Below are 57,671 nucleotides of genomic sequence, written 5' to 3' on the forward strand. Positions count from 1 at the left end.
AGTGCCAGCGAGGCCAGCCATTCCGGCGTGGGCAGTGCTGCCATATCCAACCGGATGGCATTGCCAATCCGTAAGGTGTAATTGCCAGCATCCGATGGTGCAATGCGTTGGGCGACATTGGTTTCGCCAGCGATGCGTAGCGAGACGAATTTATTGCTGGGGTTAAGCTGACTCGCCGCTTTTGATGGGAGCTGCGACCTTTTTTTGTTTAGCTTGCGTCGCCAGTAATAGAGGCAATCGGCTGATATCCCATGCGCTCTTGCATAGGCCGGCACTGAACCACCTTCAAGCGCCAATCTTTCGACATGCCTTACCCAGTATTGCTTTTCCATTTCCACTCCATCTCATTATTGAAATCGTGAGCTTGAAGGATTTAGATTTGACTTGATAGTCTGGGGTTTATGGAGCGCTTACAATCTTTCGACATGCCTTACCCAGTATTGCTTTTCCATTTCCACTCCATCTCATTATTGAAATCGTGAGCTTGAAGGATTTAGATTTGACTTGATAGTCTGGGGTTTATGGAGCGCTTACCGCATGACTACAAAAGATAACGCGAAAATTAAAAATATTCCTCGTCAGGATTCTTGCTTGTCGTCGCCGTCGTCACGTTGACGTATCCAAAAATGAGTACGTTTTTTCTTGTTCGTCGCAGGAGTAGATTGCTCTTGCCCCGCTTTGGTCGCAGGCGGTGGGGCAACCGGCAGAGGGAAGCCAAGAAAAACCATCACGATCAATATTGGCAATACGAGGTAAAACAGCGGCCTCTTCCAATGTGATTTTTGTTTCATCATGTCCAAGACATGGTGATGTGCACATGGAAGACAAGGTAAGCGAGCTAAATTACAACAAGTTATTTTGGTAATTTAGTGGAGGATTGGAGTGCTGCATGCGCACCAGTTTTTCTACATTAAGATAGATTCCATGTGAAAATTAACTGGTGCTCCAGACGTATCATGCAAACTAATTTTTAAACCCAGTGTTGCAATATGGATGAGAGACTTGCCCATTTTCTATTTCCGCAAATCCGCCATCCTGTTTTCTGATTTTATGGTCGATTGATATGGAGTTTCGGTGCAGATAGCCATTACAGATTTTGCACTTGATAGAAGTTTTAAGTGCTTCATTCATAAAAACTTCTGATTTCCCATCTGAATTAAAATCCTCATCTTCATTGTCAACAACTTCATCAGATTTGACAGTTAAATAATTGAAATCTGTCGATGAAAAAATTTTTGCTATGGCCTCATTAGTTGATAAATTTTGGTTAAGCAGGGTGATTATTTGTAAATAAAAGTTAACAACGTGAGGTGATCCTTTAATGGATGTTCGATATTTTCTAATAATTTGCCTCGGTAAGTCCTCAAAATTCAAAACAATTTCTTCAAAATTTTCTCTAGCTTTTATAAAGTCGTTCAGCTTTTTAGTCTTATGTAATTTGATTACAAATTGCAGGAACACGTTAAACGATGCCGGTTTATATCTGCCATTTCTCGCATAAAAATAGACTGCTGGATGTAAGCCAAGCGATGACGGATGGTTGCTATTTATTAATTGGGCTATTTTTAAACAATTCTTTAAAAATTTTATTGTCTCGTCTCCGTCGTTGTCATCCGCTAATTCACTGTTATTCGTAATTTCATTTACAGTATTTACGAATTCTAAAATAAGCATTTGTGATTGAGAGGAGAAGCTTTTTCCCGCGACTGGTATATCTAGAGTTTTTAAAGGTGTCTTGAGAGATGGCTTGAATAATATATCGTTAATTTGCTCTGCTAAGTTTTGAACTTCTTGCTGTCCTCTTTCGGAAAATGACGACCAATATTTATGCCCTTTGCCGCTTCGGAGAATCGCCCTAGTCGCTATTCCATTCGCCTTATTTCTCGTTTCCAATAAGATCAATTCAGTTTTATCTATTGGAGCAGCTTTTTGATTTATTTTAAAGAATGAAGCTTCTGCTTTTTTTGCGTCACCATCTACCCATTGTATTTGTATAGCTAGACTTCCAAGCAAGCGAGCTTTTCCAACAATTTCAGGTTTGACTTTTTCTGGATTTTTTATTGCAAGTTTGTAATCAGAATATGGACCAATAATTTTATTAATTTTTTCTCGAAGTTTATTTGCCGTATCAATTTGTTCTTCTGGAATTATTGAGTCGTAAAAGGATTTTGTAATTCCACCATCTCCATAGTCGTTATTAACCCATGCTGCTAACGCGCTTAATCGATGCGCTCCATCAATTACAAACGTATAGCCTGCCTCGTTTTTCCAGAGGATCACTGCCGGAATCAGGTCTGTATCTAGAAAACTTTGGATTAGTGAAATGACTCTTTCCTGATCCCATTCATTTGTCTCTCGTTGAAAATCTGGTTTTCTTATGGATCCAAAAAAGAACGAATCTTCCTCTAGATCCGTTACTTTCAAAAGTTGAGATTTATTTGTCGGAGAGGCCTCTGAGTCTCTAACTTCGAAATCTTCCCTTGGAATAAGAGCATCTAAATTAATTTTTTTTGCCATTTTTCACCCCGACGTTTAATTTCTTATATTTAAGTTCATTAATTATTGCTTTTAGAGTTAATTAAAAAAAACATTATTGATTTAATGTCAGTTCTAAACACTATTGGACCTACTTCCCCCTAGCAACAATCGCCTCAATCTGATCCATGATGCTATTCATGCGCGCCACAATCGCTTTGTAGGGCGTTGGCGTGGCAAGGTCGACGCCTGCTGCTTTGACTAACTCGTAAGGATATTGCGATCCGCCTGCTTTGAGGATGTTGAGGTAGTTGTCGCGTGCGCCGGGTTTGCCTTTGAGAATTTCGTCGGCGAACATGGTGCCGGCGGCGATGGAGGTGGCGTATTGGAAGACATAAAAGCGGTTATAAAAATGCGGGATGGCTGCCCATTCGATGGCGTACTGGTCATCGATTTTGAGGATGTTCTCTTGATCGCCGTGGTAAGTTTTGAGGATGTCGCCATAGATTTTGGTCAGGGCTTCGCCAGTTAAGGATTCGCCTTGATCAACCTTGGCATGCACGGTGCGCTCGAAGTCGGCGAACATGGCTTGGCGGAAGAATGTGCCGCGGATACCTTCCAGCTCTGAGCCTAAGTACGCTAGGCGTTCTGCATCAGTCTTGGCGATTTTAAGCATGTGATCTTGCAGCAGAACCTGATTGGTGGTGGAGGCGATTTCTGCGGTGAAGATCGGGTAGTCGGAGGTGATGAAAGGTTGAGTCTTATTCGCCAGATACGAGTGCATGCCATGACCCCATTCGTGCGCGAGGGTGGAGGCGGATTCAAAATCATCATTGTGATTCAGCAGCAGGTAAGGGTGGACGTCGTAAGACGTGCCTTGCATGTAGGCACCAGAACGTTTTTTCGCTCGTGGGTAGACGTCCATCCAGCGCTCGGTAGTGGCTTTAGTGAGTGCTTTTACATAATCGTCACCCAGCGGTTTTACGGCGGCGAGCATGAGTTCTACACTTTTATCGATGGGGAACTTGAGCGCTTCTTTATTTTGCTCGGCGATCATCGGTGGATAGATGTCGTAGTAATGCAGATCGGGGATGCCCATCAGTTTGCTACGCAGTTTGAAGTAGCGGTGCAGCGTTGGCAGATTGGCGTGGGTTTGCTCAATCAGCATGTCATACACACCGCGCGGCAATTTGTTGGCATCTAGCGCTTGTGCGAGTGAGTCCGGGTAGTTGCGGACCTTGGCGTAGACGGCGTCTTTTTTCAGCATTTCATAAAAAGTGACGCCGTAGGTTTGTTCGTATGATTTCCAGGTTGCCCAATATTGATCAAACACTTGCTTGCGCACGGCACGGTCGCTACTGGTGCGGTATTTGGTGTAGGCGGATTGATCGAGCGTGACTTCTTTGCCGTCGACGCTGATTTTTGGCCATTGGGTATCGGCGTTGGATAAGGTGCCGTGTGCTGCTTGCGCTGTGTTAGCGATCATGCCGAACGTGGCAACGATGCTTTCTCCTTTATCGTCCAGCGTATGACTTGCCGTGCGCAGGATGTCATCCATCGGGTGGGCATAGATGCTGAGTGAGCTATCTTGTTTGAGAAAGCCCTGGATTTTTTTAGCACCGATGTGCAGAACTTCTGGACGTAAAAACGAGCTGGCATCGTCGACCTTGCTCATCAAAATTTCGGCACGTTGATTGATGTCTAAGCCTGCACTGTCGCCGGTATTTTGATCATGCAAAAAAGAGGCATAGTTGGCGAGGCGCGCCAGACGTTTTTGTAAATCCTGATACAAGTCCATGCAAGTCTTAAAGCGTTTTGCCGAGCCACCGATCTGGCCCTTGCACGTCGCAAATTCTTTTAACTGCGCATCAAGCTTGGCGGCATCTTTATCCCAATCGGCGCTGGTGGCGTAAAGGTCTTTCAGATTCCAGCGATCCGCTTCGGTCTCCGCATGGGCGAAGGCTGGCAGGGTGAAGGCGATAGCGAGGGAGAGAATGCTGCGTTGCAGTGATTTTTTCATGATGGGTGCTTTAGGTATGATCTGTGTTATGAATGGATAGAAAGCGCTGTGGCAGCGCTGCTGTTATTAGGATGATCTGGATGCGCTGAAAATGCGCGCAAAGTCTGCCGCATTATTCTGTCTGAAAACCGATGCAAAAAGATGGTTTATTTGAAAATATATTTTCTTGTTGTTTGGCTCACTGAATCTAAGGTTTGAGTATCAAATTGAATTTTTATATTCAACATTTGATTTAAGTCTGCTAATCCTTTGGTTCTGCTACTTGAAGTGATTTAATTACCTTGATTACTTGATCATTGATTTGCCGCCACTGTGGCAACTGCGTTTCTCTAAATGTATATTCAAGAAAAATTTGATCCTGGAATAAAAATCCTGTCCAACAAGTTGCTGGCAATGGCTTTGATTCAGCAACAGCAGGATATGCACTGTCGCATCTGAATCGGATGGGACGTCCGTCTGGGTGCTTTAGATTCTCATCTGGAGGGGAGTACATAGCATAACTATTTCTACTCTCGCCAAAACTGTTCCCCTGAAGATTTAATTCCGGTAATGGCCTCTTAAATTTATTCGACTTCCAATCCCTTTCACTTGCCTCCCATTCAGGATTATTTTCTATACCAGACGTCATCGTGATGCCAGCTCTACAAGTCAAGCGGATATAGACAGCCGTTTCTTGGTCGGCGGGGTTCGGGTCGTCCTTGTAAGTGAACCGTAAATCTGGCATATAAGCTTGCATCCCGACTGTAATACCTGGTGTTTCTGCTAAACGACCAGCGCCATAGTTGATGCTGCCAATATAGTGGGTCGGTATTTGAAATAATTTCTGTCCAATCCAAATATCTTTAATCGGTTCTTCTACATTTGAACGGTCAGCAAAATGATAAGGACGATTCATCTCCTTAATTTTTTTGTATGCCATTTCTACACAGGCTCGATCATTTAAAGGATTAATCGCTGGCCACATTTCTTTAGGGATTAAAGAGCTGGCTGGTTGCGGATCTACGTTGTCTCGATTGCAAGCTGCCGTCATAGCAACGATGCTCATAAGGGCAATCCATTTGGTTGAAAAGAGGTATTGCTTACTTCTCTTTGTAGTTTTTTTTGTTTCTTTTTTCATGTTTTTTGAGAATTATTTAAATTGAATTTTCAATAATTTGAAAACTCATATACAAAATTTTGATTTTAAATTTAGACTGATTTGACGATACACTCGATGGATCACTCCCGCAAAAAAAATGCCGCATCGTCTGCGGCACTTTGTGATTCATCTAATTGGCATCATTCGGATCAACGAAGTTTCAGCGATGACTTCAACGATTGTTCCGGGACATAAATACCAGACGCTCGAATAAATGCACATCTTGCTCGTTCTTGAGCAAGGCACCGTGCAGCGGCGGTACTGCCAGCTTGTTGTCTTTGCTGCGCAGCGCTTCTGCCGGGATGTCTTCTGCCAAGAGCAGTTTGAGCCAGTCGATCAGTTCTGATGTGGACGGTTTCTTTTTCAGGCCGCTGACTTCGCGGACTTCATAAAAAGTTTGTAGCGCGCTGGCGAGCAGATCGCTTTTTAGTTTAGGGAAGTGGACATCGACGATTTTTTGCATCGTCTCTTTTTCCGGGAACTTGATGTAATGGAAGAAGCAACGACGCAAGAAGGCATCGGGTAATTCTTTTTCGTTATTCGATGTGATGATGACTAGCGGACGGTGCACGGCGCGTACCATTTCGCGGGTTTCGTAGACATAGAATTCCATGCGGTCTAATTCGCGCAGCAAATCGTTAGGGAATTCAATATCGGCTTTGTCGATTTCATCAATCAGCAATACGACTGGCTGATCGGCAGTAAATGCTTGCCACAAGACGCCCTTGACGATGTAGTTGTGGATGTCCTTAACGCGCTCGTCACCTAATTGCGAATCCCGCAGGCGCGATACGGCGTCGTATTCATACAAACCTTGCTGGGCTTTGGTGGTGGATTTGATGTGCCATTGCAGCAGCGGCATGTTGAGTGCGGCGGCGACTTCTTCTGCCAGCATGGTTTTGCCGGTGCCAGGCTCACCTTTGATAAGCAATGGGCGTTGCAGGGTGAGGGCGGCGTTGACTGCCAGTTTCAAATCATCGGTCGCGACATAATTTTGTGCGCCATCAAAGCGGGTGGGCTGTGTCATGGTCTGGTCGGATTGAGTAGTTTATGGAGAAGTCGTCTAGTTTCAGCAGATTGATCGTTAGCTTGTTGTTGTGCAACAGCGATAATCGAGTATAAGCGAGAACGTCGTTTCTTGTGAACGACTGTTCTATTTTTCCTGCTGCCGCATACGGTTGGGGTGCTGCCTGACTCGCCGTCTGTCGTTTTTATTACGTAAAAACGCTCAGAAATGGGAAGTTTATGTGTGGCAAGCGCGCTATTCATAGGCAAATTGCAAGGTAATCAGCTAAAATGCTGCTTTGGATTAACCCGCCCTTTCGATCATTCACTCCTCGATAATATGAAAAAATTGTTCACACAGTTGTTCGCAATTCTCACCCTGGTGAGTGTTGCCCAGGCTGCTTCTGCGGCAGATGTGGTTGGCAATGCCAAGGCCGCTGAAAATAAAGTCGCTATGTGTATTGGTTGCCACGCTATTGCTGGTTATAAGGCAACTTATCCTGAAGTTTTCCAAGTGCCGATGATTGGTGGTCAATCTGCCAAGTACATCGAAAGTGCGTTGCAAGCGTATCGCAAAGGCGACCGCAAGCATCCAACGATGCGCGGTATCGCTGGCAGCATGTCTGATCAAGATATTGCTGATTTGGCGGCTTATTACTCAATGCAAAAATAAGTATAAAAATAAGAATAGGAGCCATCATGAAAAAATTCACATTATCGGTTTTGTTGTTGTCTGCGATTTCAGCTATGTCAGCTAGCGCTTTTGCCGGTGGCGATATTGCTGCAGGTAAAGCTGCTACAGAGAAAGCAGCATGTTTTGCATGCCACGGTAAAGATTACAACTCGCCAATCGATCCAACTTATCCAAAACTGGCCGGTCAGCATCAGGATTACATCGCACATGCGTTGAAGGCATATCAGCATGGCGTGAACGCACCGAATGGTCGTGGCAATGCGATCATGGGCGGACAAGCCAAAGCCTTGTCTAATACCGATATCGAAAATATCTCCGCATATCTGAGTAGCTTGCCTGGTAGCCTCGTGATGAAGAAATAAGCATCGTCTGTTTGCTTGATGCGAAAAAAAAGCCACGGTCGTCGTGGCTTTTTTTATGTGAGATAGGATCAGCGTGCGCGTTGATTTAAAGCGTCGATATACGCCGCACCGTCGGGCGGCATACCTGTGCGTTGCGAGGTCCAGATCATTTCGCCCAGACACTCCATGATCTGATGATGGGCGTCGTGTTCGGAGTTGGTTTTTTGCGCCAGACGCTGAAACGCAAACCGCACGCCTGCAGGTTGATCTACTGAGATTTGTTCGCTGATCGTTAAGTGCATGGATAAATGCAAAAACGGATTCGTTTGTCCTTGCGTGACGCTGTAATCGGCGGCCAAGGCAGAGTCTAGGTCGCTGAAGACATTGTGGTATTCAGGATGCTGATTGATCCAGTCGGCGGCAATACTTTCGAGCGGGGTTAAAATTTCTCTTGCTTGAGATTTGCGGTAAGTTTCACAAAAAAAGCGGCGTACATCATCTTGGCTTGGGGTGAACATGGCTGGCAGTAAAATCAGGAATGTCCGTATTGTACGATTATTTGAGTTTGTCGAATTGTCGGTTGGCTTAGAGTATGATTTAGAGCCTTAACTCCGAGCCTTAATTCAGAGCCTTAACTCAAAACCTCAATTCAAAGCCTAACTTGAGAACCAGATTTATAACTTACTTGTCTCACTTAATTGCCTCAATCACGCATCTCAATTAAGTCATCCCTTTGTATATCTAAACAGGAGAAACACCATGCTGACAACAGAACATCTGGACACCTTATTTACCAAAGCCCGCACCCATAATGAGTGGTTGGATAAGCCGGTTAGCGACGCTCAATTGCAGCAGATTTATGATTTGATGAAATGGGGCTCGACCTCGGCAAACTGCTCACCGGCACGGGTGGTTTTTGTGAAAAGCGCAGAAGAAAAAGTCAAGTTGCTCGCTTGTATGGCACCGGGTAATGTTGATAAAACTAAGGCCGCACCAGTGACCGCCATCATCGGGATGGACATGGCGTTTTATGAGCAATTGCCAAAGTTATTTCCGCACGCAGATGCACGGTCTTGGTTTGTTGGTAATCAGGGATTGATTGATGCGACTGCGTTTCGCAACTCGTCTTTACAAGGCGCTTATCTGATGCTGGCGGCACGGGCAATTGGTTTAGACTGCGGCCCGATGTCGGGTTTTGATCCGGATAAAGTCAATGCGACCTTCTTCGCTGGGACCGAGGTCAAGGCCAATTTCATTTGCAATCTTGGCTATGGCGATATGGCAAAAGTATTCCCACGGTCGCCACGTCTGGATTTTGATGAGGCTTGCAAGATCGTTTAAAGAGTCGGTTGGTGTGGCAAATATCACCGTCGTTACGGGATAGTGAAAAAGGCGCAGGCGGCACAATACTAATGTGTTACCTGTGCTTTTTTATCTCTGGGAATTGAAATACTCTCTATTAGTATATTTTAATCGTCAATGGAATCATTGGGTAATTAAGGGTTTTTATTAGAATTGATGGGGAGTATATGAAAAATAGGCTATCTTCGGATTGTTTAGCCCGGACTTCTTATGGCTCCAAGTAGGGCGTATTTTGTGTTCCTTTACGCCCCTTTTGGCTGCGGCGTCTTTTGTTTGTAGTCGCATAAATCAGCAATCATGCAGTTCCAGCATTTAGGCGTGCGCGCCAGGCAGGTATAACGGCCATGCAAAATCAACCAGTGATGCGCATCGAGCTTGAATTCTGCCGGAACAAATTTGAGTAATTTTTCTTCGACAATATCGACGTTTTTACCTGGCGCAATGCCAGTACGATTACTCACGCGGAAGATGTGCGTATCTACCGCAATTGTGGGCTCACCAAAAGCGGTATTCATCACGACATTCGCCGTTTTTCTGCCGACGCCTGGCAATGCCTCTAATGCAGCACGTTCTTTTGGTACTTCACTGCCATGTTGCTCAATCAGGATGCGGCAGGTGGCGATCACATTTTTAGCTTTGGTGCGAAACAAACCGATGGTCTGAATGTAGGGGATCAGACCATCGACATCTAGCGCCAATATTTTTTCTGGCGTATTCGCGACCGGATACAGCTTGCGCGTGGCCTTGTTGACCGACACATCGGTGGCTTGCGCCGACAACAGCACGGCAATCAAGAGTTCAAACGGACTGGTGTATTCCAGTTCGGTGGTTGGATGCGGATTTTGCTCTTTGAAACGGCTAAAAATGATCTGGCGTTTGGCTGCGTTCATGTCGGTTCTGGATTTATGTTTTGATCTGAGTTTAGGACTTAGTTTAGGACTTAGTTTGTCTCTAGCTTTTTAAGCCGCGCGCGTTCTATCGCAGCGGTGATGATGGCTTTTTTGCGATCACGATCAGCGATTTGTTCGGGAGTTAACGCGGGTTCGTCCATCAAGGCATTTAATTTGGTCGTTGCTTTGGCGGCGAGTCTGTCGTCGTTTTCTTGTTGTTCTTTTTTGAGTCTAGCCTGACGAAAGTGATAGGCCTCGCGTGCCTGATCCGCCTGTTCTGACGACCATGCATCCCAGCCTGTCTTGCCTGGCGTAAGCTCGACCATGCTGATGCAATCAACCGGGCAGGGCGCAACGCACAGGTCACATCCGGTACATAGCATAGGCAATACTGTGTGCATCTGTTTGGCCGCGCCCATGATGGCGTCGACGGGGCAAGCTTGGATGCAGAGCGTGCAGCCGATGCAATAGGCTTCATCTATCAAGGCGACAGGTCGTGGTCTTTCATGTCCGTGGCTGACGTCTAGCGCGATCACGGGCTTACCGAGTAAGTTTGCCAAGCGCCGTATGCCTTCTTGACCACCGGGTGGGCATTGATTGTAATTGGCGCTGCCATTGGCGATCGCCTCGGCATAGGGGCGGCATGCGGGGTAGCCGCACTTAGTACACTGAGTTTGCGGCAGTAAGTCTTCAATCTGATCGGCGAGTGTGTGTAGCATTTCTGATTTATCTAAGGCAGAGGCGATCATTATCCTAGATAACTCGGCTGCGCTGGTGGATTGATGCGCATTGCTGGAATTGTACGATTTGGACGCGATGAAAATGCATCTTGACTGGTTGTCGAAAACTTTTACATCTCAAGAAATTAAAGACTTTTTTCTGAAAAGATTGAGATTTTGAATAATTTTTATCGATCATTTATAAATTGAAATAAAAATAGAAATTGCCCAAGAGAATAATTGAATCTCAAGCAAAGGTCTTTTAGAATCCAAAAAACTGAACCATGTCCTTGGAGAGCTAAGCCAGGCAACGGTTGTTAGATATTTTCGAATCCCACTCGCAGAAAAAAATAAGGCGGGGTTATGTACTGCCAGGATTTGCGAGAGTGTCGCAGGCAATATTTTGATGAAAAGCTTTTACAGAAGAAAAAATGGTACAAAAATTGCGTTGCCTCCATAGTCTTTTCGTATTTCATCCATTTGTTGTTCATTTGCCTAATTAACCAGTTGATCGCTTTATCTAATATTTGAAATGGGAGCTTTAATGAAACTTAAATCTTTATTTGCCGCTTTGTGTATTAGCGTCGGATTTGCCAGTTCTGCATTGGCTGTTCCTACCACCTATACCAACATAGGTACACAGAACCCGATTTTGTATACTTTCGTCGCTACTTCGGCGGGTGATGTAATGGCGTATTTTGCAGGTTCTACTGCTGGTTATACCAACACACTCAGCTTGTTGGTCAACGGCGTTGATACCGGTATCTTTGGCTTGAATAATCACACGTCTAACTACGGCGACTTGCTGAATTTCGGCGCTGTCAATGCGGGTGATAATTTAGTATTTCGTTTGAATGTGCTAAACAATGGCGATACTTGGTATTCGCAAAAATCGTCTAACTCTGATGGCGTAAATCATGTTTACTCCAACTCTTATGGCGGCGATGCGTTTGTTCCTGCTGCGGTTTATGTCGCTTTTGAAGATTTACGTAACGGTGGCGATTTTAATTACAACGACGAAAACTTTGTTTTTACCAATGTCAGCAACGTGTCTAACGATGTTCCACTGCCAGCAACACCATTGCTGCTTGGTTTAGGTATGGGCATTCTGGCCTTGGTTGCCAAGCGTCGTAAGCAAGTATAGGCGTAGGAGCGGTGTGGAGGTAGCTTAGAGGTTCCCAAACGGTTGTGAGGGATTTTTCTGAGGAGCTATAGCGATAAAATTTGTGATTCGCTTTAGCGAGTTTGCAGTCACCCGAGAATAAAAAAGCTAGATGCATTGCATCTAGCTTTTTTTATTGGCGCAGCATAAGTCTTTGCTTACTTATGATGGATTGATGATCTAAGTTACTTCTTTTTTGCATCCGGTTTTTGTTTGGCAATGATCAGATCTTTGATGCTGTTATACGCATCCGCCGGCAAAATCTTTTTGTTCAACAAATCATCTTTACCGTTATACGGGCGACCTTTGATGATTGCATCAGAACGTGCATCGCCAATCTTAGGCAATTCGGACAATTCTTTTTTAGTCGCACTATTGATATCCAACAGCTCCACCTTGGCCGAGGCCGATACCGTAGCTGACGCAGACGCAGATGCAGAGGCTTTTTTAGGCTCGTCTTTGGCTTGGGCTGTGCTGATGATGAATAAGGATGAGGCGACTAGCAGTATTGATTTCAACAGTTTGTTCATGATTACCCTTTGTATGATGCCCAGTCTAGTAGTCTGGGTAGTTATTAATTTCTAAAATAACGATATAAAACAAGCGAGGAAAAACCAAATTACAGTACAAACCAGGAATAGCTGCTAGAAGGCTATCATATTATTGTGTTTGCACTGCTGAATTAATCACCACTGGGGTAACGGGTAAATTAGTGAAACTACCGCTGGTCGTCGTTGGAACCGTACTAATCTGATCCATGATAGTAAGCCCGGTCACAATCTTGCCGAAGACGGCATAACCCGGATTAGTGGCGTTGCTGTAATCCAATGTCGTGTTATCTACGACGTTAAAATAAAACTGAGATGTCGCAGAATTTGCCACAGAGGTACGCGCCATGCCGATACTGCCACGAAGATTACTTAAGCCATTGTTGGATTCCAGCGCAATGGCGGCTAATGTCGCAGGTTGTTGTAAATCGCTAGTGTAGCCGCCGCCCTGAACGACAAAATTGCTGACCACTCGATGGAAAATCTTATTCACATAAAAGCCACTTTCTACATATTGTAAAAAGTTGTCGACCGTGATCGGCGCTTTGGCCGGGTTAAGCTCAATCACAATCGTACCCATTGACGTCAGCATTGTGACTTGCGGTTGTGCAGCCAGAGGAATGGTTAAACTACCGGAGTAAAGTGATGATCCGTTGCCCGCCGTGATGGACACCGCTACCGTTCCGACCGCAACGATTTTGCAAGTGAATACTCGTTGCGTTGCGCTGCCTCCGGCGACTTCGGTAATCGTCAGGCATGCTGGATTGGAGATGTTAATGCCTTGGTCGAGATTTTGACCTTTGATGGTCATATTGCTGGTCTTGCGATACACCAGTTGATCTGTCGTGACACTGGTAATTGATACCGTTGGAGTGTTGCTAGCAGAGTCGCTACCGCCCCCACCACAAGCAGTAAGTAGGCTAAGGCTTGCGCAAGTAAGAGCGGTCCAGTTGAGCACTTTCAAATTCATCTCCTGAGAAATAATCACATGTTTAAAACGCTGATTATAGCCCGTGAAAGAGGGCGTATTTTCGGGCGCAATACTTTGTTACTTACGTGAAGTATCCACTCTTGATCCACGAAAAAACGAAAGTGATTGCGTCTTTGATTGACGTCGGGCATTGGACGGACGCAACTCAGATCAATCCTTCAAACAATAAAATATCGACTTTTTCACCGGCGGCGATATCGGCTTGATCGTGGTGTAGTACCACCATGCAATTGGCTTCTGACATTGACCGCAGAATTCCTGAGCCTTGTGAGCCGGTGATACTCACTTGTAGCTGTCCATTGGTAGCGACCGAGACGATGCCGCGCTGGTATTCGGTGCGACCAGCGCGCTTGCGCAGAGCGACGCTTGAGATGGCTGGTACCAGCGGTAGCGATGTTGATGATGTTGTTGATGTTGATTCTGCTGCCCCAGCACCCATCATGTGCAACAGTGCGTCGCGGACGAAAAAATAAAAACTGACCATTACTGCAACTGGGTTGCCCGGTAGACCAAACAGATACGCGCCTTTTCCATTAGCCTGATCAGACTTATTTGACTGAATTTTGCCAAATGCCATTGGTCTGCCTGGACGCATAGCGATACTCCAGAAGGCGACATCACCTAATTTTTCCATCATCTGTTTGGTGTAATCCGCTGCGCCGACCGACACGCCACCAGAGGTAATGATGGCATCTGCGTTTTCGCCAGCGGAACGAAAAGCGGCTTCCAGCGATATCGGATCATCTTTGATCACGCCCATATCGATGATCTCGCAGCCGAGCCGAGTGAGCATGCCATATAAGGTGTAGCGGTTGCTGTCATATACGCAGCCTAAATCGAGGGTTTCTCCCAGCGATCGCAGTTCGTCACCGGTTGAGAAAATAGCGACACGCAAGCGGCGTTGTACGGCCACTTCAGCTACGCCTAATGACGCTAGTAAACCAAGATCGGCAGGCCGTAAAATTTTGCCTTTGCTTAGCGCTGTTGTGCCAATCGCTAAGTCTTCGCCTTTGAGGCGACGGTTATCGCCAGCATTTATTTGGGCCGCTGGTATGCGGATTTGCTTTAAGTTGCCGAGATTGCTTTGCTTTGATTCTGTCGCTTGCTTACTGTCGCTTATCTCAACAGTCCATTCTTGTGGAATCACTGTATCGCAGGAGCTTGGCATCACCGCGCCGGTCATGATGCGTACACATTCCCCCGGTTGTACTGCGCCTTCAAAGGCGCGTCCAGCATAAGCGGCGCCGACAACTTTTAATGTGAGGGTTTGGTTTGTTGGATCGCTATTGTCTGTAGCTTTTTTTTGTAAATCACTACCGATAAACGCGTAGCCGTCCATGGCAGAATTATCATAAGCAGGGACGTTAATACCAGACAGAACATCGGCGGCAAGCACGCGTCCAAGTGCTTGGCGTATGGCGAGTTTTTCTACCGAGTCAATTGGCGTCACAAACTGCTGGATGATCTGCTGTGCCTGCGCGACGGGCAGGGAGTTAGGGTCGTAATCCGACAAACAGCTAAGGAGATGATGTAGGTTTGCGGCTGGGGTGTTGGCGCTCATAAAATAGTTTGATTCGACTTAGTTAGATTCGACTTAGTTAGATCGGGTCAGGTTGGAGTGTGAATTTAGTCCGGTTTCAAATTGTCGCAAATCTTGCAGCGTATTGATATTACGGAAGGCGGCGACATCTTCAAATACGACTTCGACACAATGCAGGCTTGCATGCCAGGCATCTACTTTACGCCCGCCATGTCGTAAAAAATCACTCAGCTGCGGTAGCAAGGAAATTTTCATTAAAGAAAATACCGGGTGCGCCTGCTTGGCAATGACGTTGCCATTGGATTCCATTGTGACAGCGACGGCAAGATCCGCGTTTTCTTGCAATAACGCTGCTGCCAGATGTTCTACTAGATTGACGGGTAAAAATGGCGAGTCGCATGGCACACTGGCTAGATAGGGCGTTTTGCAATGGGTCAGGCCGGTTTGTAATCCGGCTAAAGGACCTAAAAAGTGATTATCATCATTCTCCGCGTGATCTGGCCAGACTGGCGCACCAAAGCTCTCGTAAGTAAGTAAGTTTTGGTTGGCATTGATGAGCATATTGCCAACTTGTGGCGAGAGGCGCTGCAACACGTGCATCGCCATCGGCAAACCGCGAAAAGTCTGCAAACCTTTGTCCACGCTGCCCATACGTGTACCACGACCACCTGCGAGTATCAGTCCGGTAATGAGTTGCTTATCTATGCTGGTCATGTCTGCGAGCCATGGAATGTGTTGCGATTTGAGTTCTGGAAGTTACTGGAGCTTATGCAAATAAGCTTAAACCCAGAGACATTCTTATCCCTTGTTATAGATCAAATAATGGTGGTGTGCGAATATACTCCCCATTATTTTTATGGAATATGCCTTATTGTGCAGAGAATATATGGACAATAAAAATATACATGGTAGGAGTATATTTTACTTATCCTTAGCCGCCGAAGTCGGTTATCGAATTTAGCCACCGAATTTAGCCACCGAAGTTAGCCGCCAATATAAGACATCTCCACTTTTTTCCTGGTGATCTGAAGTTCATCTGTATTTTGGCTGCGTAATTCCGAATAACGATCAGTGCGTTGCTGCCATAGTTGTTTGATGACATTGGCGATGGCAAGATCACTGTGCTGCTTGTCATCATCTCTGATTAAGGCGCGTAAATCATGACCATGGCTGGCGAACAGGCAAGTGTACAGCTTGCCCTCGGTAGATAGCCGGGCGCGGCTGCAATCGTGGCAAAAACTTTGTGTGACGCTGGAGATCAGGCCGATTTCACCGCTGCCATCGGCATAGCGCCAACGGGCGGCGGTCTCGCCTGTGTAATTTGCATCGATTGCCTGGAGCGGCATGCCGGCAGCGTTGATGCGCCTTACTACCTCTGCCGATGGGATGACTTCATCTAACTTCCATCCATTTGAGGCACCCACGTCCATGTATTCTATAAAGCGCAAAATATGTGGCGTGTTTTTAAAATAGCGCGCCATGGGAACGATCTCCTGATCATTTAAACCCGCTTTAACAACCATGTTAACTTTGATTGGACCAAGCCCCGCCTGATGCGCTGCTGCGATGCCATCAAGCACATCGGACACCGGGAAATCGACATCATTCATTTGTTTGAAAGTGGCATCATTGAGCGAGTCCAGCGATACCGTGACACGGGTTAAGCCAGCGTCTTTCAGACTTTGTGCTTTGCGCGCCAGCAACGATCCGTTGGTGGTCAGGGTCAGATCAAGATCGCGTCCGTCCAGTGTTTTTAAACTGCTTAACATGGCGATCAGCTTTTCGATATTTTTACGTAACAAGGGCTCACCGCCGGTCAAGCGGATTTTACTCACGCCGTGGGAGATAAAGATACGGGCGATGCGGGTTATTTCTTCAAAATTGAGCAGCGATGTATGCGGTAAAAAACGATAGTCTTTATCAAAAACTTCTTTCGGCATGCAATACACGCAGCGGAAGTTACAACGATCTGTTACCGAGATGCGAAGGTCATGCAAAGGGCGTTGCAGGCTATCAAGCAACTGTCCATTTGGTTGCTCCAATAAACCTGGAACGATCAGCGTTGGCTGTCGTTGCCGGAAGTCGGCTAGTGGGATAAATTTTTCAGACATTGAATTCAAAATAAGTGGTGCAGTGTTAGCGAATCAGAACCTGTGAATCAAATCAGCCAAACACAATTAGTCAGGCACAACTGGCTGGGCAAAATCAGCGAGGCAGAATCAATTCAACCGGGTGATCAAATGATGTTTAGAGCAAAAAGATACCACGAGATGGAATAACTGGTTGAATACAAAAAAACGACCCAACAACATTGCTGTTATCGGGTCGTTATTTGTATGCATTTAGGTCTGTATTAAGCGCCGTATCCAGTACCTGAATTTAGACGCTAATGAATACGATAAAAATACAAACAGCGCATTTACGGTGCAGGTGTTTTCTTAGTTTCCATCATTACTAAGGGTTCTGATGAGACTGGCACTACCGGTTTGCGTTCGCGTGGTACACGCGGTGCAACATTAACGGTTGCCGCTGCCGCTTGTGCCGCACGCAATTTTTCTGGATCGGTGCTCGCCAAAGCTAAACCTGCTTGCTCTAACATAGTGTTTAAGCTTTCTACAGGCATAACGACAGGTGCAACGGGTTTCATAACAGGCGCACTTGGTGTTGCTGCTTCGACCGAAACCGCCTGATGTAACGCAGCCGGCGTTGCAATGTCAGCTTTAACATTGCTTGCGACCTCAGTTGCCACATCAGAGCTAGCGGCACTGACGATAGTTTCAGCTGGCTTGGCAGGCGCTGGCGTTACTTCAGTCGCCGACGCTGCTGGCACTAACAATGCCGGTGCTGATACAAGATCAAGACTAGCTTGCACCGGTGCAGGAGTCTCAGGTGTAGGTACTGCTTCAACTGGCGCAGCTTCAGCAGTAGTCACAACATGATTGACGATCGCTGGCTCTGCTGCTTTGTCTGTAGCAATCGTTGCGACAGTAACCGGCGCAGACGTGACCGCTGTTACAGGTTCCGTTGTAGATTCTGGCACAGAGACGGGTGTTGAAACAAGATCAGGTGCAGGAACCGGAGTAGTTGCAGGAGTGGCAGCAGGAGTAGCTGCCATACCAGATGCCGTACCAAATACAGCAACCGGCGCTGTAACAATTTCAGACACCGCAGTTGGTGATATCGCTGGCGTTACCAATGACAATATTGGTGCAGGTGCTTGCTCAACCTCGACATGCTGACGGGTCTTATGCGCCTCATGCACTTCATGATGGTCAGTTGCTTCTTGGTTATCATTGCTCTCGTTAGTATCCGTATTGTCGCCAGCTTCACGATCACGACGATTACGATTGCGACCACCGCGACGACGACGACGACGGCTTTCACCTTGCTCGCTGGTCTCGGCGTCAACCGGATTGCCGTTGGCGTTTAAGGCGAGATTGGTGTTGTCCACAGCTTCATTATTAACCGCTACTGGCGTAACTACTACCGGTGCTGCTGTTTGGGTATTGGCAGTTGTATCCAAAGACATTGTTTCAGTAGCTACGCTATCTTTGCGCTCACCACGCTGGCGTGGCTGACGATCACGACGTCCTTCCGGTTTGCCTTCTTTAGCTTCAGTGCGGCCTTCTTGCGGCTCGCGGTCTTCACGTGGAGGACGCGCTTGCTTTGGTTGGCGTTGTTGTTGTGGCTGAGCTTGTTCTGGCGCGGCAATTTTTGTCGCTTCGTCTTTTACTTCTTTATCGGCACGTGCATTGACCGGGCGTTCTTCTTTATCATCACGATCACGTCCACGATTATTGCCGTTGCGGTTGCCATTGCGATTGCCATTACGATTGCCACGATTATTACGATCGCGCTCACCACGGTCTGAACGCTCGCGAGTTTGTGTTGCATCCGCTGTTGCAACGCTAGCGACAGCAGGTTCAGCCGGTTTGGCGCGGAACAGATTCAGGAACTTAGTGAAGAAGCCTTCACTTGCTGCTACAGGTGCGACAAGCACTGGCGCGACGACTTCCTTACGTTCTACGATAGGTGCAGTGTCAGGTGTAATACTCTTGACCATCGCTTCCTGACGCGGCTTGATGTCTTCTTTCTGACGCTTGCTATAGCCAATATCAGTATCTGCCTGCTCTGCCATAGCGTAACTGGCGTGAGATTCTTCCAAGCGCGGATCGTCATGTTTCAGACGTTCTAACTTGTAGTGGGGTGTTTCCAGATGCGTGTTCGGGATCAGGATGATAGTGACGCGATGACGCGTTTCTATCTTTAGAATTTCACCACGTTTTTCATTCAGCAAGAAGGCCGCAACATCAACAGGCGATTGCACATGAATCGCTGCTGAGTTTTCTTTCATTGCTTCTTCCTGGATAATGCGCAGGACTTGTAAAGCAGATGATTCGGTATCGCGAATATGACCTGTGCCATTGCAACGCGGGCAAGTAACATGGCTGCCTTCAGACAAGGAAGGCCGCAGGCGTTGACGGGACAATTCCATCAGACCAAAGCGCGAAATTTTCCCCATCTGGACGCGTGCGCGGTCATAGCGCAGGGCATCTTTTAAGCGGGTTTCGACTTCACGCTGGTTTTTGGCGTTTTCCATATCGATAAAATCGATCACGATCAAACCGCCCAAATCGCGCAAACGCAGCTGGCGCGCTACTTCTTCGGCTGCTTCGCAATTCGTATTGAAAGCCGTTGTTTCGATATCGCCACCACGGGTAGAGCGCGCAGAGTTGACGTCAACTGAGACTAAGGCTTCAGTGTGATCAATCACGATTGCGCCGCCCGATGGCAATGGTACTGTGCGGCTGTAAGCGGTTTCGATCTGATGTTCGATTTGGAAACGTGAGAACAGCGGCACGTCGTCACTGTAACGCTTAACACGGTGCACCATGTCTGGCATAACGTGGCTCATGAACTGCTGAGCTTGTTCGTAGATTTCGTCAGTATCGATCAGGATTTCGCCGATATCCGGTTGGAAATAATCGCGGATCGCACGAATCACGAGTGAGGATTCTTGATAAATCAGGAAGGCGCCAGCAGAAGATTTGCCTGCGCCTTCAATCGCACGCCAAAGTTGCATCAGGTAATTTAAATCCCATTGCAATTCATCGACATTACGACCAATACCTGCGGTACGAGCAATCACGGACATACCACCTGGCAGATCCAGTTTGTCCATGGTTTCACGTAGTTCTTGACGATCTTCGCCTTCAACGCGACGGGACACACCACCGCCACGCGGATTATTTGGCATCAGAACTAAATAGCGACCTGCCAAGGAGACGAAAGAGGTAAGAGCAGCGCCTTTATTGCCACGCTCTTCTTTTTCGACCTGGACCATGATTTCCTGGCCCTCACGTAACGCATCTTTGATGCTGGTGTTACGGACGTCGATACCTTCTTTAAAGTAGCCGCGGGCGACTTCTTTAAAAGGCAAAAAGCCGTGACGTTCTTCGCCGTAATTGACAAAACAGGCTTCAAGTGAGGGTTCAATACGGGTGATAACGCCTTTGTAAATATTGGACTTACGTAATTCACGTCCGGCGGTTTCGATATCGATGTCGATGAGTTTTTGCCCATTGACGATGGCGACGCGCAGTTCTTCTTGCTGCGTTGCATTAAATAGCATGCGTTTCATTTTTTACTCCGTGACCTTATGGTCATCTTTTGTTGCTACCTCTGTAGAGTGAGGCTGGCAACTTGCTTACATTGGGGATGTATGCGAGAACGGAGAGTTTGAGGGGGCGGGAAATGCCTCAGGCGCAACAGAAATAAAAATTGCTGGGCGAGTAGCTAAACGAGTGAGCGAGGATATTTTTCGCTGCATCTTTTCAGTACTGCCATCATTCTTCTCATTGTTCTATTGCGCACTAGGCGCGGATAGTTTCAACCGTGGATCGAGTGCACATGTCCCCCGCGTTATCTGATTCCTATTTTTTGTTGCAACAGGAAGACAACGCCAGGCGATGAGCAACTTGATGAGCGCCAAACCATCTTTAATAAAATTGTGTTTGGCAGGATCGATCACACTGGATTAAAACTATCAACCTGCAAGCACATCTGTAATAAATATACAGATATCTCTTGCTGGACTTATCCTTACAATTCAAACCTTCTGATCCAAATCATTACACAAAATCCGATTACCACAATTGGTTGTAACCCTGACCAGCATAATGATGTGCATACACATCTTTTCCATCGAATTTGCAAATTGGCGAGGCCGACGGACATGCCCCTGTGTAGAATACGCGTTTGTTCCACCATTTATTTCTACACCTACTACAGCCTAAAGCTGAAGCGAAAATGATTATATATTCAAAATGAAGGACTTAGCGATAAATAATAGGAAGCCACCTGAAAAACAGGCGCAAGAAAGTGCTTCCAACCATCCCTCACAGGCTTCATCGCAAGTTCAGCCGCAGGTTCAGCTCGTTTCTATCGGAGAAGAGGACGCAGGTCAGCGCATCGATAACTATTTGATACGCATCTGTAAAGGCGTACCAAAAAGCCATGTGTACCGGATTTTGCGCTCGGGTGAGGTCAGAGTTAACAAAGGTCGTATCGATCAGCTATATCGCCTGAAAGAGGGTGACGTGGTGCGTATTCCGCCAGTCCGTATTGCAGAAACATCAACGCAAGTCGTACCGGGGGCAGAATTTACTATCTTGTTTGAAGATAAACAGCTCTTGATTATCGACAAACCCGCTGGCGTTGCCGTGCATGGTGGTTCTGGTGTTAGTTACGGTGTGATTGAGCAACTGCGCGCTTCTCGCCCGGATGCTAAATTCCTGGAGCTAGTTCACAGACTGGATAGAGAAACCTCAGGTGTTTTACTGTTAGCAAAAAAACGGTCGGCCTTGACTAATTTGCATGAGCAAATGCGTGAAGGCAGCACCGACAAGCGTTACCTGACCTTAATCCATGGCGACTGGAAAAATGCGCGTCAGCATATTAAGCTGCCACTACATAAATACACGACCGCAGAGGGTGAGCGACGGGTTCGGGTACAGGCTGATGGCATGGAGTCGCATACGGTATTTTCTCTAAAGAAAAAATATCAAGACTACGCATTATTAGAGGCTGAATTAAAAACCGGACGCACACATCAAATCCGCGTGCATTTATCCTTTAGCGGTTTTGCGATTGCAGGTGATGATAAGTACGGTGACTTTGCGCTAAATCGTGCTTTATTAAAGCCAACCGCAGATCGCGGCGTTTTGAAGAGAATGTTTTTGCATGCGCATCAGATTACTTTTATGCACCCAGAAACAGGCGAGTCAATGACGCTCAATGCCAAGTTGCCAAAAGACTGTGAGGATTTTTTGAAAACGCTTAAAAGCTAAAATAAAAGCTGATCATAACTTCATAAACCCAATAAACTTAATATTTTATTATTATTGAAATAATTTAATAGTAAAATACTTACTTCCACAACATCAAATAGTCGGCAGAAAAGCTTATTCATTTCTAAATTATTAGTCCCATTGTTGTCTTCGTCTTGCTGCCTTAAGTTCAGTAGCCTGGTACTTCAATGTTGATGATTTGCAAAAAGAATTATGCGGTTTGCGGTGAATAAAGAATATGGCAAAAAAGCAATTTGATTTTATCGTGTTTGATTGGGACGGTACTTTGATGGATAGCACGGCAACCATCGTTCACTGTATCCAGGCGTCAGCAAAAGATCTTGGTTTGCCCGTACCCGACGAGAAAGCAGCATCCTATGTGATTGGATTGTCGCTCATGGACGCCATGCAATCGGCGATGCCTGATATTGATCCTAAATATTATCCCCGCATGGTTGAGCGTTATCGTCACCACTATCTGGCAAAAGATCACGAGTTGCCTCTGTTCCCCGGTGTACGGCAAATGCTGACGGAATTGTCGCAAGAAGGTTATTTCCTTGCGGTAGCAACGGGCAAAACGCGCGTAGGTTTAAGCCGTGCTTTGCACACGGCGAATTTGCTGTCGGTATTTGATGCGACTCGTTGTGCTGACGAAACGTTTTCTAAGCCGCATCCAGCGATGTTACAAGAGCTGACCCGGGAGTTAGGGCAAGACATGCAGCGCACCGTCATGATTGGTGACACATCACATGATTTGTTGATGGCGAGTAATGCAGGTGCTGCGGCAATTGCAGTGGAATATGGCGCGCATGATGCAGCATCCTTACATTCTTTAAACCCCTTATATTCTGCAAAAACAGTTGGCGAGTTGCATGCATGGTTGAGCTGCAATGCCTAAACCTTATTATCTTGACGATCTGACAGGACGGAGTCATGACTGAAATTACGATTTGCGCCTCGGCTGATCTTAAAGACGGTGGCAATGGGATACGTTTTCCAGTGACTGCCGGTGGTCATGATGCGACTGGATTCGTGATTCGTTACAAGGGCGCTGCGCATGCCTATTTAAATCGCTGTGCGCATGTTCCGATTGAGCTGGATTGGAATCACGGTGAGTTTTTTGAATCCAGCGGTTTATATATTATGTGTGCTACTCATGGCGCAATCTATACGCCGGATACTGGCAATTGTACGGGTGGTCCATGCCGTGGTGGGCGCTTGAGAAAACTGAATATCAATGAGCAAGAGGGCAAAATTGTCTGGTACCCGGATGATTACGTCACACCAGTGATTGCCTGATTTTTTAAAACTATTCTTAAAAATTGTATGACAGAAAATTCTATGACTCCCGAAAATAACACCCCAAGTTCTGCGACAAGTAGCTTGTCTCAATCTGGCTGGGAGCGGACTTTGTTAGAAAAGCTGGCGAGCGAATCATTAAAAGAGCAACGCTTACGTCGCCGTTGGGGTATCTTTTTTAAATTGATTTTTGTCGCACTGATACTCGGCGGTTTCTATTTCTTTAGTGATTATCGTACTTCAGAAATGGACAATCCTGGCCGGCATACAGCATTGGTTGAGATTAATGGTGAGATTGATTCAGAAGGTAATGCCAGCGCACAAGCGATTATCCCCGCGCTCGACCGGGCTTTTTCTGACGAAGGTTCGGTCGGCATTATTATGCGCATCAATAGTCCTGGTGGCAGTCCAGTACAGGCCGGCATGATCAATGATGAAATTCAACGATTACGTAAGCTGTACCCACAGAAGAAACTATATGTGGTGGTGGATGAAATGTGCGCCTCCGGTGGTTACTATATTGCTGTTGCGGCAGATAAAATTTTCGTCAATAAGGCTAGTGTCGTTGGTTCTATCGGCGTGTTGATGGATGGTTTTGGCTTTACCGGATTGATGGAGAAATTGGGCGTAGAGCGACGCTTGATGACTGCTGGTGAGAACAAGGGATTTATGGATCCGTTTTCTCCTCAGACCACAAAACAAAGAGCGTTTTCGCAAGAGATGTTAAACGATATCCATCAGCAATTTATTGCAACTGTGCGTCAAGGTCGAGGATCTCGTTTGAAAGAAACGCCAGAAACTTTCTCCGGTTTATTTTGGATCGGTAGCCGTGCTGTTGAGATGGGTTTGGCCGACGATTTTGGCACAATTGACAGCGTTGCACGCGACGTTTTAAAAGCAGAAGATATTGTTGATTACACGCAAAAAGAAGGTTTGCCAGAACGTGTGCTGAAGAAGTTTGGTGCGTCTATCGGAAGCGGCGCAATGTCTGCAATGACCAAAGTGAAGGCGCCGGGTTTGCGCTGATACACACTTAGTAATTACCGACAAATTCAGATTAAAAACTCAGATCAATTTCAGCAATATTGTTTGGTTGATTTTTTTAATCTTGATTTGAAATCGATAGTTATTTTTATCTTCTTCATCGCTAAACCTTGTTATATATTAGGTGCGTAACTGGTTCAAAGAAGGAGGTCGATATCGATAAACGACAACAGCGAACGACAAGAACTTTTTCATACCCAAGTTGGATCGAGTGAGTTCCGGTTCTTTTTAGCGTTCCGGTTATTATGAGGTGGAATGAGTAGTAATGCTCTATCGGGTTTCATGTAGTTTTTTTGAAATTGCAATTACCTTAGTAATACAAGTAACACCTACAATTTGTGTAATACCATTCCGTATTTAATAGCGGATCCGAGGTCTCTACGATTCCTCATAATGTCGCTGACACAAGGACAAAAAGACGGTGGTGCAATGCCACCGTTTTTTACGTTTAGAAATTTTTGTCAGCTCGCCATCAGTTTTAAATCAAACTACCTTCTCTAAAATACGGCTCGCAGTCGCCTCAAAATTTTGCGTTTCTATGCCCGTCTGCAAGATCGCATCTGCTTGCGGATATTGTAAAAAATTTTTATCGATAGACCGTAAGTAAGCTGGGTCGTAATGCTGTTGCAGCAGCTCTTCGACCAAATTTTCCATCTGGCCATTGCTTGCATAATGTTTCCAATGCTGGATTTTTTCTTTGCCGTGCAAGCTGACCAGACAATCCAGCTGGCGATTTAAATTTTCTGCATCCGTTACAAAGTGAGCATAGTCTTGCATCAACAACTGTACCCGGTCTGTAGTTGCCAAACTAAGTGCAATACAGGGTGCAGCACGCATAGTTTGTATGATTTGATCTGGTACGCGCAGGTTGCCAACTTTTTTACTTTCTGATTCCACAAACACCGGCTGCTCTGGATCAAAATATCGTAGTGTTTGCCATATCTGGCTTTCAAACATTTTTTGTGAGGGTTGTGGCTGGCTCGGTAAATGTCCTAAAACTGAGCCACGATGCATAGCTAGCTGTTCTAGGTCCAGCACTTGCGCACCTTGGGTTTTTAGGGTCTGTAATAAGCGGCTTTTGCCGCTGCCAGTAGTGCCACAAATCACTTGCCATCGTATCGTATCTGCTAATACTGGTAGCGCCTGGTTGACATGCTGACGATAGTTTTTATAGCCGCCGTCAAGCTGTACGACTGGCCAGCCTATCTTGGCAAATATATGTGCCATTGATCCGCTACGGTTACCGCCACGCCAGCAGTAGATCAAGGGTTTCCAATCTTTTGGCATGTTTAAAAAGTTGGACTCTACATGGTGGGCGATATTTTTTGCGACAAGGACTGCACCGATTTTTTTAGCCTCAAATGCACTGACTTGTTTATACATGGTACCAACGCGAATACGTTCTTCGTCATTTAAAACAGGACAATTGATGGCAGTTGGGATGTGATCTTCGGCAAATTCAGACGGAGTGCGTGCATCAATGATGGCGTCAAACTCACTAAGTCTGGGCACCACATCATTAAAGCTGATGAGTTCTGGATATTTCATTAAATTATTTTTTACCTGGTGTAGTCACTGGTGTTGTTGATTGCTTGATAGATGAACTAACTGATTGACCAATTAGGGGACTCAATTGAGGCCAGACATTGTCGAGTATCGCTGGATGTGCTGCAGCGACCATGTGAATGCGATCAGCCTGGAATAGCTCCGGCTTATCGGCCACGCCTTCTAATAGAAATGGGACTAAGGCGGTTTGCTGTTCTTTGGCGACTTTGGCATAGATAGAGAAAAATCGTTCTGTGTAATCACGACCATAATTGGGTGGAATTTGCATGCCAATCAGTACCACTTTGGCTTTTGCTTTTTTGCTGGCGATCACCATATCGCGAAAATTTGTTTCTGATGCACCCAATGCCAGACCGCGCAACGCATCGTTACCGCCAAGTTCGATCACCACCACGTCGGGATGATATTGGATCAGCAGTTTATCTAATCTAGCTTTACCACCGCTGGTGGTTTCGCCGCTGATACTGGCGTTGATGACGGTGGACGGAATTTTTTTCTCTTGCAAACGTTTTTCTAATAATGCGACCCAGCCGGTACCGCGTGTTAAGCCGTATTCTGCAGATAAGCTATCACCAAGCACGAGCACAGTTTTTGATGCAGAATGATTCGCTGCATGTACTATGGGTGCTGAAATTGCTATCACTGTTGTCGCTAGTAAGCTGATCGATAAAGCGGTCAATAAGTTGGTCAATAAGTTGGTCAATAAGTTGGTCAATAAGTTGGTCGATAAGTTGGTCGATAAGTTGATCGACGAGCGGGCAACCACGTTGCGCCTTAACATGACGATCTCGCTAAATAATCTAGCTAATGAATGAGTCAATCTGCTGCATAATTCCAGCACATTTTTTTTATTTAAAAAAAGCATGAATCTTCCTAAAGAATTGCCTGTGGACCTAACAATGAATGCATCAGCGAATCAAAATACTAATTTACGACTCTCTATTGAAGTCAAACATTTGTCCAAGCAGGTCAGCGATGCAACCGGTACGCTGAATATTTTGCGAGAAATTGATTTTACCGCGCAAGAGGGGGAGACGCTTGCGATTGTTGGCGCTTCTGGCTCAGGTAAATCAACTTTGCTTGGTATCTTGGCTGGACTGGATACACCGAGCGAAGGTAAAGTAATCTTGGACGGGATTGATATTTTCGCCTTGGATGAAGATGGAAGGGCACAGTTTAGAAAAGAAAAACTGGGTTTTGTTTTTCAATCCTTTCAGTTACTAGCGCATTTGAGCGCGCTGGAAAATGTCATGCTGCCGCTGGAGTTACGTGGTGATTCTCAAGCACGGAATAAGGCAACTGAGATGCTAGGGCGGGTGGGTTTATCTAGCCGTTTGCAGCATTATCCAAAATATTTATCTGGTGGTGAACAGCAGCGGGTAGCATTGGCACGTGCTTTTGTGACTGAGCCACCGTTACTGTTTGCCGATGAACCGACCGGGAGTTTGGATGCCGTGACTGGCGAGGCAGTAATCCAGTTAATGTTTGCGCTCAATCGGGAACGTGGATCAACTTTAGTCTTGGTGACGCACGATTTGTCGATTGCGGCGCGCTGCGCCCGCACCATAAAAATCACCGCAGGCCGTTTAGATTTGGGAATTTGATGCTTTTATTTTGATGCGGTGACTTTGATACGGTAACTTTAATTCATAGTATTTTTGCAATAAAACATAGAATTTATTTTTGATGAAATAGGGGAGTATTTTTAATCGTCCAGAGATAATATGGACAATACCTATGATTATTGGTTATACTCTATCTGAGTATATTAATTTTCTCAGGTAATTTACCTCATTTCGACTGATGTCCTGAGTTTAGCCAAGACGGTTAATGCAGCGTCGTACCATCATGATGAGCTCGCTGGCGGTTAGTCCTACCGGACCTATACCTTGTTCTACCAGCAGATCAGCTGCTTTGCCATGGAGCCAGACTGCTAGCCCTGCCGCCGCTTGCGCCGTCAGTCCTTGCGCTAGCAATGCTCCGCAGATGCCTGCTAATACGTCGCCTGTTCCGCCTGTAGCTAATGCGGGATTGCCGCTGGTGTTGATGGTAATCTGTTCATCTGGTGTGGCGATGATGGTTCCCGAACCTTTTAAGATGACCGTGGCATTGAACTTATTCATCAGCTTGCGCGCGCTTTGAAGGCGGTCTGCCTGCACCGCTTCTACACTAATACCGAGCAGACGAGCGGCTTCTAGAGGATGTGGCGTGAGGATGGTGCGTACGGTCTGATCTGTTTTGTTTGAAGCGCTTAGTGCAGTTTTAGCAGTGAGGCCTGCTTTGCCCGATCTTGCATGGACGAGTAATTGCAGCGATCCGTTATTGGCAATTAAATTCAATGCATCCGCATCAATCACGATGGCGCTGGCTTCTTGCAGGCATTGTTCCAACAATAACCGGGCTTTATCCGATAGACCCAAGCCAGGCCCAATGACGATAGCGCAGTTTTTAAAATGCACATCGTCAGCGTTGCGGCACATTAACTCAGGATTGATCGGGTCATGCGTCAGCGGAGGTGTTGTCATACTGCCGATAAACACCCGACCCGCGCCACAATGCAACGCTGCACGAGAAGACAATAGTGCCGCACCTGCCATTCCATCCGCACCACCAATTACAAACACATCGCCAAAACTCCCTTTATGGCTATCTTGCTGCCTTGGACTGAGTGCCGCCATCAGCTCCGACGGGTGACACAAGCGTGCTTGGGGTGGCGGATATAGAGATGCATCAATACCCAGATCAGCAACTTTAACGATACCTGCATAATCTTTGCCAGCCGCGGTATGCAAACCAGGTTTGTTGGCGATAAAAGTAATCGTATGGGTTGCCCGCACTGCGATCCCATTTTTACCAATGACTTGCCCGGTGTCGGCATTTAGGCCACTAGGTACGTCGAGCGCCAGCACTGGGATTCTGGCGATTGTGGCATATTGATTGAGCTGCTCGATTAGCTTATAGGTTTTACCCTCGATCGGATGTCTTAGTCCAATTCCAAACAAACCATCGATTACCAATGACCAACGCTTACCCGATGTTTGGGCTAAATAATCTAAGCCAAAAAAGTGTGCCTGGCTTGATTGCGCCTGCACCAGACTGTCTTTTGCTTCTGGAGAATAGTGTTCGATTCCATGCGTAATAATGACGGATACCCGCTCGCCTGATGCAGCTAACAAATACGCCACTTGCAATGCGTCACCACCGTTATTGCCCGGACCTGCTAACACCAATATGTCAATTGAACTTGGCACCGAGCTTGACGCCGGGTTTGCTGTTAGTTCAAAGCTGGAAGAAGGCGCTGAATGATCTGCAATTAAGGTTTTCGCCAGTGTTGCGGCTGCCACACCAGCCGCACGCATCAGGCTGCCATCCGGTGAGGTCACAAGCGATGCAGATTCGATGGCACGGATTTCCTCCGTTGAATATAAGGCGCTGAAGGATGTCGACTGTGATGCGGAGGAGGGTAGAAGATCGGTCTGCATCATATAGATTTACACTAAAGAGGCGCTTGGGGAGATTATGAGATTAGGGATTTATCGGGATTCCCAAAGACAGTATAGCCTCAATCGTTTTTTGGAAAGCATTCTCGAACGGAATCATCCAATACGGCAATACCATACTCAGCATTAAAAATCCTACGCCGATCGTAATCGGGAAGCCGATACCAAACAAGTTAAGTTGAGGCGCAGCACGAGTCAAAATCCCCAATGCAATATTAGTGATCAGCAAGGCCGCAACAATTGGCAAAGATAAACGCATACCAATACTAAAAATTTCGCCACCCCACAACGCTAAACGTTGAAAGCTAAATCCCATCGTCAACGAAGTAGAAATTGGAATCGTCTTAAAACTATCGACCAAGGTAGCGATCAACGACAAATGTACATTTAAGGTTAAAAAAAGTAAGGTCGCCAGCAGCACCATAAACTGACTGATCGCCGATGAGCGGCCCTGCGTCTGTGGATTGAAGAAAGTCGCAAAGCCCAAACCCATAGTCAGACCTATCGCTTCACCAGCCATCTCAATCCCGGCAAACGTGACGCGCATCATAAAACCCATTGCGGAGCCGATCACAAATTGCTGCGTCAAAATCATGATTCCCGTGAGAGAGATCATGTCTACATTTTTAAGAGGGGGAATGATGGGAGCGACGATTAATGCAATCATAACGCCAAGCACTAGCTTAACTTGCACAGGGACGCTGTTATTGCCAAACGGAGGAGCGATCACAATCATGCCTAAAATTCTGGTTAAGGGCCAGATAAAAGAAGCGATTAATGCGATCAGGTCATTTCCTGAAAAGGAAACCATAGGACTATCTAATTCGTAGTTGTGCTGAACGATCTGCTGAGGGACTGGCTGATGTACTAAAACTTAGCTCGCCAGAGTAGCGATGCTGGTAAACATCTCACGCATGTAATCAGTTAAAACCGACAGCATCCAAGGTCCAGCAATAATCAGGGTGACAAAAATACCGACTAACTTAGGGATGAAAGACAAGGTCGTTTCATTGATCTGGGTTGCCGCCTGAAAAATACTGACGATCAAACCAATCCCAAGTGCGACTAATAACAGTGGCGCAGACACCATCAGAGTGACTTCCATTGCGTGGCGGCCGAGTGACATGACGCTATCTGGGCTCATACTTTTCCTCTTGTTTTTAAATTATTTTTAATGCGGTCTGCTAATAAAAACTCTGCGCCAGCGAACCAATCAATAACTGCCAGCCGTCGACTAATACAAATAGCATGAGCTTAAATGGTAATGACACGATAGCTGGCGACACCATCATCATCCCCATAGACATCAATACGCTAGCGACCACCATATCGATAATCAAGAAAGGAATAAAAATCGCAAAGCTAATTTGGAAGGCAGTTTTTAATTCGCTAGTGATAAATGCGGGGATCAAAATCCGTAAAGAAACGTCTTCCGGGCCTTGTAGTTCTGGTGTGTTTGACAGTTTTACATACAAGGCCAAATCACTTTGCCTGGTTTGTTTCATCATGAATTTTTTCAACGGCGCGACACCTTTGTCCATGGCCTCCGACATCGATATTTTATTTTCTGAAAACGGTTGATAAGCGTCTGCATAAATTTTATCGAACACCGGTCCCATCACAAATAAAGTCAAGAACAGTGCCAAGCCAACCATCACCTGATTCGGAGGCGCTGACTGTGTGCCCAACGCCTGACGCAACAAGGACAACACGATAATGATGCGGGTAAAGCTGGTCATCATTAACAACACTGCCGGTATAAAAGACAGCGCTGTTAAGAACAGTAATGTTTGAATACTTAAAGAATAATTCTGTCCGCCACCTGCTGCCGGCGTCGTGGTAATTGCTTGCAGACCGCCGGTAGTTTCAGCCATGGCATGTACCGGAAGCAGGAGTGCAATGCCCAACATCAGCATCAGAGTAAGACCCATGATTATCGTCGTTGGCTTAGACATTGATGTAGCAGTGCGATTGAATAAGCGAGCTATTTTCATACCGTATTGATCTTGTAACTTAGCTGGTAACTTAGCTGGTAAAAAAATCATTCTGACGCCTTATGGTTACTGCTGCCGCTAACACCGTTGTTGCGCTTTTCTATCGTCTTCGCTAACCATGCCGAAAATGGATTGGCTGCTTGGGTACTCATTTGTTTTGCCAATTGTTCTGCAACGATCTGCTCTTGTTTTGGCATGGTGGATAAGGTGGTGATCTGCTGTGCGGTTACACCGACAACTATCCACTGGTCGGCTACTTCCACCACCATAATGCGTTCGCGATTACCAACATTGACGCCACCGATAATATTCACCGGTATCTTATTTCCCGTCACTGCCGGGCCGATTCGTTTGAAGAGCCATGCGGCAAATAACATTAATGCCAGTACTGCTGCCAAACCCAATAAGATTTGCAAAAAACCAGTCGTCGGCGAAATCGCTTTAGTTTCTGCCGCCGCCCACGCCTGATTGCTGGCAGACAGTAGTCCAATAAAGGTGCCGCTTAACGAACCGTAAAAATATCGATATCGTTGCAAGTGAAAAGTGGAGCAGATCATTTATTGAGTTTGCGTATACGTTCAGCCGGCGTCACGATATCTGTCAGACGAATACCGAATTTATCATTCACCACCACCACCTCACCTTGCGCAATCAGACAGCCATTGACCAGTACATCCATCGGTTCGCCAGCCATACCATCTAATTCCACTACTGAGCCTTGCGCCAGTTGCAAAAGATTTTTAATGGCGATTTTGGTCCGTCCTAATTCCACCGTGAGCTGTACCGGAATATCCAAGATGAAGTCGATATCATTATGGGTTTCGGTATGCGTGCCCTTGCCACTAAATTCTTTAAAAATAGCCGCACCACCGCCAGCGGCAGGCGGTGCACTAGCAGCCGCAGCGGCTGCTGCATCTGCCTTCTCTTGTTCTGCAATTGCCGCGCCCCAATCATCTTCACTGATTGGTGTGTCATTAGTATCATCCATTTGTACCGTCCATTATTTTTCTCCCTGCGCTACTTCGCTGACGCTGGAGCTAATTAGTTTTTCTACACGCAAAGCATATTGACCATTAAATACACCGTATTTGCATTCCATCACCGGTGTACCATCTACCTTGGCTGACACAATATCCGGTATCGAAATCGGGATCACATCGCCCTCTTTCATATTCAAAATATCGCCCAACGTTACCTTTGCCGTGCCCAGATCGGCTACGATTTCTACTTCGGCAATTTGGATTTGTTGCGTCATCAGACGCACCCAACGCTTATCGACTTCCAGCGTTTCACCTTGTAGGCTACTGGTCAGAATATCTCTGATCGGTTCTATCATGGAGTAGGGCATGCACATATGCATTTCGCCACTGACGGGGCCAAGTTCTATCGTAAATGTGGTCGAGACAACGACCTCATTTGGGGTCGCAATATTGGCGAACTGAGTATTCATTTCTGAACGAATATATTCAAATTCAACTGGGTAAACCGGCTCCCAGGATTTGGCATAAGTTTCAAAAATAATTTCTAAAATACGCTGAATAATCCGTTGCTCAGTTTGAGTAAAATCACGCCCCTCAACCCGGGTATGAAAGCGTCCATCGCCGCCGAATAAATTATCAACCAATAAAAATACTAAGCCTGGGTCTAGCACGATCAAAGAAGTACCGCGCAGGGGCTTCATGTGTGTCAAGTTGAGATTGGTCGGTACAACCAGATTACGGATAAATTCACTATATTTAGATACCCGCACGGTACCGACAGATACCTCGGCACTACGGCGTAAAAAATTGAATAAACCTATCCGCAACAAGCGTGCAAAACGCTCGTTGATAATCTCCAGCGTTGGCATACGTCCGCGGACGATACGCTCTTGGGTCGCAAGATTATATGGGCGGACACCTGAGGTGTCCTCCTGCGATTGAGAGTCATCCTGATCTCCCGTGACACCCTTAAGTAGGGCATCAACTTCTTCCTGTGAGAGAAAATTATCAGACATAGTTTATTGGCGTACTTTTAAAATGCTATTTATTGAATGACAAACGAAGTGAAGTACACATCACTTGCTTTTTGCGGCTCACCTTTTGGGGCGAATGGTAAATTAACTTGTTCGATAATTTCTTCAACCAGTTTTTTCTTGCCATCGCCAGTCAGTATCTCGTTGGAGTCTTTGCTGGAAAGTAGCATTAATAGTCTGCTACGCACCTGTGGCATATTAGTTTTGATTAAATTAACTTGTTCTTCGTCCGGCACTTTGAGCGTCATACTCACCTGTAAATATTTATCTCCAGCATCCGATTGGAGGTTGACCGTGAATGGCTCTAATGCCAAAAATACCGGTGCTTTTGCAGGTTCTGCTTTGTGTTCTTTTTCTTTAGACGGGGCATTCTTTTTCGCTAAAAATATGGCAGCACCGCCACCAATGCCACCCAATACCAAAACACCTGCGACGATCATAATGATCAGTTTTTTCTTAGACTTTGGGGCCGGTGGTGCATCTGCGGCGGCTGCCGCAGCGGGTTTCGCTGGTGCTTTAGACATTTTTTCCTCTCGCTTGATGTGTCACGGGTACATCTCGCATGTGTTGGGTCATTATCTGCAATTATCAGTCAATGTTATCTGAGAAAAAGAAGGCGTATTTCAGATCATCTCTTTCATTTCAGATTAAGCATCTGCCGGATAACTGGATATCTAACGGATTCAAGTAAAGCTTTTACAAAGTGGATTGTCATTTCAGACTAAACCAGAATTGAGCTATATCGGGTAGTTCTGCACAAATCCTAACTTAAATAAATCAGATTGAGGGATTGATGAATAGCATCAAGTCTTACTTGATCGCTTTTAATCAGTCTCATTGCAGCTGAATTGCAACTTCACTACAGATCAACAGCAGCTTGATTTATATTTTACATGTTTAGGGTCGGTGTTAGACCTTAGACCCCAGAACTTGCAAACAATCTGCTGATCGTAGACGAAGTAAGGCAAATTGAGCTTGGACAAATTTAGGCAAAGGTATCAACCATACCGATTTTGCTGATGACTTTGCCTGTGCTTGAGGTAACGCCAGCGATGGTCGTGTCAGTAGAAGATGTCTGCGCGCTGGACGATCTGCTTCCAGAGCGCCCGTCTTGAGGTGTGTTGCCTTGCTGGGAGGATTGCGTGCCAACAGAAAAGCCGGATAACTGTACGCCGGCATCACTCATCATCTGGCGTAGTTTAGGTAGCGCAGATTCTAAGGCATCTCTTACATCGGGATTAGCTGATGTGAATGTTGCATTGGCTTGATCATTGTTGACACTTAACACGACTTTTAAAGGGCCAAGATCAGGTGGATTCAAGGTTAATTCAGCTGTTTGTTGTCCGCCCGCCACCATCCAAACTACTTTTTGACCAACGGCCTGATCCCAAGCAGGGGTGCTGACGCGTGGTGCCAGATGCTCCACTCCCGGAGCATTTGCCGCTTGATTACTGCTGACTGCGAGTTGCTGGGCAAAGCTTTGTATCGTTGGTGTTGTAGCTTGTGCTGCGTCTTGTAATTTATCCAGGGCGGCAGTTTTGACGCCCGCACTGCCTTCTATCGCTTCAATTGCTTGTGGCATCGCCGATTTTTGAGATTTGTCGCCTGCCAGTGCGTTGGTCGTGTCTGCTGTTAAGCCTCCAGCTTGTTTTGCATCTTTGGAGGTCGTTGATGCGCTCGCCTTGTCGTCTGGCTGGAGTTCTTTGCTGGCATTGATTTTCCCAATCGCATCGCTTGCTGCGGCGATAACTTTGCTAGGAGCCGTGCCAGCATCTATAGTTGCTGTGTCTTTACCTGTCGTCGTTATATTTGCTGCATTTGTTTGGGCAAGTAAGGCTTTTGCCGCTTCAGTTGTAGAAACGTCTTTGTCGGCCAGGCTCAGAGCTGGGCTTGCAGCAGTCAGAGATTTTGTATCATCTTTTGAGCTGGCGTCTAGCTTTTTAGGATCAGTTGCAAGTTGCCCGATGTTGCCGACCAGCGCGATCAATTGCGCGTTATTGCTTGCATCTGAGGTAGATGCTTTGTCTGCGGTATCGGCCTGATCTTGCGTGGTTTGTTTGGTTTTGCTCGTGTCTTTTACTGACTTTGTGTCATTAGTCGCGTTGTTAGTTTGCGCTGTGGGTGTAGGCTGATCCGGCGTATTTGGTTTAGATACGTTTTGGCTTTGCTTATTGTTTTGATTGTTAGTCGTACTTTGCGTACTTTGCGTACTTTGCGTACTTTGCGTACTTTGCGCACTTTGCGTATTTTGTGAAGTCTGTGTCGCTTGCGTGTTCTGGTTATTTTGCTGCGAGATTTCTTTATTCAATACTTGATCGAAGGACGTACTTGGCGGCGGATTATTGGCGTTAACTGATTTGGCTGAACTCGGCAAATTGTCAGTTGAGGTAGAAATGATCGCAGTTTGCATAATGTCACCAAAAAATAGTACGAAAGTAAGGTCGTCAGAACCTATGTTGCCGGGTCAACTTAGAAGTTTCCTTCAGTCTCAGGGCTTATAAAAGAATGCTCTTGCTGCATGTTCATCTGTTTGCTTTTGATCTTGCTTGGCTTCTTTTTTCTGCGCGCTCAATTTAGCGCGTTTGTCTAAAATTCCGTAAGAGAGCCGTTTTTTTTCATGTTCTTGCCACTGATTACGCGCCATTTTGATTCTGTTGAACGCGTCCGCAACAATTTTCTTTTGCCCATCGACTGCCGTATCCAGTTTATTGATGAAGGATTGAAAATTGCTGTACTGGGCAATACTTAAACCTTGTGCTGCACTATTTTGAAACCGGTTAATGTAATCCTCCCGATACTGCGACAACAAGGCTAGCTGCTTCTCAGAGTCCTCATGAGCACGTATCGTTTTGCCTAAATATTTGGCAGCCTCTTCGGTATCTCTTTCCGCAATCTCTATGAGTGTGCTGATAGGGGATTTTTGCATTGTCTCTATTTATTATAGTCAGCTAAAACAAGAGTCTATCCCCCGAACAGAGCAGAAAGTCCCTGCAAGCTCTCGGGTATGGTGGATTTTTCATTGATATCTTGTTGCAAAAAAGCATTAATTTGAGGATACAGGCGAATCGCGTCGTCTAGCAGTGGATCTGATCCGGCCGAATACGCGCCGACGCTGATGAGGTCGCGGCTACGCTGGTATCTTGAATAAAGCTGTTTAAGACGGCGCGCTAACTTTTGATGTTCTGGCGAGGTAATGCTATGCATGGCGCGGCTAATCGATTGTTCAATATCAATTGCAGGGTAATGTCCGCTCTCTGCCAAACCACGGTCCAGCACAATATGGCCGTCAAGAATCGCTCTGGCTGCGTCGGCAATCGGGTCTTGCTGATCATCGCCTTCGGTCAATACGGTGTAAAAAGCGGTGATAGAGCCGCCGCCATCCACACCATTGCCAGCGCGCTCAACTAAAATCGGCAATTTTGCAAATACTGACGGGGGGTAGCCTTTGGTTGCCGGTGGCTCGCCAATTGCCAAGGCGATTTCCCGTTGTGCCATGGCATAGCGAGTGAGCGAATCCATAATTAGCAAAACACTTTTGCCTTGGTCACGGAAATACTCTGCAATGGTCGTCGCGTACGCCGCACCTTGTAAGCGTAGCAAGGGTGGTGCATCTGCCGGTGCGGCAACGACGACGGCGCGCGCGAGGCCTTCTTCACCTAGAATTTGCTCGATAAATTCTTTGACCTCCCGGCCACGTTCACCAATCAGACCGACCACGATAACGTCAGCAGTGGTGTAACGCGCCATCATGCCAAGTAATACGCTTTTACCGACGCCAGAGCCCGCGAACAAGCCAAGACGCTGACCGCGCCCGACGCTCAACATACTATTAATCGCGCGCACGCCGACATCGAGTTTTTCAGTAATTGGCGAACGTAATAAGGGGTTGTAAATCCGCGCGCCTAACGGAGCGGATTCGGTCGTCATCAGCGAGCCTAAGGTATCCAGAGGTTTGCCGTTACCGTCTAAAACGCGACCTAATAATTGCCAGCCGACAGGCAAATGCCGGGTGCGGTCACTAGGGCGGCGTCTTGGGTGCTTGGCGTCGCCGTGATACTGATCCTCTTCGGCATACACCAGTGTGCCTGGTGTGACGCCGCTCAGGTCGCTATGTGGCATTAAAAATAGACGATCGCCATCAAAGCCAACGACTTCGGCATCAATGATGGCGCCACCTTGTAAGTGAACAGTACAGGCGCTGCCGACCGGGAGCTTGAGGCCGACCGCTTCCATCACCAGACCGGTCACTTTGGTCACGCGACCGGACACCAGCATCGGCTTCACATCGGCAATTTGTTGTTTGCCGTTACTAAGCAGTTTTTGCCATGAGTCTGAAAGTGCTGCTTGCATGATGTTTTTATTGGCTGATGTAAGAGAGTGGTGAGCGGGGTGACGAATAGAGTGATGACTAAGCAATAAAACTACGGTTTATTCAAATACAGGGCTTACTCAAAACTGCCCTAGCTGCGTCGTTCGTACATAAAGGCGGTTTTCGTCGCCACTCCTTGCCGGAACAATTTTGCGTCAGTCCTGAGATAAATATTGAAGCTTTAAAAACAATCGTTTTAATATACTCCCCATTATTTTTATTAAAAATACCGTATTGTCCAGACTTTGTATGGACAACTAAAATATACAGAATGGGAGTATATATATTTACTCCATTAAATCTAAGTCCGAATTTAAGCCTTAATTTAAGTCAACCTATTCAGTCGTCGTTTTTTTCAATACGGCCGTCAAGCGATCCCAGCGTGTGGCTAAAGTCGCATCGACACTATTTTGTCCGGTTTCTAAACGGCAGCCGCCGCGTTCAATATGATGATCGGCAGTGACGCGCCAGCCAGTTTTGCTTAACTCCTCACCGATGTGATTTTTTAAGATGTCGGCGTCTTCTGGGTTGACCATAATTTGCGCCGGTTGCTGCACCGAGGGCAGTTGATCGATGGCTTCTTGCACGATGGGCAAAATCACTTCTGGATCAATCGCTATGCGCGCTTTTAACATCGCCTCTGCCAACTCGATCGCCAGACTCAGCAAGTCCTTACCCATCACTGCGCTGGCGGCAGAAATCTGCTCGGCAGTGCTGCTGATAAGTTGCTTCATCTGTTCAACCTGCACATCAATCTCAGCTTTACTGGCGGCAAAGCCAGCGTCTTTGCCTTCTTGCAATCCGACCAGATAAGCCTCCTGGTAACCGGCTGCATAGGCTTCGCGGCTCGTGATTTCTTTGAGCTTGGCCAGCTCTTCACGATTGATTCTGGCGGCCAGGTTGGTGGCTACTTGTTGCTCTGCTACATGAGCCGGACGCTCATCGCCAAAGGATGCCATTTCCCAGCGCTGGAAAGCGGACATTTGCCCCTTGGGGAGGTTTTTTGGCGGTATTTTTTCAGTCACATCAGACATACGAATCTTCGCCTTTTGCGCCTAACATGATCTGGCCTTCGTCCGCCAGACGCCGCACAATTAAGAGAATTTGTTTTTGCTGGGTTTCGACCTCTGACAGACGAACTGGCCCTTTGGACTCTAAATCTTCGCGCATCATTTCTGCCGCACGTTGCGACATATTTTTGAAGATTTTTTCCCGCATGTCAGGGTTGGCACCTTTGAGTGCGATGATCAGAGAATCGGACTGTACTTCGCGCAGCAGCAACTGTATGCCTTTGTCGTCAATCTCCAGAATGTTATCGAAGACAAACATCTCATCCATGATTTTTTCGGCCATATCGCCATCATATTTGCGTAAATTCTCCATCACCGAGGCTTCGTTATCGCCACTCATAAAGTTGAGAATTTCTGCTGCGGCACGCACGCCACCAATAGATTTTTTCTTCAGACTCTCGTTGCCAGTGAGGAGTTTAGTCAGTACATCATTTAATTCGCGCAGAGCTGCTGGCTGGATACCGTCCAGCGTTGCAATACGCAGTACGACGTCATTACGTAAACGCTCGGTAAAGTTATTTAAAATTTCGCATGCCTGATCACTTTCCAGATGCACCAGGATGGTTGCAATAATTTGTGGATGTTCGTTCTTGATCAGATCGGCGACTGACGGGGAGTCCATCCACTTCAGACTTTCTATCCCGCTAGCATCTTTGCCACCCAAAATACGGTTGAGCAGGGAGGATGCTTTGTCGTCACCCAAGGCCTTGGTCAGTACATTACGGATGTATTCATCCGAGTCCAGACCTACGGAGGAGCTAATGTCAGCTGCCGCTTTAAACTGCTCCAGCACTTTGGCGATACTTTCATGCGGAATGGCACCGATGGTCGCCATGGCGGCACCGATTTTTTGTACCTCGCGCGGGCCAAGGTACTTCATGACTTCTGCGGCACCATCTTCACCCAGTGCCAGCATCAGTGTTGCTGCTCTTTGTACGCCGTCGTCACTCATTGCTCACCCATGTTTTAATCACATTTGCTACGATTTTAGGATCACTGCTAGCCAATTGTTTTGCCATGTCCAGATTGATATCGTAACCAGAACTTTGTTTTGCTGCGTTGGCCGTCTCTTCATTTGATTTAGACAGCTTGACGATAGCGGCTTCTTCCTCTTCCTGAGCGGCTAATTCTGCGGCTTCTTCCCGCTCTTTTGCGCGTGCTTCTGCAGCTTTTTGTGCCTTGGTTTTGGTTTCTTTGCCCATAATTTTGTAGAGCATAGGGCGCAGATAACCAAAGAACAGATATAGCAGCACTAGCCCGGTCAATATATATTTACCGATATCTTTTGCCATTTGCAACATATCTGGCTGATTCCATAGCGGTGCTTCTACTATAGTTTCTTTTTGTGGTCCGGCAAATGGGCTGTTGACAACATTCAGCGTATCGCCACGATCTTTGTTGAATCCCATGGCTTCTCTGATCAGATCGGTCAATTGAGTTTTTTCGATATCGCTTAATGGTTTGGTCGTAACTTTGCCATTTTTGTCTGTCTCGCTCTTGTAGTTAATTACGACAGCTACTGAGATGCGCTTAACGCCACCCATAGGCTGTTGAGTGTAGCGCAAGGTTTTATCGACCTCGTAATTTACGGTCGAGTCTTTTTGCACTAGACCGCTAGCCGCCGCATTGCTAGCCGCTGCCGCTGCGCTGGCAGTAATCGGGGCGATTGCTGGTACTGGCGGTTGATTAGTCAACGCACCTGGAATACCCGATGCATTCGCGGTCTTGTTATAGCTTTCATTCGACTGCACGCTGCGGATGGTAGAAGCCTCTGGCGGTGAATTAGGGCGATAAGTTTCGGCCGCTTGTTCAGTGCGCGAGAAGTCGATATCGGCAGTTGCTTCTGCTCTGACATTGTTGGGACCAACGATAGGTGTGACAATAGACTCTATCCGCTTGATGATATTTTGCTGGAAATCTTGCACGTATTTTAGTTGTGCCGGATCAAGACCGTTATTGGCCATTTGCTTGTTAGGGTCAGAGAGCAAATTACCGTTTTGATCGACGATGGTGACATTGGCCGCGACCAGTTCAGGTACGCTGCTGGCAACCAGATGCAGTACCGCGCTGACTTGCTGCTGATCGAGAGTGCGCCCAGGGTATAAATTTAGTAAGACAGAGGCGGTTGGTTTCTGTTGTTCTCTGATAAAAACCGAGGATTTTGGCATCGCCAGATGCACGCGCGCCGCTTGCACTGCGGAAATGGCTTGAATCGAGCGTGCTAATTCGCCTTCTAGTGCCCGTTGAAAATTAACTTGTTCTAAAAATTGAGAAATACCTAATTTTTGGTTTTCCATTAATTCAAAGCCGACATTGCCCCCTTTGGGCAAACCTTGCGCCGCCAATTTTAGACGTGCATCATGGACTTGGTTGGCCGGAACCAGAATCGCGCCGCCGCCATCGGAATATTTATACGGCACGTTCATCTGTTGTAGTGAGGCGACAATCGCGCCGCCGTCTCTGTCAGTGAAGTTAGAAAACAAGACTTTGTAATTGGGAGTTTGGCTCCATAGCCAGACGCCAACCATGATTGCAAGCGTAATCGCCGCACCTACAGATAACAAAACGGTCCTCATCCCCGGTGTCTGTGGGATACCCAAAATAGTAGGGAATGCCGGTGACGCAGTTGCGGGCGCAGGGGAGATGCCACCGCCGCCCAGCATAGTTTCATTCGCGGTTGCCATGGCGTGCCTTGTAGTGAGCTTGGTTCAAAAAAATCTGCTGCATATCAAATCCGTTTAAATTTGTTTTAACCATAGATGAATATTTTGATGCATATATGGTTTTTTCCTTGATAGCGATTGTGCTGTTCTTTTTGAAAATCAATCTTAAGAAGAAGCTGTCTTTACACCTTCTTATCAAAGTTATGTGATTTGTAAGCGGTGTTAAGGTAACGCGGTGGATGATGTGGCCAGCCTACGCTGTTTTTACATCTTCTCAGGTTAGTACAGAATGAAGGACAGGATCAAATACGGATCTACTGTGGATGGATTGTTTGGGAGTCAGTGATGAAAATGGGTGGAATCGATAATAGCCAAATTACGGCAATGGTGGCGCAATTAAAAGCCGCCGCAGCACGGATGGAATCGTCTGCGCCGGTTGCTGGCGCAGGTGCGAGCGTAGGTTCGAGTGCAAGCACTGCTCCGGCAAAACTGGATTTTGCAGATGCTCTTAAAGGTGCTCTTGATCAAGTCAATGCTACTGGCGCCAAGGCGGAAGAAGTCGGTAAGCAATTTACGATGGGTAGCGACAACGTCGGTTTATCTGACGTCATGATTTCCATGCAAAAAGCCAATATCTCTTTTCAGGCGGCGGTGCAGGTCAGAAACAGGCTGGTTTCAGCCTATCATGACATTATGAATATGCAAATATAAGCTGGTGGATTTTGCTACATGCAAACTGTCGGTGGTGTATGCTAAACATAAAAATAAGGGGAGTATGTCGATAAATTGCCTCATTGACGAGGTTTTAATTGGACAATTAAATATACTGTATTGAGTATATTGAATTTAAATCGGACAATTTTAGCTTAAAAGTTGTCTGAGGAATCTTAGTTCTTAACATTCGCAATCCCAAAAATACATCCCTTAAATCCCCGTTTATGCGGGGATTTTTTTCGTTCGTCATCATTGTTTGGCGGTAGAAGTAGCATCAATAAACGCCTGAGTTGAATTTGGCATACTATAAATCGCTGTCAACAGTATTAGCTTTCTTATACTTAGGTCAATCAGCACAGCAGCTAATTAAGATTGTAAGAGGTGTTGGTAAGATGGTTCTGGTTTCTTTGAATGGCATAGCGCTATGAGTTTGAAGAGACGTGTCGAAAATTTGTCTTAATTGGTCTTAGTATGCCGTTAATCTAGTTTTCATAGTTAAAACTAATCTATTGCATAATTTAAATTGAGTTGACCTATCAAAATTCGATCTCTAGAATCAATTTGGTAGTAGATATTTAATCAATCAAGGAGATAACCATGTCAAATGAAGCAAAATGCCCGTTTTCGGGTGGCGCTGGCAAACACACCGTGGCTAAAGGCGCACCATCGAACTCAGACTGGTGGCCCAATCAATTAAAACTCAATATTTTGCATCAGCATTCTTCCAAGTCCAATCCTATGGATGAAGAGTTTAATTATGCTGAGGCGTTTAAAACGCTTGATCTGCACGCGGTCGTCAAGGACTTGACCGCGCTGATGACGGATTCACAAGACTGGTGGCCAGCGGATTATGGTCACTACGGTCCTTTCTTTATTCGTATGGCATGGCATGCTGCCGGTACTTATCGTGTGACTGATGGTCGCGGGGGTGCAGGCTCTGGTTCACAGCGATTCGCTCCATTGAATAGCTGGCCTGATAACGGCAATCTGGATAAAGCACGTCGCTTACTCTGGCCTATCAAACAAAAATACGGTCGCAACCTGTCTTGGGCTGATTTGTTCGTCCTGACCGGTAACGTTGCGTTGGAGTCCATGGGCTTTAAGACCTTTGGTTTTGCCGGCGGACGCCCTGATATCTGGGAGCCAGAAGAAGACATCTATTGGGGATCAGAAGGTAAGTGGTTGGGTGATCAGCGTTACACCGGTGACCGTGAGTTAGAAAACCCACTCGCTGCGGTACAGATGGGTTTGATTTACGTTAATCCTGAAGGCCCGAACGGCAATCCAGATCCACTCGGTTCGGCAAGAGATATCCGCGATACCTTTGCCCGCATGGCGATGAACGATGAAGAAACTGTCGCACTTACCGCTGGCGGTCATACCTTTGGTAAGACCCATGGCGCTGCTGATCCGGGCGAGTATGTTGGCGCTGAACCAGAGGGCGCAGGTATCGAGGAGCAAGGTCTGGGCTGGAAGAATAGCTTCGGTAGCGGCAAAGGCGTACACACAATTACCAGCGGTCTTGAGGGTGCATGGACACCTAATCCGATTAAGTGGGACAACGGCTACTTTGAGACCCTGTTCGGCTACGAATGGGAATTGACTAAGAGCCCGGCTGGTGCGCAGCAGTGGAAACCGAAGGGCGACACAGGCGCTGGTACTGTGCCAGATGCGCACGATCCAAGTATTCGTCACGCGCCAATGATGTCCACTGCGGACATGGCGATGCGTATGGATCCGGCTTACGAAAAAATCTCGCGTCGCTTTATGCAAAACCCGCACGAGTTTGCAGATGCTTTTGCCCGTGCATGGTTCAAGCTGACACATCGTGATATGGGGCCAATTACTCGCTACCTTGGTCCACTAGTACCGAAAGAAGAGTTGATCTGGCAAGATCCTATTCCCGCTGTCGATCACAAATTAGTCGAACAGCAGGACATCGTCGCACTAAAAGCGAAGCTGCTCAGTTCTGGTCTGTCGATTTCTCAGCTGGTAAATACCGCTTGGGCATCTGCCTCAACATTCCGTGGCAGTGACAAACGCGGCGGTGCTAACGGAGCACGTATTCGTCTGGCACCACAAAAAGATTGGGAAGTAAATCAGCCAGCTGAACTGGCGACGGTACTTGCTAAATTAGAAGCGATTCAGAATGAGTTCAATGCATCACAACCTGGTGGCAAGAAGATTTCACTCGCTGATCTGATTGTGCTAGGTGGCTCTGCTGCGGTTGAGGCTGCGGCTAAAAAGGCTGGTAACGATGTGACAGTTCCTTTTACGCCTGGTCGTATGGATGCTACTCAGGATCAGACTGATGTGGAATCTTTCGCTGTATTGGAGCCTGCGGCAGACGGTTTCCGTAACTACATCCGTAAAGGTATGGAAGGATTAGCGGCAGAGCTGTTGATCGATAAAGCACAGTTGATGAGACTGACTGCGCCAGAATTGACCGTGTTGATCGGTGGTTTACGGGTTCTGGATGCTAATGTCGGACATGCCAAACACGGTGTATTTACCAAGCGTCCTGAGACTCTAACGAATGATTTCTTTGTGAACTTGCTCGACATGGGCACGAAATGGCAGAAGTCCGCCGCATCGGCCGGCGTGTTAGAAGGTCATGATAGAGCAACGGGAGAGATCAAGTGGACAAGTACGGTTGTTGATCTTGTATTCGGCTCCAATTCCCAGCTACGCTCTTTAGCAGAAGTCTATGCCTCTAGTGACTCGCAGCAAAAGTTTGTAAATGACTTCGCTGCGGCTTGGACCAAAGTGATGAATCTTGATCGCTTTGACCTGGTATAAATCATGACGTGAGACACCTCGGTGTCTGCAAAGTGCGGCCTCGATCTGATATTGGCTTGTTTGATTTCAGTTCGAGTCTGCATACATGACTTAACAGCGTCCCAATAAAAAATCCCCGCTTTTGACGGGGATTTTTTATTGGGACGCTGTTAAGTCATTTGCAAAAACATTATCGCGTGCCGTTTATTTTAGAATTACGTTCTCTTTCCAACTTCATGATGTAGCGTTGAATACTTGCTAATACCGTGTTGGACATGTTTAAAAATTGGCAACCAAGTCGACGATTGGTCTTGCCATTGAGCAGGATTAAGTCCTGGGCGTTCCTGATTTGCAAAGTAGTGTCGATTAGGCCGATATCAGGGAAATCAACTTTGCAATGCTTATAGATCGTACCGATTTCGCTATCTAATAATTTTCTGTCATCCAGTATTGCAATACCACCACAACTGATATCGACCAGAGAAAACTTCGCAGTTTCAGTGCCAAGATCTGTATCTATGGAGATCGCACAGCGAATAGGGTTAGACAGTGGTGTGTTGATACGATAATACTCACGGCGTTGCAGGCGGATAACGCTAACAGGTATCGCAAACTGCAGAGCAGGGCGGTTGTCGAAAGTATCTCGTTGTACCCCGGAGGAGGAAAATTGGATACTTATTCTGTCCAACAAACCTTCAAACGATACCCTTGGCGCTTCGACAATGCGTTGATTAGCCAGTTGGCTCGGCGCACTATCAATAATCAAAGTGTTATTGCTATCATCTACCTCAAGAATGGACGTAATAAAAACTTCTGTACCGCCATTAATCATCATACTAATTAGCTGATTACCTTCTTTTAAACCACGCAACAATGCAATGATCTCGCGACGTGAGTCGACCTGGTAAGGACTCTGATTTTCGGTACCTAGTACGGGAGGTGAAGATTGCATGTTCTTAGTATAATTTTAGAGAGGAGGTGAGTTGCTTGCTTTACACTTTTGGAGGGACTAAAGCAGACGCCGATTTTTCAGATTCTATATGGTAAAGCCAAGCGAGCAGTTCTGCAACAGCGCGATACAGTGCTGGAGGTATATCTTGATCTAACTCGACTTTCATTAACAAAGAAACCAGCTCTTTGGATTGATGTACATACACACCGTGTTCTTTTGCGCGAGCAATAATTTGCTCCGCGATTAATCCCTTGCCTTTAGCTACAATTTTCGGCGCAGAACTGCCTGTCTCATACGCGATTGCAACCGCATTTTGTGTAGTTGGCTTGATCGTTGACGTCGCTGTTGGCACTGACACTCCCGATTTCGGCACAGATTTAGGCGTTGTCATCGTGTTTAATAGAGAAAGAGTCAAGCTGAGAGCCAGCTAGTTCAATAGAATCGGCCAGCGCACTGACATGGCTTTGTAATAACGTGGCGCTTTCTGGATTACTGGCACGTAAATAAAACTGTAAATGATTTCCTTGCAAACTGATTTTTGCCGAGATTGCTCCCAGTGTGGGTAGTTCAAAACGCACAGCACTTTGCCAGGACGGGACAGCCTCGGCTTGTCCTGATGTTTGCTGACTGTCATCCTTCACGATTTCCCACTCCATTGGCATGCCAGGTAATAAATTACCTTGCCACGCTATTTTTTGTTGTTCTAAGGTGTCCAGTTGTAAATGAATAATTTGTGCCAAGCTGGAATTGTCAGCCAGTTTGTTCATCAAAGTATTGACATCAGTTGTCTGACTTGTTTGCTGCGTCGCTTGTTGTGCCTGAGGTTCCCGCATCAGCTCACTGAGAGACATTTTGCCTTGTGCCCAATCAGCAACATGAGATTCATAAAATAAGCCGCTGGATGATATTGCTTGCTGTAAGTTGGCAGCTAATTTTTCAGGTGATGCTAAGGTGCTGGCGTCTTGTGCTAGTGCAGTTTTACCGACCAATGTGAGTGGCGTACCTTGTTGTAGGTTTTGTTGTTGCGCTGCTTGCAAAATACTATTAATCAGTTTTCCAGTGGTGCTTAAATTAGTGGGCGTACTAGTATATTGCTCAAGCAGTCCTAACGCGGCCTTGGCGGTATCTTCTGCTGTGACAGGTAATTTAGATGAGGTGGAAATCGAGTTTTGTTGCCCTACATCTTGCAACATTTTCCCGATTAAATCTTGCCTTGAGAATGAGGCAGTAGTCGTAATCGCATTATCGCCGCTACCAAGCAGGAAAGTTGGCCGCGGGTTCAGTGCGAGCAGAGTCAGAGCCAATTTGTCACCGGGCTTGGTATCGTCCGGCAACGCCATTCTCGCAGTAACACCTGCGATTTTGACAAAAAAAGTCCCGTCATTTAAACGGGACAGCGCTTCACCTTGCACTTGCTTGCCAATGACTAACTGATCTAGCTTAGAAACAACGTCTTGCTTGATTCCTCCAATGGAGCCCGCCGCAGATAGCGCCTCTGTGGTGGATACGGGTCTTGGCAGGTTATCGACCCCTGGCAACATGATAGTCGTTAGCTCGTTCGGCTAGCGCCGTATGCTTGTGACAGCTTGCGGCTAGATTCAGAACTTTTCATTAAATTGGCTAATTGCGCCATCCAAGGCTCAGTCAAATCTCTGATTTCTTTATCATCGGCCAGAATTTTTTTGATGATTTGAATTTTTTTATTTCTCAAATCTGGTGGAAGTTCTGTATTCACCTCATTCGCTTTTAAAGTCTGCACTTGGGAAGAGCAATCATTCTCTAACCTGGCCAATAAATCCCAGTCCCCGGTACGGGCTGCATTGAGCATTTGGTCCGTTATATGGGCAACATTTTCGTAAATCGACATCATTTTCATGCTATCCATCTGCATCAAGCCTCAAGAAATTTGGATGGGCGAGGAGCAAGTGCATCTACTTGCTGTGGTGGTCTTACTGTTTCTAATTCGGCGGTAGCTGATACCGGAGCGATTGCTTCCCAAGTACTTTTTAAGTCACGAAGTAAATCGCGTATTTCAATTAATATTTCTGCTTTATTTTTTAAATTGGCGACCACTAACTGATTGCCCATGTAGGCATAAAGCGAGTCAAGGCTGAGAGCAATTTCACCACCGACTTTTTTATCCAGACTTGCGCGCAAACCATTTTCGATAATCGAAATCGCTTTAGAAATAGATTGACCTTTGGCCGCAATATTGCCGGTTTCAAGATTTTGCAATGCGTTAGAAATTGCTGTAATAGCGCCGTCAAACAGCATAACAATCAATGTATGTGGGCTGGCTGCAATGACACCAGTTTCCATTCCAACTTTTGCGTAGGCATTAGCACCGCGAGTCTGTGATGAGCCAAACATAATGGTAGATTCCTCTTTTGAGCTTCGATTTATGCTTTGAATTATTTTTCGTTAAGCAAAAAAATTCGCGTAATAATTATTTTGAGCTACCCGTTAGTGCCGATAACTGCTGGGTCAAAAATGTACTGGTGCTATTTAAACTACTAATAATCGAATCCAAGGCCGTAAATTGGGCACGGTAACGCGCTTCGACATCAATCAAGCGACTATTAAGCGTATCCGTCTGTTTGCTAAGGTCTTTAAGGGTGCGATTGACACCGTCCGTGGTGCTTGCAATCGTTCCAGAACTTCCTAAAAAACCGTTGAGCAAAGTAGTTAATTTGCTGGCATAGCCGATTGAGTAGTTGACCGTACCACGGGCACCGACCGATCCACCCGCGACCAGGATTTTTAATCCTTCAGTGTTGGTTCCCACAGCACCAGTTAAGGTTTGTCCAGATCCACTTACTTGTGTCCCATTGAGTGTACCGGCTACATCGAGCCCGGCGGTACCGTTCAATTGTGTTCCAGCCAGACTTGATGCGCTAGTGCCGGTGCCATCCGCTAATGTCACGTTAGATGAAGAACCATAACTTGTTGACTGCAATACTAATTGACCGCTGCTATTGATACTGGCTTTAACAGAAGAACCTATTGCTGAAAACGCAGATGTGGTGTTAATCGCTGTTTGTACTGCAGTCGCTAATTGAGCTGGCGTGTAGCTACCGCTTGGAATGGCGACACTGGCATTCAGATTGTTGAGTGTTACGTTTAACGTCGTATTTGCATCAATCGTGGTCGTACCAGGCAAAGCTAAACTACCCGTCAAACTACCTTGAGTCGCAATTTGCGTCACATTAAGAGCGTAAGTACCTTCTTTGGTCGCTGAAGTTGAGCCAGCGATACTAGTCAAGCTATCGCTAGTCTTGCCGATAGAGGCAAACAAGCCGCCAACGTCACTAAAATTATTTGTTAAGGCCTTACTTAATTTTGTAGAGTCGACAGACAATGAGCCGTCTTTTTGAAAAGACACACCAATTTGGCTTAAAGTAGTTAAGCCACCACCCAAGCCGTTGACTGCAGCCGACAAAGAATTGCGAATTTGATTTTGTACGCCTTGAGTTGTTGAATCTCCCAGCAACAGGCCGCCTTTTTGCGTGCTGCTATTGTAGGAGGTGAGGCTGGTGATTGTCGCGTTCAGCGCATTGTAGGCTTGAACGAAATTAGTCACGCTATTTTGTACTGCGCCAGAATTTGTCGTTACCGAAATACTTGTCGTACCAGCTTTAGTTAAATTCAGAGTAACACCTTGTACGGCACTGGTTACAGTATTGGCGGCGCTGGTGATATTAATGCCATTCACTTTAAGACTGGCATTTTGAGCCGTACTGATTTCAGTAAAGTTCTGCGTTCCAGAAGGATCGTAATTCAGTAAATTAGCTACAGCAGAGTCACCTGTCGCGCTGATTTGTAAGCTAGAAGTCGCACCAGTTTTGGCCGAGCTAAGCACCAGATGATAAGGCGTAGCGCTACCGTCACCGACGATAGAGGCATTGACACCGATGCCAGCAGAGTTGATAGCGTCTCTGATGCCCTGCAATGAATTGTTACTACTATCGATCGTGACAGTGCCTGTCGTTTGCGTTGTATCTTGTGTAAATGTTGCACCACTTGGATAGGTACCATTCACTGCTGTGCCTGCAATCGTACCGAACTTAAAAGAAACGGTCGCAGATGTGCCAGTCCCGATGGCGTCAGAAGAGCTGACCTGGCCAGCACTTGAAATACTTTGATTTTGGGCAAGCTGGTTGACTGTAATGCTGTAGGTTCCCGCTGCTGCAGATACCGCAGCCGTTGCGGATGCAATCGTTGAGTCACCAGAGGTTGCAGTTAACGACTGGAAGACTGAGGGATTACTTAGGTTTGCAACAGCACTTTGAAATGAACCTAAGGCGCTATTGAGAGTTCCGTAAGCTGAGAGCTTGGCTTGGTAGCTCGTTTGTTTTTTCGCCAGACTGGTCAAAGGCTGACTTTCCACTTGCATCAGCTTGCTGACGAGTGAATTAACATCAAGACCTGAGCCTATACCTGTAGATTGAATGGACACCTGATTCCCCTTTACGAGACGATACTTTAACTAATTATCGGCAAAAGCAAACCAGACTTTAGAAGGGGATTTACCTGCCTATTTCAAAACTGAACGTTTTTAGCATTTCAGGCGCTTTGTTTAATCAATAGCCCCAGTAGTTTATCCAGGGATTTAGAAATTTCCAGTACTTCTTCGTTCGGTATCTGGCGTAAAACTTGTTTGGTCTGTTGATCAATTAGCTTCACAACGACATGCTTAGAATCAGGGTCAATACTGAATTCCAGGCCCTGTGAGCTAGATTGTAGTGCTTTGTTAATGTCTTTGACCGCGCTATCGACTTGATCTCTGGTTGCTTGTGTTTTGGCTGCCGGAGTGATGGCTTGCGCTGTTTCTGTCGGCGTTGATGCCTTGACGGTAGATGTGGTGGCAATATTTCCAGAGGTAGAGCGATCTGAAACAGTTTGCCCTGATGGTAGTTGATTACCAGTCGAAAGAGCATCCATGATTGTTTCCTTTAAGTAAAATTCCCCTGGTCAAAAAATGACCAGGGGATTGCACTTTTCAATGAAGAGTTAAACCCCTGCCATTGATTAACGCAACAGAGCCAACACACCCTGTGGCAAGGCATTTGCCTGTGCCAAGATCGCAGTACCCGCTTGTTGCAATACTTGACCACGTGTCAAGTTGGCAGTTTCAGAGGCGAAGTCTGTATCTTGAATACGGCTACGAGATGAAGTCAAGTTTTCCGAAGTTGTTTGCAAGCTGCTGACAGCAGAAGCAAAACGGTTTTGGTAAGCACCTAAGGAAGCGCGTGAGCTATTGACTGATGCCAGAGCAGCATCAATTGTTGCCAATGCTGAAGTCGCACCTGAAGCAGTAGTCAAATCTAATGAAGATAAACCTGCACCAACCGTAGCCGTAGCCGCTGTATTACCAGCACTCAAGCCAGAAGCTGTTGCACCAGCACCCGCTACCGTTGTTGTACCTACTGCAAGACCGGTATTGGCTAATGTTGCATTGCCTTTAGTTGTAATAGTGAAGCCTGCATTCTGTGAGCTAGTAAAACTTAAAACACCAGCAGTATTCGTTGCAGTAACACCAGTTTGTGATGTTTTGGCATTAATTGCAGTAGCCAATGCAGCACCTTGCAACGTTGCAGTTGAGCCACCAGTAACCGCACCGATGTCAACACCATTAATAGTCAGTTCGCCAGCTGCAAGTGAATTGCCTGTTGTGCCTGTAATGGTTGTGCCGGATGTTGTGCCTGTACCGCCATTTGCCAAAGTGATACCAGAAGAGCTTGTCGACGACAATTTAACTGTACCAACTGTAGTAGTGACGCCAGCTGTTGCTGCTGCAACACCAGTAGTCAAGCCCGTTGTTGTGTCATTAGCGCCAGCATTAGCCGATTTAGTGATCGTGATATTTCGTGCATCGGCTGCGGCCAGAGATACGGCACCAGTTGTGCTGTCAAATGTTGCTGTAACACCTGTTTGGCTTGATTTTGCATTAACAGCTGCTGTTACTTGAGCGCCGCGTTCTGCTGCAGATCCTGCTGCTGCCAGTGCACCAATATCAACACCGTTGATTTTGATGTCGCCAGCAGCGACTGCAGTAGCGAAACCAGTTGCTGCCGTGCCTGCCAATGTTGTAGCTTGTGCCGTTGCAGTAACACCAGTCTGGCCGCTGACTGCATTAATCGCAGCAGCTTTTGCGATAGCGCTGCCGCTTGATGCTGTGTTAGACACGCCATCAGAGCTAGTTGCGCCAACATTAAAGCCGTTAATGACCAAATCGCCGGAGTTGAGACCACCAACTGCGTTAGTGCCGCCTGAAATACTAGCGGAGTAGCTAGAATTAGAGCCTACACCTAAGGATGACGTGTGAGCGCTGGCGATTGATGCAATGTTGATCTGATCGTTTGAAGTACCGTTTGCGCCAACTTGGAAAGTTTGCGCAGTGAAGCTACCATCAAGTAAGTGCACGCCATTGAAGTTAGAGGAGCTAGCAACACGGTTGATCTCAGAGATCAACTGATTGGATTCGTTATTGATCGCAGCACGATCAGATGCGCTGTTAGAGCCGTTGGCTGCCTGAACAGCCAGATCACGAATACGTTGTAAGTTAGTACCGATTTGGGCTAAATCACCCTCGGCCGTTTGCGCTAGTGAGATACCATCGTTCGCATTACGAACAGCTTGGTTTAAACCACCGATTTGAGACGTTAAACGTTGAGAAATCGCCAAACCCGCCGCATCGTCTTTTGCGCTGTTAATACGCAAACCTGAGGACAAACGTTGTAAAGAAGTCGCGAGGGAGTTTTGGGACGTTGTTAAATTGCGTTGCGCATTGAGCGAGGCAATGTTGGTATTGATGAATGAAGCCATGGTGATACTCCTTACCTAAGTTATTTGAATTGGCGAGTGGCCTTAAACTTTGGTCTGTCTTGTTAAGACTACAGGACCGCCGTTGCTATCAGGTATCGGACGGATAGCTAAAAAGTTTAATGAATTTCCCCAAGTAAATATTTTATTTAAGGTGTAAAGTTTTATTTACTTGCCCGCTAAACGGCATCAATTCAAATTACTTGAGGGTGAAATTGATCTTATTTTCGAGATAGATTATCAATAAATTTTGTTAATCTTGATAAAAATAAGACAACTGAGCATCCAAACCAGCGATGTCTGCAATAAATAAAAGTCTATTCTGGTAGTTACTTAATGTCACGTTGATCTCTCCAATACACGCATAATTCATCGGAGTGGATTGAGATAAGGCAGTTTCATTGTAAAAAATACTATGATGCTGCTAGTCGTGTGGACTAATTTATTCGATTATTTTCATCGTTTTATCCTAATTTTTTTATACTCTATATGAGTATTTTTAGGTGTCCATATATTCATTGGTTAGTAAGGGGTTTTTGATGAAAATATGGGGGAGTATATGGAAATAGAGCGTTTTCACATGTCGTAATGATCGCGCTGTGTCTTATTTACGATTGCTATTCGTTTTCTTTAGTACTAACGAGTTGCACGTTATCGCTGGCATAAAAGGAAATCAAACCATGAGGTTAGTCGTGTCATGACCACGGAACACCAAGTCTTGGAGAACCAGCTCTCTTCGCCTGCACAAGCACTTGCGGCAATAGATCAATTGTTGGTCATGGCCAAGCAATACATGCAAGGCGGTAATCATTTGAAAGCACAAGAGTGCTATGAATTAATCCTGACGCATGTCCCGGAGCATGATGATGCCAATTTTCAATTGGGGCAATTAAGCTTATTACAGGGCGAGCAATTGACTGCGCTTACATATTTTGAGCGCGCGATTCAAGCTTCTCCGACCACGGATAGCTACTGGTCTGCCTACATCGCTATCTTGCAGTCGCTAGGTGATGACAATGTTGTTGCAGAGGCTATCAAGTTGCGTGAACAGTTTTTTAGCAGCAATATAAATAGCAATACGGCGCCGGCGCCAGATCAAACCGAGAACAATTCCTCTTTAACAGCATCTACTCAGAATCGATCTAGTACAAAACTGAGGCCGCTGACGTCCAAAAAATCGGTGGTGTTTTCAGAGGGCGTCGATCAATTGGTCAAGTTGTATGAGAAGGGTGCGTATAAAGAAGTAGAGCGTTTAGCAAATAAGCTGACAAAAAAAAATCCCCAGCATGGTTTTGCATGGCGGTTTTTGGGGATTGCACTGCTTGAGCTTAATCGTAAAGAAGAGTCGTTGACGTCGATGCAGCGAGCGTTGCGTATTTTGCCTGATGATCCAATTGCGCATTTCAATCTGGCACTCGCTTACACGCAAATGAAGAATTTCTCTTCTGCTGAGCAGCACTATAAGCAAGCGATCCAGCTAAATCCTGAGATGCTGGAGGCTTACAATAATTTAGGCAATCTGCTCGCAGCCCTATCCAAATTTGAGGAAGCTGAGTCTTGTTTTCGAGACTTGATTCGATATAAGCCAGAGTTTGCTTTAGCTCATCTTAATTTAGCAAACGTACTCAAACAGAGGGCGCGTTTGCCAGAAGCAAAAGCTGAGGCGATCCTTGCAGCATCACTTGCGCCTGATATGGCGGATGCGCACAATTGTCTGGGAGGCATTCTATTTCTATTGAAAGAATTAGATTTGGCTCTGTTGCATCTGCAAAAGGCTGTCGAGTTGAGGCCAGATTTTGCATCTGCCTATAACAATCTAGGTACGGTGTATGTAGAAAAACGCCAATATATCGAGGCTAAGGCCAGTTTTAATAAAGCCTTGCATTTTGATCCCTTGATTAGCGTCGCATACCGTAGCTTGGGCATTCTTGGTAACTTTCTTGCTGAACCAATAGCGGATTCTGAACGACTACTTCGTAGAGCCATTGAGCTTGATCCCAAAGACCATGGTGCCAATACAGCCCTATTATTTTTATTGAGTGAGGCGGGTACTCTTACCGCAAAAGAATTGTTTCAAGAACATTTACTTTTTGCAAAACGGTTTGAATCAGCTCTAATCTCTCATTGGCCCGTCCATACCAATGATAAGACCAGTGATCGCTGCTTGCGAATAGGCGTTGTCTCTGGCGACTTTTATAACCACGCAGTAGCCACATTTATTGAGCCCATACTAAAACATTTGTGCAAGTATGACCTTGTCGAGCTATATGCTTACTATAACAATCAAGAAGAAGATCAAGATACCGCTCGCTTGAAGTCGTATTTTTCTAGCTGGGAAGTCATACAGTCAAAAAATGATGATGAGGTTTTTAAACAAATCTTAGAGCATAAAATTGATATTTTGGTCGACCTCTCTGGGCATACGTCGATGAATCGCCTGACACTGTTCGCCAGAAAGCCTGCACCAATTCAAGTTACCTGGATTGGCTATCCTGGCACCACAGGTTTGTCAGCAATGGATTATTTTATTGGGGATCATTACTTATTGCCTAATGGGCAATTTGATTCTTTATTTTCAGAGAAAATTGCCAACATTCCATGCAGTGCGCCATTTAACCCTAGTACTGTTGCATCCGATGTCGCTCCACTTCCGGCAATTGAAAAAGGCTATATTGTGTTTGGAAGTTTTAACCGGATTGGGAAAATCAATGATGCGACGATTGCACTTTGGTCGAAGCTAATGGCTCGATTACCGACATCAAAGATTTTATTAGGCTCTATGCCTCAGACGCTGAATCCAAGTGCGATTACAGATAAGTTTGCCGCCCACGGGATATCGTCAGATAGGATTAGTTTTTACGGCCGTTCAAATATGACTGATTATCTCAACTTGTATCATCGTATTGATATGTGTCTTGATACCTTTCCCTACAACGGCGGTACGACAACGCATCATGGACTTTGGATGGGAGTGCCAACCTTATCTTTGATCGGTGACACCGTACCGTCACGATCTGCCGCAGGCATTATGGGGCAGGTAGGTTTAGATGATTTTCTTGCGACCAGTGAGGAAGAGTTTATTCATAAGGGATTGTTCTGGTGTGCGAATCTCGATTTACTCTCTACCATCCGATCCACGCTTCGCACTAGGTCTGAAAACTCAATCAAGTGTCATCCAGAGCTACTTACTGATTCTGTATATCGCGCTTTCAGGTATATGTGGGAACGTTGGTGTAACAACTTGCCAGCCTGTTCTTTTGATCTCGCAGAATTAGATGATAAGAAAAAGCAGGCTGATTGATGAGACACTTTATTCAACATGGCTTTTGTCACATTTATTTTAAGTGGGCATAAAATGATCAATAAAATTCCTGATGAGCCAATTTATGTCACCCAGCCAGTGCTGCCGCCATTGGAAGAGTTTATTCCTTACCTGGAGCAAATCTGGAAAAATAAATGGCTGACAAATAACGGTCCTTTCCATCAGCAGCTAGAGGAAGAGTTATGCAAGTACCTCGGCGTCCAGCATATCTCTTTGTTTACCAACGGGACGATCGCTTTGGTGACTGCGCTCCAGGCGTTGCGCATCACTGGCGAAGTGATTACAACGCCGTATTCATTTGTAGCGACTTCTCATTCACTATTGTGGAACGGTATCAAGCCGGTCTTTGTGGATGTTGATCCTATTTCCTTAAACATGGATCCAGATAAGATTGAAGCCGCAATTACTCCGCAAACTACGGCGATCATGCCAGTCCATTGTTATGGACATCCATGTGATGTCGAGCGAATTGAAAAAATTGCAGACAACTATGGACTGAAATTAATCTATGACGCTGCCCATGCCTTTGGCGTTAAATCTAAACATGGAAGCATTTTGAATTACGGTGATTTATCTGTTTTAAGTTTCCACGCAACGAAGGTCTTTAATACCTTTGAGGGCGGAGCAATCATTTCACCTACGGCAAAAGCGAAATTACATATTGATCATTTAAAAAACTTTGGCTTTGTTGACGAAGTTACGGTTGTCGCCCCAGGTATTAATGGCAAGATGAGTGAGGTCAATGCCGCATTTGGTTTATTGCAATTAAAAGGGATTGATGCCGCGTTAGAAAAACGTAAGGAAATCGATTCGATTTACCGTCGCAAGTTAGCAAATGTAAAAGGAATCAGATCATTGTCCTTTACCGGCGAGCACGCCGCAAATTTTGCCTATTACCCTATCTTAATCGAGCAAGACTACCCAATGTCACGCGACGCGTTGTTTCAAAAGCTTCGTGATCATAATATTTATGCCAGACGATATTTCTATCCTTTAATTAGCGATTTTCCTATGTATCGGGGTTTGCCATCTGCGGCCCCAGCTAATTTGCCTGTCGCTAGAAAAGCATCTCAGCAGGTACTTTGTTTGCCGATTTTCCCTTCGCTGACTATTGAACAACAAGATTTTGTGATTGATTTGATCGCTGAATAATGACAACAATTGCCATCATGCAGCCTTACTTTTTTCCGTACCTTGGCTATTTTCAACTGCTAGCCTCGGTAGATAGATTTGTAATCCTTGATGATGTCAACATGATTAACCGCGGTTGGGTCAATCGTAATCGTATTCTGGTTAATGGCGAGGCGCACACGATATCAATACCACTTAT

General features: G+C 46.1%; 53 protein-coding genes (1 of these 53 running past the window's edge). 14 read left to right on the forward strand and 39 right to left on the reverse strand.

Annotated features, from left to right (window positions below; genetic code table 11):
- From tnpA to AAKU64_RS09865, 6 genes are all read right to left on the reverse strand, one after another.
- Positions 1–332: IS66 family insertion sequence element accessory protein TnpA (tnpA, locus tag AAKU64_RS09840; protein ID WP_354362071.1), on the reverse strand; the 332-nt coding region annotated here is incomplete at its 3' end.
- Between the two features lie 246 nt (positions 333–578).
- Positions 579–791 carry a hypothetical protein gene (locus AAKU64_RS09845; RefSeq protein WP_354335537.1) on the reverse strand — a complete coding sequence of 71 codons (213 nt, stop codon included), beginning with the start codon at positions 789–791 and terminating at the stop codon, positions 579–581.
- 172 nt (positions 792–963) lie between these two features.
- Complete coding sequence (locus AAKU64_RS09850) at positions 964–2,517, reverse strand: GmrSD restriction endonuclease domain-containing protein (RefSeq protein ID WP_354335535.1); 1,554 nt, start codon at positions 2,515–2,517, stop codon at positions 964–966.
- Positions 2,518–2,626: 109 nt separating this feature from the next.
- A complete protein-coding gene (gene pepF, locus AAKU64_RS09855) occupies positions 2,627–4,495 on the reverse strand; it encodes an oligoendopeptidase F (protein ID WP_354362072.1) in 1,869 nt (622 codons plus the stop codon).
- Between the two features lie 241 nt (positions 4,496–4,736).
- Positions 4,737–5,612, reverse strand: a complete 876-nt coding sequence (locus tag AAKU64_RS09860) for a hypothetical protein (protein WP_354335532.1) — start codon at positions 5,610–5,612, stop codon at positions 4,737–4,739.
- Between the two features lie 193 nt (positions 5,613–5,805).
- A complete protein-coding gene (locus tag AAKU64_RS09865; RefSeq protein ID WP_322118813.1) occupies positions 5,806–6,660 on the reverse strand; it encodes an AAA family ATPase in 855 nt (284 codons plus the stop codon).
- Positions 6,661–6,978: 318 nt separating this feature from the next.
- On the opposite strand from AAKU64_RS09865, the gene AAKU64_RS09870 reads away from it, so the two are divergent.
- Positions 6,979–7,311: a c-type cytochrome gene (locus AAKU64_RS09870; RefSeq protein ID WP_322118814.1), complete on the forward strand. Its 333-nt coding sequence runs from the start codon at positions 6,979–6,981 to the stop codon at positions 7,309–7,311.
- A 26-nt stretch (positions 7,312–7,337) separates the two neighbouring features.
- Positions 7,338–7,694 carry a c-type cytochrome gene (locus tag AAKU64_RS09875; RefSeq protein WP_354335528.1) on the forward strand — a complete coding sequence of 119 codons (357 nt, stop codon included), beginning with the start codon at positions 7,338–7,340 and terminating at the stop codon, positions 7,692–7,694.
- Positions 7,695–7,762: 68 nt separating this feature from the next.
- Here the strand turns inward: AAKU64_RS09875 and AAKU64_RS09880 are convergent, their stop codons facing one another.
- Positions 7,763–8,191, reverse strand: a complete 429-nt coding sequence (locus AAKU64_RS09880) for a DUF1841 family protein (protein WP_354335526.1) — start codon at positions 8,189–8,191, stop codon at positions 7,763–7,765.
- A 241-nt stretch (positions 8,192–8,432) separates the two neighbouring features.
- Here AAKU64_RS09880 and AAKU64_RS09885 point away from each other — a divergent pair, with 241 nt between their 5' ends.
- Positions 8,433–9,014 (forward strand): malonic semialdehyde reductase, encoded by a 582-nt coding sequence (locus tag AAKU64_RS09885; RefSeq protein ID WP_354333603.1) that lies wholly within the window; start codon positions 8,433–8,435, stop codon positions 9,012–9,014.
- Between the two features lie 263 nt (positions 9,015–9,277).
- Here AAKU64_RS09885 and nth read toward each other — a convergent pair whose 3' ends face one another.
- Both nth and rsxB read right to left on the reverse strand, forming a co-directional pair.
- A complete protein-coding gene (gene nth / locus AAKU64_RS09890) occupies positions 9,278–9,925 on the reverse strand; it encodes an endonuclease III (RefSeq protein ID WP_354333605.1) in 648 nt (215 codons plus the stop codon).
- 50 nt (positions 9,926–9,975) lie between these two features.
- Positions 9,976–10,674: an electron transport complex subunit RsxB gene (rsxB, locus tag AAKU64_RS09895; RefSeq protein ID WP_354333607.1), complete on the reverse strand. Its 699-nt coding sequence runs from the start codon at positions 10,672–10,674 to the stop codon at positions 9,976–9,978.
- A gap of 514 nt (positions 10,675–11,188) precedes the next feature.
- Here rsxB and AAKU64_RS09900 point away from each other — a divergent pair.
- Positions 11,189–11,788 carry a DUF4114 domain-containing protein gene (locus AAKU64_RS09900; RefSeq protein WP_354362073.1) on the forward strand — a complete coding sequence of 200 codons (600 nt, stop codon included), beginning with the start codon at positions 11,189–11,191 and terminating at the stop codon, positions 11,786–11,788.
- Positions 11,789–11,991: 203 nt separating this feature from the next.
- Here AAKU64_RS09900 and AAKU64_RS09905 read toward each other — a convergent pair whose 3' ends face one another.
- The 6 genes from AAKU64_RS09905 to AAKU64_RS09930 form a co-directional block, all read right to left on the reverse strand.
- Positions 11,992–12,336: a ComEA family DNA-binding protein gene (locus AAKU64_RS09905; RefSeq protein WP_354333611.1), complete on the reverse strand. Its 345-nt coding sequence runs from the start codon at positions 12,334–12,336 to the stop codon at positions 11,992–11,994.
- A gap of 130 nt (positions 12,337–12,466) precedes the next feature.
- Positions 12,467–13,312, reverse strand: a complete 846-nt coding sequence (locus AAKU64_RS09910) for a peptidylprolyl isomerase (protein ID WP_354333683.1) — start codon at positions 13,310–13,312, stop codon at positions 12,467–12,469.
- A gap of 178 nt (positions 13,313–13,490) precedes the next feature.
- Positions 13,491–14,906, reverse strand: a complete 1,416-nt coding sequence (gene moeA / locus AAKU64_RS09915) for a molybdopterin molybdotransferase MoeA (RefSeq protein ID WP_354362074.1) — start codon at positions 14,904–14,906, stop codon at positions 13,491–13,493.
- 33 nt (positions 14,907–14,939) lie between these two features.
- The gene (gene mobA / locus AAKU64_RS09920) at positions 14,940–15,599 is read right to left on the reverse strand and encodes a molybdenum cofactor guanylyltransferase MobA (RefSeq protein ID WP_354333615.1); all 660 of its coding nucleotides are present in this window, start codon (positions 15,597–15,599) and stop codon (positions 14,940–14,942) included.
- Between the two features lie 269 nt (positions 15,600–15,868).
- Positions 15,869–16,996 carry a GTP 3',8-cyclase MoaA gene (gene moaA / locus AAKU64_RS09925; protein ID WP_354333617.1) on the reverse strand — a complete coding sequence of 376 codons (1,128 nt, stop codon included), beginning with the start codon at positions 16,994–16,996 and terminating at the stop codon, positions 15,869–15,871.
- Between the two features lie 308 nt (positions 16,997–17,304).
- A complete protein-coding gene (locus tag AAKU64_RS09930) occupies positions 17,305–20,526 on the reverse strand; it encodes an Rne/Rng family ribonuclease (protein WP_354333619.1) in 3,222 nt (1,073 codons plus the stop codon).
- 685 nt (positions 20,527–21,211) lie between these two features.
- On the opposite strand from AAKU64_RS09930, the gene AAKU64_RS09935 reads away from it, so the two are divergent.
- From AAKU64_RS09935 to AAKU64_RS09950, 4 genes are all read left to right on the forward strand, one after another.
- Positions 21,212–22,234, forward strand: coding sequence for an RluA family pseudouridine synthase (locus AAKU64_RS09935; RefSeq protein ID WP_354333621.1), 1,023 nt, complete (start codon positions 21,212–21,214; stop codon positions 22,232–22,234).
- A gap of 238 nt (positions 22,235–22,472) precedes the next feature.
- Positions 22,473–23,132, forward strand: a complete 660-nt coding sequence (locus tag AAKU64_RS09940) for an HAD-IIIA family hydrolase (protein WP_322118198.1) — start codon at positions 22,473–22,475, stop codon at positions 23,130–23,132.
- Positions 23,133–23,167: 35 nt separating this feature from the next.
- Positions 23,168–23,533 carry a Rieske (2Fe-2S) protein gene (locus AAKU64_RS09945; RefSeq protein WP_354333623.1) on the forward strand — a complete coding sequence of 122 codons (366 nt, stop codon included), beginning with the start codon at positions 23,168–23,170 and terminating at the stop codon, positions 23,531–23,533.
- A 42-nt stretch (positions 23,534–23,575) separates the two neighbouring features.
- Positions 23,576–24,559 (forward strand): S49 family peptidase, encoded by a 984-nt coding sequence (locus AAKU64_RS09950; RefSeq protein ID WP_354333625.1) that lies wholly within the window; start codon positions 23,576–23,578, stop codon positions 24,557–24,559.
- A 501-nt stretch (positions 24,560–25,060) separates the two neighbouring features.
- On the opposite strand, the gene mnmH is transcribed toward AAKU64_RS09950, so the two are convergent.
- Both mnmH and AAKU64_RS09960 read right to left on the reverse strand, forming a co-directional pair.
- Complete coding sequence (gene mnmH, locus AAKU64_RS09955) at positions 25,061–26,125, reverse strand: tRNA 2-selenouridine(34) synthase MnmH (RefSeq protein ID WP_354333627.1); 1,065 nt, start codon at positions 26,123–26,125, stop codon at positions 25,061–25,063.
- Between the two features lie 4 nt (positions 26,126–26,129).
- Positions 26,130–27,008 carry an arylesterase gene (locus AAKU64_RS09960; RefSeq protein WP_503012701.1) on the reverse strand — a complete coding sequence of 293 codons (879 nt, stop codon included), beginning with the start codon at positions 27,006–27,008 and terminating at the stop codon, positions 26,130–26,132.
- Between the two features lie 34 nt (positions 27,009–27,042).
- Here AAKU64_RS09960 and AAKU64_RS09965 point away from each other — a divergent pair, with 34 nt between their 5' ends.
- Positions 27,043–27,747, forward strand: a complete 705-nt coding sequence (locus tag AAKU64_RS09965) for an ABC transporter ATP-binding protein (RefSeq protein WP_354333685.1) — start codon at positions 27,043–27,045, stop codon at positions 27,745–27,747.
- Positions 27,748–27,957: 210 nt separating this feature from the next.
- Here AAKU64_RS09965 and AAKU64_RS09970 read toward each other — a convergent pair whose 3' ends face one another.
- The 14 genes from AAKU64_RS09970 to fliF all read right to left on the reverse strand — a co-directional run bounded on the left by AAKU64_RS09970 (position 27,958) and on the right by fliF (position 41,774).
- Positions 27,958–29,625, reverse strand: a complete 1,668-nt coding sequence (locus tag AAKU64_RS09970; RefSeq protein ID WP_354333631.1) for an NAD(P)H-hydrate dehydratase — start codon at positions 29,623–29,625, stop codon at positions 27,958–27,960.
- Positions 29,626–29,668: 43 nt separating this feature from the next.
- On the reverse strand, positions 29,669–30,454 hold the full coding sequence (gene fliR / locus AAKU64_RS09975; protein ID WP_354333633.1) for a flagellar biosynthetic protein FliR: 786 nt from the start codon (positions 30,452–30,454) through the stop codon (positions 29,669–29,671).
- Positions 30,455–30,517: 63 nt separating this feature from the next.
- Entirely contained in the window at positions 30,518–30,787 is a 270-nt protein-coding gene (gene fliQ / locus AAKU64_RS09980; protein ID WP_322118204.1) for a flagellar biosynthesis protein FliQ, read from the reverse strand.
- 40 nt (positions 30,788–30,827) lie between these two features.
- Positions 30,828–31,559 (reverse strand): flagellar type III secretion system pore protein FliP, encoded by a 732-nt coding sequence (fliP, locus tag AAKU64_RS09985; RefSeq protein WP_503012622.1) that lies wholly within the window; start codon positions 31,557–31,559, stop codon positions 30,828–30,830.
- A gap of 125 nt (positions 31,560–31,684) precedes the next feature.
- On the reverse strand, positions 31,685–32,194 hold the full coding sequence (gene fliO / locus AAKU64_RS09990; RefSeq protein ID WP_354333635.1) for a flagellar biosynthetic protein FliO: 510 nt from the start codon (positions 32,192–32,194) through the stop codon (positions 31,685–31,687).
- Positions 32,191–32,625 (reverse strand): flagellar motor switch protein FliN, encoded by a 435-nt coding sequence (fliN, locus tag AAKU64_RS09995; RefSeq protein ID WP_322118206.1) that lies wholly within the window; start codon positions 32,623–32,625, stop codon positions 32,191–32,193. Before fliN ends, fliO begins: the two co-directional genes overlap by 4 nt.
- Before the next feature lie 12 nt (positions 32,626–32,637).
- A complete protein-coding gene (fliM, locus tag AAKU64_RS10000) occupies positions 32,638–33,633 on the reverse strand; it encodes a flagellar motor switch protein FliM (RefSeq protein WP_322118207.1) in 996 nt (331 codons plus the stop codon).
- A 29-nt stretch (positions 33,634–33,662) separates the two neighbouring features.
- Positions 33,663–34,175 carry a flagellar basal body-associated protein FliL gene (gene fliL, locus AAKU64_RS10005; protein WP_354333638.1) on the reverse strand — a complete coding sequence of 171 codons (513 nt, stop codon included), beginning with the start codon at positions 34,173–34,175 and terminating at the stop codon, positions 33,663–33,665.
- A gap of 461 nt (positions 34,176–34,636) precedes the next feature.
- Entirely contained in the window at positions 34,637–36,061 is a 1,425-nt protein-coding gene (locus AAKU64_RS10010) for a flagellar hook-length control protein FliK (RefSeq protein ID WP_354362075.1), read from the reverse strand.
- A gap of 78 nt (positions 36,062–36,139) precedes the next feature.
- The gene (fliJ, locus tag AAKU64_RS10015; RefSeq protein WP_354333642.1) at positions 36,140–36,577 is read right to left on the reverse strand and encodes a flagellar export protein FliJ; all 438 of its coding nucleotides are present in this window, start codon (positions 36,575–36,577) and stop codon (positions 36,140–36,142) included.
- Between the two features lie 35 nt (positions 36,578–36,612).
- Entirely contained in the window at positions 36,613–37,926 is a 1,314-nt protein-coding gene (gene fliI / locus AAKU64_RS10020) for a flagellar protein export ATPase FliI (RefSeq protein ID WP_503012623.1), read from the reverse strand.
- A gap of 429 nt (positions 37,927–38,355) precedes the next feature.
- Positions 38,356–39,054 carry a flagellar assembly protein FliH gene (locus tag AAKU64_RS10025; RefSeq protein WP_354333646.1) on the reverse strand — a complete coding sequence of 233 codons (699 nt, stop codon included), beginning with the start codon at positions 39,052–39,054 and terminating at the stop codon, positions 38,356–38,358.
- Positions 39,047–40,042 carry a flagellar motor switch protein FliG gene (gene fliG, locus AAKU64_RS10030; protein WP_322118213.1) on the reverse strand — a complete coding sequence of 332 codons (996 nt, stop codon included), beginning with the start codon at positions 40,040–40,042 and terminating at the stop codon, positions 39,047–39,049. The genes AAKU64_RS10025 and fliG overlap by 8 nt, the downstream gene beginning before the upstream one ends.
- Positions 40,035–41,774: a flagellar basal-body MS-ring/collar protein FliF gene (gene fliF / locus AAKU64_RS10035; RefSeq protein WP_354362076.1), complete on the reverse strand. Its 1,740-nt coding sequence runs from the start codon at positions 41,772–41,774 to the stop codon at positions 40,035–40,037. Before fliF ends, fliG begins: the two co-directional genes overlap by 8 nt.
- Positions 41,775–42,098: 324 nt before the next feature.
- On the opposite strand from fliF, the gene fliE reads away from it, so the two are divergent.
- Positions 42,099–42,464 (forward strand): flagellar hook-basal body complex protein FliE, encoded by a 366-nt coding sequence (gene fliE / locus AAKU64_RS10040; protein ID WP_354333650.1) that lies wholly within the window; start codon positions 42,099–42,101, stop codon positions 42,462–42,464.
- A 600-nt stretch (positions 42,465–43,064) separates the two neighbouring features.
- Entirely contained in the window at positions 43,065–45,266 is a 2,202-nt protein-coding gene (gene katG, locus AAKU64_RS10045) for a catalase/peroxidase HPI (protein WP_354333652.1), read from the forward strand.
- A 169-nt stretch (positions 45,267–45,435) separates the two neighbouring features.
- On the opposite strand, the gene AAKU64_RS10050 is transcribed toward katG, so the two are convergent.
- The 8 genes from AAKU64_RS10050 to AAKU64_RS10085 all read right to left on the reverse strand — a co-directional run bounded on the left by AAKU64_RS10050 (position 45,436) and on the right by AAKU64_RS10085 (position 53,022).
- Positions 45,436–46,197: a flagellar brake protein gene (locus AAKU64_RS10050; protein ID WP_354333654.1), complete on the reverse strand. Its 762-nt coding sequence runs from the start codon at positions 46,195–46,197 to the stop codon at positions 45,436–45,438.
- Positions 46,198–46,237: 40 nt separating this feature from the next.
- On the reverse strand, positions 46,238–46,588 hold the full coding sequence (locus AAKU64_RS10055) for an EscU/YscU/HrcU family type III secretion system export apparatus switch protein (protein ID WP_354333656.1): 351 nt from the start codon (positions 46,586–46,588) through the stop codon (positions 46,238–46,240).
- Positions 46,575–47,738, reverse strand: coding sequence for a flagellar hook-length control protein FliK (gene fliK, locus AAKU64_RS10060; RefSeq protein ID WP_354333658.1), 1,164 nt, complete (start codon positions 47,736–47,738; stop codon positions 46,575–46,577). Before fliK ends, AAKU64_RS10055 begins: the two co-directional genes overlap by 14 nt.
- Positions 47,739–47,746: 8 nt before the next feature.
- Positions 47,747–48,073 (reverse strand): flagellar protein FliT, encoded by a 327-nt coding sequence (locus AAKU64_RS10065; protein WP_354362077.1) that lies wholly within the window; start codon positions 48,071–48,073, stop codon positions 47,747–47,749.
- A gap of 14 nt (positions 48,074–48,087) precedes the next feature.
- Entirely contained in the window at positions 48,088–48,567 is a 480-nt protein-coding gene (fliS, locus tag AAKU64_RS10070; RefSeq protein ID WP_354333662.1) for a flagellar export chaperone FliS, read from the reverse strand.
- 76 nt (positions 48,568–48,643) lie between these two features.
- On the reverse strand, positions 48,644–50,653 hold the full coding sequence (gene fliD / locus AAKU64_RS10075; RefSeq protein ID WP_354333664.1) for a flagellar filament capping protein FliD: 2,010 nt from the start codon (positions 50,651–50,653) through the stop codon (positions 48,644–48,646).
- A 107-nt stretch (positions 50,654–50,760) separates the two neighbouring features.
- Positions 50,761–51,138 (reverse strand): flagellar protein FlaG, encoded by a 378-nt coding sequence (locus tag AAKU64_RS10080; RefSeq protein WP_354333666.1) that lies wholly within the window; start codon positions 51,136–51,138, stop codon positions 50,761–50,763.
- 87 nt (positions 51,139–51,225) lie between these two features.
- Positions 51,226–53,022: a flagellin N-terminal helical domain-containing protein gene (locus tag AAKU64_RS10085; RefSeq protein ID WP_354362078.1), complete on the reverse strand. Its 1,797-nt coding sequence runs from the start codon at positions 53,020–53,022 to the stop codon at positions 51,226–51,228.
- A gap of 694 nt (positions 53,023–53,716) precedes the next feature.
- On the opposite strand from AAKU64_RS10085, the gene AAKU64_RS10090 reads away from it, so the two are divergent.
- The 3 genes in view from AAKU64_RS10090 to AAKU64_RS10100 are tightly spaced (at most 54 nt apart) and all read left to right on the forward strand, a layout consistent with a single transcriptional unit that may run on beyond the window.
- Positions 53,717–56,320, forward strand: a complete 2,604-nt coding sequence (locus AAKU64_RS10090) for an O-linked N-acetylglucosamine transferase, SPINDLY family protein (protein ID WP_354362079.1) — start codon at positions 53,717–53,719, stop codon at positions 56,318–56,320.
- Between the two features lie 54 nt (positions 56,321–56,374).
- A complete protein-coding gene (gene vioA / locus AAKU64_RS10095) occupies positions 56,375–57,493 on the forward strand; it encodes a dTDP-4-amino-4,6-dideoxy-D-glucose aminotransferase VioA (protein ID WP_354333674.1) in 1,119 nt (372 codons plus the stop codon).
- Positions 57,493–57,671 carry the 5' end (the start) of a WbqC family protein gene (locus tag AAKU64_RS10100; RefSeq protein ID WP_354362080.1) on the forward strand. Its footprint extends 523 nt past the window's final position, so only the first 179 of its 702 coding nucleotides appear in the window; it begins with the start codon at positions 57,493–57,495; the stop codon falls past the right edge of the window. Before vioA ends, AAKU64_RS10100 begins: the two co-directional genes overlap by 1 nt.

This window comes from Undibacterium sp. GrIS 1.8 (assembly GCF_040544445.1).
GTDB lineage: Bacteria > Pseudomonadota > Gammaproteobacteria > Burkholderiales > Burkholderiaceae_D > Undibacterium.

Coding starts and splice junctions, on each gene's coding strand:
- AAKU64_RS09845 (WP_354335537.1), bottom strand. CDS start 791: ATGAAACAAAAATCACATTGGAAGAGGCCGCTGTTTTACCTCGTATTG.
- AAKU64_RS09850 (WP_354335535.1), bottom strand. CDS start 2,517: ATGGCAAAAAAAATTAATTTAGATGCTCTTATTCCAAGGGAAGATTTC.
- pepF (WP_354362072.1), bottom strand. CDS start 4,495: ATGAAAAAATCACTGCAACGCAGCATTCTCTCCCTCGCTATCGCCTTC.
- AAKU64_RS09860 (WP_354335532.1), bottom strand. CDS start 5,612: ATGAAAAAAGAAACAAAAAAAACTACAAAGAGAAGTAAGCAATACCTC.
- AAKU64_RS09865 (WP_322118813.1), bottom strand. CDS start 6,660: ATGACACAGCCCACCCGCTTTGATGGCGCACAAAATTATGTCGCGACC.
- AAKU64_RS09870 (WP_322118814.1), top strand. CDS start 6,979: ATGAAAAAATTGTTCACACAGTTGTTCGCAATTCTCACCCTGGTGAGT.
- AAKU64_RS09875 (WP_354335528.1), top strand. CDS start 7,338: ATGAAAAAATTCACATTATCGGTTTTGTTGTTGTCTGCGATTTCAGCT.
- AAKU64_RS09880 (WP_354335526.1), bottom strand. CDS start 8,191: ATGTTCACCCCAAGCCAAGATGATGTACGCCGCTTTTTTTGTGAAACT.
- AAKU64_RS09885 (WP_354333603.1), top strand. CDS start 8,433: ATGCTGACAACAGAACATCTGGACACCTTATTTACCAAAGCCCGCACC.
- nth (WP_354333605.1), bottom strand. CDS start 9,925: ATGAACGCAGCCAAACGCCAGATCATTTTTAGCCGTTTCAAAGAGCAA.
- rsxB (WP_354333607.1), bottom strand. CDS start 10,674: ATGATCGCCTCTGCCTTAGATAAATCAGAAATGCTACACACACTCGCC.
- AAKU64_RS09900 (WP_354362073.1), top strand. CDS start 11,189: ATGAAACTTAAATCTTTATTTGCCGCTTTGTGTATTAGCGTCGGATTT.
- AAKU64_RS09905 (WP_354333611.1), bottom strand. CDS start 12,336: ATGAACAAACTGTTGAAATCAATACTGCTAGTCGCCTCATCCTTATTC.
- moeA (WP_354362074.1), bottom strand. CDS start 14,906: ATGAGCGCCAACACCCCAGCCGCAAACCTACATCATCTCCTTAGCTGT.
- mobA (WP_354333615.1), bottom strand. CDS start 15,599: ATGACCAGCATAGATAAGCAACTCATTACCGGACTGATACTCGCAGGT.
- moaA (WP_354333617.1), bottom strand. CDS start 16,996: ATGTCTGAAAAATTTATCCCACTAGCCGACTTCCGGCAACGACAGCCA.
- AAKU64_RS09930 (WP_354333619.1), bottom strand. CDS start 20,526: ATGAAACGCATGCTATTTAATGCAACGCAGCAAGAAGAACTGCGCGTC.
- AAKU64_RS09935 (WP_354333621.1), top strand. CDS start 21,212: ATGAAGGACTTAGCGATAAATAATAGGAAGCCACCTGAAAAACAGGCG.
- AAKU64_RS09940 (WP_322118198.1), top strand. CDS start 22,473: ATGGCAAAAAAGCAATTTGATTTTATCGTGTTTGATTGGGACGGTACT.
- AAKU64_RS09945 (WP_354333623.1), top strand. CDS start 23,168: ATGACTGAAATTACGATTTGCGCCTCGGCTGATCTTAAAGACGGTGGC.
- AAKU64_RS09950 (WP_354333625.1), top strand. CDS start 23,576: ATGACTCCCGAAAATAACACCCCAAGTTCTGCGACAAGTAGCTTGTCT.
- mnmH (WP_354333627.1), bottom strand. CDS start 26,125: ATGAAATATCCAGAACTCATCAGCTTTAATGATGTGGTGCCCAGACTT.
- AAKU64_RS09960 (WP_503012701.1), bottom strand. CDS start 27,008: ATGCTTTTTTTAAATAAAAAAAATGTGCTGGAATTATGCAGCAGATTG.
- AAKU64_RS09965 (WP_354333685.1), top strand. CDS start 27,043: ATGAATGCATCAGCGAATCAAAATACTAATTTACGACTCTCTATTGAA.
- AAKU64_RS09970 (WP_354333631.1), bottom strand. CDS start 29,625: ATGCAGACCGATCTTCTACCCTCCTCCGCATCACAGTCGACATCCTTC.
- fliR (WP_354333633.1), bottom strand. CDS start 30,454: ATGGTTTCCTTTTCAGGAAATGACCTGATCGCATTAATCGCTTCTTTT.
- fliQ (WP_322118204.1), bottom strand. CDS start 30,787: ATGAGCCCAGATAGCGTCATGTCACTCGGCCGCCACGCAATGGAAGTC.
- fliP (WP_503012622.1), bottom strand. CDS start 31,559: ATGCTGATGTTGGGCATTGCACTCCTGCTTCCGGTACATGCCATGGCT.
- fliO (WP_354333635.1), bottom strand. CDS start 32,194: ATGATCTGCTCCACTTTTCACTTGCAACGATATCGATATTTTTACGGT.
- fliN (WP_322118206.1), bottom strand. CDS start 32,625: ATGGATGATACTAATGACACACCAATCAGTGAAGATGATTGGGGCGCG.
- fliM (WP_322118207.1), bottom strand. CDS start 33,633: ATGTCTGATAATTTTCTCTCACAGGAAGAAGTTGATGCCCTACTTAAG.
- fliL (WP_354333638.1), bottom strand. CDS start 34,175: ATGTCTAAAGCACCAGCGAAACCCGCTGCGGCAGCCGCCGCAGATGCA.
- AAKU64_RS10010 (WP_354362075.1), bottom strand. CDS start 36,061: ATGCAAACTGCGATCATTTCTACCTCAACTGACAATTTGCCGAGTTCA.
- fliJ (WP_354333642.1), bottom strand. CDS start 36,577: ATGCAAAAATCCCCTATCAGCACACTCATAGAGATTGCGGAAAGAGAT.
- fliI (WP_503012623.1), bottom strand. CDS start 37,926: ATGCTGGTGTCCGGTCGCGTGACCAAAGTGACCGGTCTGGTGATGGAA.
- AAKU64_RS10025 (WP_354333646.1), bottom strand. CDS start 39,054: ATGTCTGATGTGACTGAAAAAATACCGCCAAAAAACCTCCCCAAGGGG.
- fliG (WP_322118213.1), bottom strand. CDS start 40,042: ATGAGTGACGACGGCGTACAAAGAGCAGCAACACTGATGCTGGCACTG.
- fliF (WP_354362076.1), bottom strand. CDS start 41,774: ATGGCAACCGCGAATGAAACTATGCTGGGCGGCGGTGGCATCTCCCCT.
- fliE (WP_354333650.1), top strand. CDS start 42,099: ATGAAAATGGGTGGAATCGATAATAGCCAAATTACGGCAATGGTGGCG.
- katG (WP_354333652.1), top strand. CDS start 43,065: ATGTCAAATGAAGCAAAATGCCCGTTTTCGGGTGGCGCTGGCAAACAC.
- AAKU64_RS10050 (WP_354333654.1), bottom strand. CDS start 46,197: ATGCAATCTTCACCTCCCGTACTAGGTACCGAAAATCAGAGTCCTTAC.
- AAKU64_RS10055 (WP_354333656.1), bottom strand. CDS start 46,588: ATGACAACGCCTAAATCTGTGCCGAAATCGGGAGTGTCAGTGCCAACA.
- fliK (WP_354333658.1), bottom strand. CDS start 47,738: ATGTTGCCAGGGGTCGATAACCTGCCAAGACCCGTATCCACCACAGAG.
- AAKU64_RS10065 (WP_354362077.1), bottom strand. CDS start 48,073: ATGAAAATGATGTCGATTTACGAAAATGTTGCCCATATAACGGACCAA.
- fliS (WP_354333662.1), bottom strand. CDS start 48,567: ATGTTTGGCTCATCACAGACTCGCGGTGCTAATGCCTACGCAAAAGTT.
- AAKU64_RS10080 (WP_354333666.1), bottom strand. CDS start 51,138: ATGGATGCTCTTTCGACTGGTAATCAACTACCATCAGGGCAAACTGTT.
- AAKU64_RS10085 (WP_354362078.1), bottom strand. CDS start 53,022: ATGGCTTCATTCATCAATACCAACATTGCCTCGCTCAATGCGCAACGC.
- AAKU64_RS10090 (WP_354362079.1), top strand. CDS start 53,717: ATGACCACGGAACACCAAGTCTTGGAGAACCAGCTCTCTTCGCCTGCA.
- vioA (WP_354333674.1), top strand. CDS start 56,375: ATGATCAATAAAATTCCTGATGAGCCAATTTATGTCACCCAGCCAGTG.